This is a genomic window from Burkholderia sp. E168m15 (assembly GCF_016586105.1).
Taxonomy (GTDB): domain Bacteria; phylum Pseudomonadota; class Gammaproteobacteria; order Burkholderiales; family Burkholderiaceae; genus Burkholderia; species Burkholderia orbicola.
In genome coordinates this window covers 1-47,118 of the sequence record NZ_BCPO01000088.1, presented here as the reverse complement: position 1 = coordinate 47,118, position 47,118 = coordinate 1, and the positions used below count along the sequence as shown (strand labels likewise).

General features: G+C 67.3%; 47 protein-coding genes and 2 pseudogenes. 26 read left to right on the top strand and 23 right to left on the bottom strand.

The features are described from left to right. A pseudogene (locus JMF86_RS15120) lies at positions 1-290 on the bottom strand (flagellar biosynthesis protein FlgA); the annotation flags it as partial. A gap of 204 nt (positions 291-494) precedes the next feature. Here JMF86_RS15120 and flgB point away from each other — a divergent pair. From flgB to JMF86_RS15055, 13 genes are all read left to right on the top strand, one after another. Continuing rightward, on the top strand, positions 495-983 hold the full coding sequence (gene flgB, locus JMF86_RS15115; protein WP_027807823.1) for a flagellar basal body rod protein FlgB: 489 nt from the start codon (positions 495-497) through the stop codon (positions 981-983). Positions 984-1,034: 51 nt separating this feature from the next. Beyond that, positions 1,035-1,460 carry a flagellar basal body rod protein FlgC gene (flgC, locus tag JMF86_RS15110; RefSeq protein ID WP_006477560.1) on the top strand — a complete coding sequence of 142 codons (426 nt, stop codon included), beginning with the start codon at positions 1,035-1,037 and terminating at the stop codon, positions 1,458-1,460. Between the two features lie 59 nt (positions 1,461-1,519). Then, complete coding sequence (gene flgD / locus JMF86_RS15105; RefSeq protein ID WP_006477561.1) at positions 1,520-2,266, top strand: flagellar hook assembly protein FlgD; 747 nt, start codon at positions 1,520-1,522, stop codon at positions 2,264-2,266. Positions 2,267-2,293: 27 nt separating this feature from the next. After that, complete coding sequence (gene flgE, locus JMF86_RS15100; RefSeq protein WP_006477562.1) at positions 2,294-3,535, top strand: flagellar hook protein FlgE; 1,242 nt, start codon at positions 2,294-2,296, stop codon at positions 3,533-3,535. A 19-nt stretch (positions 3,536-3,554) separates the two neighbouring features. Next, on the top strand, positions 3,555-4,313 hold the full coding sequence (gene flgF / locus JMF86_RS15095; protein ID WP_006477563.1) for a flagellar basal-body rod protein FlgF: 759 nt from the start codon (positions 3,555-3,557) through the stop codon (positions 4,311-4,313). 34 nt (positions 4,314-4,347) lie between these two features. Then, a complete protein-coding gene (gene flgG, locus JMF86_RS15090) occupies positions 4,348-5,136 on the top strand; it encodes a flagellar basal-body rod protein FlgG (RefSeq protein WP_006477564.1) in 789 nt (262 codons plus the stop codon). Positions 5,137-5,157: 21 nt separating this feature from the next. After that, a complete protein-coding gene (flgH, locus tag JMF86_RS15085; RefSeq protein WP_054928144.1) occupies positions 5,158-5,847 on the top strand; it encodes a flagellar basal body L-ring protein FlgH in 690 nt (229 codons plus the stop codon). Positions 5,848-5,852: 5 nt separating this feature from the next. Then, positions 5,853-7,028 (top strand): flagellar basal body P-ring protein FlgI, encoded by a 1,176-nt coding sequence (locus tag JMF86_RS15080; protein ID WP_054928156.1) that lies wholly within the window; start codon positions 5,853-5,855, stop codon positions 7,026-7,028. Continuing rightward, positions 7,029-8,012 carry a flagellar assembly peptidoglycan hydrolase FlgJ gene (flgJ, locus tag JMF86_RS15075; RefSeq protein ID WP_054928143.1) on the top strand — a complete coding sequence of 328 codons (984 nt, stop codon included), beginning with the start codon at positions 7,029-7,031 and terminating at the stop codon, positions 8,010-8,012. A gap of 221 nt (positions 8,013-8,233) precedes the next feature. Continuing rightward, the gene (locus JMF86_RS15070) at positions 8,234-8,989 is read left to right on the top strand and encodes a flagellar brake protein (protein ID WP_006477567.1); all 756 of its coding nucleotides are present in this window, start codon (positions 8,234-8,236) and stop codon (positions 8,987-8,989) included. A 193-nt stretch (positions 8,990-9,182) separates the two neighbouring features. Continuing rightward, positions 9,183-11,114: a flagellar hook-associated protein FlgK gene (flgK, locus tag JMF86_RS15065; protein WP_054928142.1), complete on the top strand. Its 1,932-nt coding sequence runs from the start codon at positions 9,183-9,185 to the stop codon at positions 11,112-11,114. Between the two features lie 17 nt (positions 11,115-11,131). After that, the gene (gene flgL, locus JMF86_RS15060) at positions 11,132-12,367 is read left to right on the top strand and encodes a flagellar hook-associated protein FlgL (protein ID WP_054928141.1); all 1,236 of its coding nucleotides are present in this window, start codon (positions 11,132-11,134) and stop codon (positions 12,365-12,367) included. 267 nt (positions 12,368-12,634) lie between these two features. Beyond that, the gene (locus tag JMF86_RS15055) at positions 12,635-13,942 is read left to right on the top strand and encodes a solute carrier family 23 protein (protein ID WP_027807827.1); all 1,308 of its coding nucleotides are present in this window, start codon (positions 12,635-12,637) and stop codon (positions 13,940-13,942) included. A 58-nt stretch (positions 13,943-14,000) separates the two neighbouring features. On the opposite strand, the gene JMF86_RS15050 is transcribed toward JMF86_RS15055, so the two are convergent. Further along, positions 14,001-14,885, bottom strand: a complete 885-nt coding sequence (locus JMF86_RS15050) for a transcriptional regulator GcvA (protein WP_054928140.1) — start codon at positions 14,883-14,885, stop codon at positions 14,001-14,003. 96 nt (positions 14,886-14,981) lie between these two features. Here JMF86_RS15050 and JMF86_RS15045 point away from each other — a divergent pair, with 96 nt between their 5' ends. The 9 genes from JMF86_RS15045 (at position 14,982) to JMF86_RS15005 (ending at position 23,152) form a co-directional block, all read left to right on the top strand. After that, positions 14,982-15,662, top strand: a complete 681-nt coding sequence (locus JMF86_RS15045; protein ID WP_054928139.1) for a chromate transporter — start codon at positions 14,982-14,984, stop codon at positions 15,660-15,662. After that, complete coding sequence (locus tag JMF86_RS15040; protein ID WP_006477572.1) at positions 15,659-16,186, top strand: chromate transporter; 528 nt, start codon at positions 15,659-15,661, stop codon at positions 16,184-16,186. Before JMF86_RS15045 ends, JMF86_RS15040 begins: the two co-directional genes overlap by 4 nt. A 58-nt stretch (positions 16,187-16,244) precedes the next feature. Beyond that, positions 16,245-16,991, top strand: coding sequence for a YoaK family protein (locus JMF86_RS15035; RefSeq protein ID WP_027807828.1), 747 nt, complete (start codon positions 16,245-16,247; stop codon positions 16,989-16,991). 415 nt (positions 16,992-17,406) lie between these two features. Next, entirely contained in the window at positions 17,407-18,528 is a 1,122-nt protein-coding gene (locus JMF86_RS15030) for a porin (protein ID WP_011546404.1), read from the top strand. A gap of 386 nt (positions 18,529-18,914) precedes the next feature. Continuing rightward, positions 18,915-19,139: a hypothetical protein gene (locus JMF86_RS15025; RefSeq protein ID WP_054928155.1), complete on the top strand. Its 225-nt coding sequence runs from the start codon at positions 18,915-18,917 to the stop codon at positions 19,137-19,139. A gap of 240 nt (positions 19,140-19,379) precedes the next feature. Continuing rightward, positions 19,380-20,735, top strand: coding sequence for a glutathione-disulfide reductase (gor, locus tag JMF86_RS15020; RefSeq protein WP_201317033.1), 1,356 nt, complete (start codon positions 19,380-19,382; stop codon positions 20,733-20,735). A 541-nt stretch (positions 20,736-21,276) separates the two neighbouring features. Further along, entirely contained in the window at positions 21,277-21,948 is a 672-nt protein-coding gene (locus tag JMF86_RS15015; RefSeq protein WP_201317034.1) for a CsgG/HfaB family protein, read from the top strand. Between the two features lie 80 nt (positions 21,949-22,028). Beyond that, positions 22,029-22,472, top strand: coding sequence for a DUF4810 domain-containing protein (locus tag JMF86_RS15010; RefSeq protein WP_054928136.1), 444 nt, complete (start codon positions 22,029-22,031; stop codon positions 22,470-22,472). A 14-nt stretch (positions 22,473-22,486) separates the two neighbouring features. After that, positions 22,487-23,152 carry a DUF799 domain-containing protein gene (locus JMF86_RS15005; protein WP_201317032.1) on the top strand — a complete coding sequence of 222 codons (666 nt, stop codon included), beginning with the start codon at positions 22,487-22,489 and terminating at the stop codon, positions 23,150-23,152. A 126-nt stretch (positions 23,153-23,278) separates the two neighbouring features. On the opposite strand, the gene JMF86_RS15000 is transcribed toward JMF86_RS15005, so the two are convergent. The 11 genes from JMF86_RS15000 to JMF86_RS35060 form a co-directional block, all read right to left on the bottom strand. Continuing rightward, the gene (locus JMF86_RS15000) at positions 23,279-24,580 is read right to left on the bottom strand and encodes an FAD-binding oxidoreductase (RefSeq protein ID WP_054928134.1); all 1,302 of its coding nucleotides are present in this window, start codon (positions 24,578-24,580) and stop codon (positions 23,279-23,281) included. Positions 24,581-24,605: 25 nt separating this feature from the next. Continuing rightward, the gene (locus tag JMF86_RS14995) at positions 24,606-25,910 is read right to left on the bottom strand and encodes an FAD-binding oxidoreductase (RefSeq protein ID WP_054928133.1); all 1,305 of its coding nucleotides are present in this window, start codon (positions 25,908-25,910) and stop codon (positions 24,606-24,608) included. A 98-nt stretch (positions 25,911-26,008) separates the two neighbouring features. Further along, positions 26,009-27,601: a DUF3138 family protein gene (locus tag JMF86_RS14990; RefSeq protein WP_011546397.1), complete on the bottom strand. Its 1,593-nt coding sequence runs from the start codon at positions 27,599-27,601 to the stop codon at positions 26,009-26,011. 117 nt (positions 27,602-27,718) lie between these two features. Then, the gene (locus JMF86_RS14985) at positions 27,719-28,558 is read right to left on the bottom strand and encodes an ABC transporter permease subunit (protein ID WP_054928132.1); all 840 of its coding nucleotides are present in this window, start codon (positions 28,556-28,558) and stop codon (positions 27,719-27,721) included. Next, on the bottom strand, positions 28,555-29,541 hold the full coding sequence (locus JMF86_RS14980; RefSeq protein ID WP_054928131.1) for an ABC transporter permease subunit: 987 nt from the start codon (positions 29,539-29,541) through the stop codon (positions 28,555-28,557). Before JMF86_RS14980 ends, JMF86_RS14985 begins: the two co-directional genes overlap by 4 nt. A 10-nt stretch (positions 29,542-29,551) precedes the next feature. After that, positions 29,552-30,706, bottom strand: a complete 1,155-nt coding sequence (locus JMF86_RS14975) for an ABC transporter ATP-binding protein (RefSeq protein ID WP_054928130.1) — start codon at positions 30,704-30,706, stop codon at positions 29,552-29,554. A gap of 188 nt (positions 30,707-30,894) precedes the next feature. Further along, complete coding sequence (locus tag JMF86_RS14970; RefSeq protein ID WP_006477585.1) at positions 30,895-32,010, bottom strand: polyamine ABC transporter substrate-binding protein; 1,116 nt, start codon at positions 32,008-32,010, stop codon at positions 30,895-30,897. Positions 32,011-32,072: 62 nt separating this feature from the next. After that, complete coding sequence (locus tag JMF86_RS14965; RefSeq protein ID WP_054928129.1) at positions 32,073-33,515, bottom strand: aspartate aminotransferase family protein; 1,443 nt, start codon at positions 33,513-33,515, stop codon at positions 32,073-32,075. 34 nt (positions 33,516-33,549) lie between these two features. Next, complete coding sequence (locus tag JMF86_RS14960; RefSeq protein ID WP_012329373.1) at positions 33,550-34,887, bottom strand: glutamine synthetase family protein; 1,338 nt, start codon at positions 34,885-34,887, stop codon at positions 33,550-33,552. A gap of 28 nt (positions 34,888-34,915) precedes the next feature. Beyond that, entirely contained in the window at positions 34,916-35,701 is a 786-nt protein-coding gene (locus tag JMF86_RS14955; protein WP_054928128.1) for a gamma-glutamyl-gamma-aminobutyrate hydrolase family protein, read from the bottom strand. 282 nt (positions 35,702-35,983) lie between these two features. After that, a complete protein-coding gene (locus JMF86_RS35060) occupies positions 35,984-36,166 on the bottom strand; it encodes a hypothetical protein (RefSeq protein ID WP_006488040.1) in 183 nt (60 codons plus the stop codon). Positions 36,167-36,621: 455 nt separating this feature from the next. Between JMF86_RS35060 and JMF86_RS14950 the strand changes: the two genes are divergently transcribed. Continuing rightward, positions 36,622-37,173, top strand: coding sequence for a cupin domain-containing protein (locus JMF86_RS14950; RefSeq protein WP_011546390.1), 552 nt, complete (start codon positions 36,622-36,624; stop codon positions 37,171-37,173). 88 nt (positions 37,174-37,261) lie between these two features. Next, entirely contained in the window at positions 37,262-38,752 is a 1,491-nt protein-coding gene (locus JMF86_RS14945) for an aldehyde dehydrogenase (protein ID WP_011546389.1), read from the top strand. A 59-nt stretch (positions 38,753-38,811) separates the two neighbouring features. On the opposite strand, the gene JMF86_RS14940 is transcribed toward JMF86_RS14945, so the two are convergent. Next, positions 38,812-39,012 (bottom strand): heavy-metal-associated domain-containing protein, encoded by a 201-nt coding sequence (locus JMF86_RS14940; protein WP_006477591.1) that lies wholly within the window; start codon positions 39,010-39,012, stop codon positions 38,812-38,814. Positions 39,013-39,352: 340 nt separating this feature from the next. Here JMF86_RS14940 and JMF86_RS14935 point away from each other — a divergent pair, with 340 nt between their 5' ends. Both JMF86_RS14935 and JMF86_RS14930 read left to right on the top strand, forming a co-directional pair. Continuing rightward, the gene (locus JMF86_RS14935; protein ID WP_054928127.1) at positions 39,353-39,685 is read left to right on the top strand and encodes a cupredoxin domain-containing protein; all 333 of its coding nucleotides are present in this window, start codon (positions 39,353-39,355) and stop codon (positions 39,683-39,685) included. Positions 39,686-39,697: 12 nt separating this feature from the next. Further along, entirely contained in the window at positions 39,698-40,534 is an 837-nt protein-coding gene (locus JMF86_RS14930; RefSeq protein ID WP_054928126.1) for an FTR1 family protein, read from the top strand. A gap of 89 nt (positions 40,535-40,623) precedes the next feature. Here JMF86_RS14930 and JMF86_RS14925 read toward each other — a convergent pair whose 3' ends face one another. From JMF86_RS14925 to JMF86_RS14885, 9 genes and pseudogenes are all read right to left on the bottom strand, one after another. Next, positions 40,624-40,842, bottom strand: a complete 219-nt coding sequence (locus JMF86_RS14925) for a hypothetical protein (protein WP_006477594.1) — start codon at positions 40,840-40,842, stop codon at positions 40,624-40,626. Then, entirely contained in the window at positions 40,842-41,309 is a 468-nt protein-coding gene (locus JMF86_RS14920) for a hypothetical protein (RefSeq protein WP_054928125.1), read from the bottom strand. Before JMF86_RS14920 ends, JMF86_RS14925 begins: the two co-directional genes overlap by 1 nt. A gap of 68 nt (positions 41,310-41,377) precedes the next feature. Beyond that, positions 41,378-41,698: a DNA-binding transcriptional regulator gene (locus JMF86_RS14915; RefSeq protein WP_006477596.1), complete on the bottom strand. Its 321-nt coding sequence runs from the start codon at positions 41,696-41,698 to the stop codon at positions 41,378-41,380. Continuing rightward, a complete protein-coding gene (locus JMF86_RS14910) occupies positions 41,691-42,056 on the bottom strand; it encodes a type II toxin-antitoxin system RelE/ParE family toxin (RefSeq protein WP_054928124.1) in 366 nt (121 codons plus the stop codon). The genes JMF86_RS14915 and JMF86_RS14910 overlap by 8 nt, the downstream gene beginning before the upstream one ends. A gap of 129 nt (positions 42,057-42,185) precedes the next feature. After that, positions 42,186-44,003: a glutamine--fructose-6-phosphate transaminase (isomerizing) gene (gene glmS, locus JMF86_RS14905; protein WP_012329366.1), complete on the bottom strand. Its 1,818-nt coding sequence runs from the start codon at positions 44,001-44,003 to the stop codon at positions 42,186-42,188. A 54-nt stretch (positions 44,004-44,057) separates the two neighbouring features. Next, entirely contained in the window at positions 44,058-45,419 is a 1,362-nt protein-coding gene (gene glmU / locus JMF86_RS14900; protein WP_054928123.1) for a bifunctional UDP-N-acetylglucosamine diphosphorylase/glucosamine-1-phosphate N-acetyltransferase GlmU, read from the bottom strand. A gap of 134 nt (positions 45,420-45,553) precedes the next feature. Continuing rightward, positions 45,554-46,549 (bottom strand): tRNA 2-thiocytidine(32) synthetase TtcA, encoded by a 996-nt coding sequence (gene ttcA / locus JMF86_RS14895; RefSeq protein ID WP_054928122.1) that lies wholly within the window; start codon positions 46,547-46,549, stop codon positions 45,554-45,556. Continuing rightward, positions 46,546-46,950: a dihydroneopterin aldolase gene (locus tag JMF86_RS14890; protein WP_011546380.1), complete on the bottom strand. Its 405-nt coding sequence runs from the start codon at positions 46,948-46,950 to the stop codon at positions 46,546-46,548. The genes ttcA and JMF86_RS14890 overlap by 4 nt, the downstream gene beginning before the upstream one ends. A gap of 75 nt (positions 46,951-47,025) precedes the next feature. Further along, positions 47,026-47,118, bottom strand: a pseudogene (locus JMF86_RS14885) (short-chain dehydrogenase); the annotation flags it as partial.

Sequence of the window (47,118 nt, the reverse complement as noted above, 5' to 3'; positions counted from 1 at the left end):
GGTTGCGCCGCGTAGTCGCTGCCGGTCGCGGCGCTCGCCCCGCCAACCGCGCGCTGCAGGCCTGAGGCCGAAGCCGAAGCGACGCCCGCATTCCCGCCGAACTGCCCGCCGCTCGCCGCATTGGCGTGCGCGAGCGCGGTTTCGGCCGTCTCGCCGCGTCCGGGAATCACGATCATCCCGTCGTCCGCATGGGCGGCAGGCGCGGCGATCCACAGCGCCGCGGCGAGCGCGAACGCGCGCCGGACGTGCGTGAGCCGCCCGTTCCTGTCGCGAAGTGCGTCGCCCGTCATCGCCGTGTCCTCGATCCGTTGATCCGCTTCGCATTCTAGGGAGCCGGGGCGTCGCGCAAACGATGAATAGAGGGGGCCTTTGCCGCGTTATTCGTCCGATTGCCGGTTGCGTCCCGCGCCTACCATCGCTGTCATGGAAAAAAGCCTCTCGGGTCGCCATCCGGTGCGAGGGGCGTGCAGCGCTTCATACGGAGAGACGCACACATGCTGGACAAACTCGATGCGGAATTCGCGTTCGGCCGACAGGCGCTCGACGTGCGCGCCTACCGGCAGGAACTGCTGTCGTCGAACATCGCGAACGCCGACACGCCCGGCTACCAGGCCCGCGACGTCGATTTCGCGTCGACGCTCGCGCGCTCGCTGAAGCAGACGAGCGGCGGCCTGGCGCCGAGCAACGCCGCGCAACTGCCGATGACGCAGCCGGCCGGCGTGACGAGCGGCATGTCGATGGTGTCGACGGCGGCGGGCCACATGGCCGGCACCGCGAAGCTGATCCCGACCGGCGGCCCGGCGGACGACTACGGCCGCGCGCAATACCGGATGCCGCTGCAGCCGTCGCTCGACGGCAACACGGTCGATCTCGACGTCGAGCGCGTGCAGTTCGCGAACAACGCGCTGCACTACGAAACCGGGATGACCGTGATGACCCAGCAGATCAAGGCGATGATCGCCGCGATCACGACGAACTCGTAACGAACTCGTAAGCGCCGCTTCCGAATCCGGACTCGAACACAAGGAGCCTCCATGCCTTCGTTGATGAACATCTTCGGCGTCGCCGGTTCGGCGCTGTCCGCGCAATCGCAGCGCCTGAACGTCACCGCGTCGAACCTCGCGAACGCCGACAGCGCGACCGGCCCCGACGGCAAGCCGTACAAGGCCAAGCAGGTCGTGTTCGCGACCGACCCGCTGGGCGGCGCACGTACCGCGTCCGGCCAGGGCGTGGGCGGCGTGCGCGTGACCAAGGTGATGGACGACCCGTCGCCGATGAAATCGACCTACGACCCGGCGAACCCGGCCGCCGACGCGAACGGCTACGTACAGATGCCGAACGTCGACCCGGTACAGGAGATGGTGAACATGATCTCGGCATCGCGCTCGTACCAGGCCAACGTCGAGACGCTGAACACCGCGAAGACGCTGATGCTCAAGACGCTGACGATCGGCTCGTAAGCCGCGCGCCGCCGACCTGACCGACCCGACACCGACAGTTCCGACAGAAGGCCAACAGGATGACTTCCTCCAACACGACGATCGGCAGCAACGGCACCAGCGTGTCGACGCTGCCGACCGACACGATGAACACCAACAACGTGTCGTCGACCAACGGCACGTCGGCGAGCGACCTGCAGGCGACGTTCCTGAAACTGCTCGTCACGCAGCTGCAGAACCAGGACCCGACCAGCCCGGTGGACAGCTCGCAGATGACGTCGCAGCTCGCGCAGATCAACACGGTGAGCGGCATCGCGCAACTGAACACGTCGCTCACGTCGCTGTCGACGCAGCTCGCGGCTGGCCAGCAGACGCAGGCCGCGCTGCTGATCGGCACGAACGTGCTCGCGCCGGGCAACTCGGTCGCGGTGAAGAGCGGCGCGGCGTCGCCGTTCGGCGTGTCGCTCGCGAGCTCGGTGTCGAACCTGACGATCACCGTGAAGAACTCGGCGGGCGCCGTCGTGAACACGATCAACGCGGGCGCGCAGTCGGCCGGCACCGTGCCGTTCAACTGGACCCCGACCGACGCGGCCGGCAACGCGCTGCCGGACGGCACGTATACGGTCAGCGCGTCGTACACCAACAGCGCCGGCACGCCGCAGGCGGCCACGACGCTCGCGGCCGCGCAGGTGCAGAGCGTGGTCAAGCAGGCGGACGGCACCGCGGGGCTCGTGCTGTCGAACGGCACGACGGTGGGGCTCACCCAGGTTGCGTCGATCTTCCCGAACACGAAGTCGTCCTCGTCCGGCGACACCACCACCAACTGATCGAGCTTTCCTGTAACGGAGAACGAAATGGGTTATCAACAGGGTCTGAGCGGCCTCTCGGGCGCATCGAACGCGCTCGACGTGATCGGCAACAACATCGCGAACGCGAACACGGTCGGCTTCAAGTCGAGCACCGCGCAGTTCGCCGACATGTACGCGAACTCGGTCGCGACGTCGGTCAACACGCAGATCGGCATCGGCACGACGCTGAACTCGGTGCAGCAGCAGTTCGGCCAGGGCACGATCAACACGACGAACTCGTCGCTCGACGTCGCGATCAACGGCAATGGTTTCTTCCAGATGTCGAACAACGGCGTGACGACGTACTCGCGCGACGGCACGTTCCAGCGCGACAAGAACGGCTACATCGTCAACGCGCAGGGCATGAACCTGATGGGTTACATGGCCGACAAGAACGGCGTGCTCAACACCGCGCAGACCGTGCCGCTGCAGGCGCCGACCACCAACATCGCGCCGACCGCGACGACCAAGATCACCGGCCAGTTCAACCTGAACTCGCAGGACACGGTGCCGGCCAAGACGCCGTTCAACGCGGCCGACACCACGACGTACAACTACTCGACGTCGATCCAGGTGTACGACTCGCTCGGCGGTTCGCAGGCGGTCAACATGTACTTCGTGAAGTCGGCGGCCGGCACGTGGGAAGCGTACGCGGGCGTGCAGGGCGGCGCGACGAACGATCTCGGCACGATCACGTTCGATACGTCGGGCGCGATCAAGAGCACGACGACGGGCACGCCGGCCACGCCGACCGCGTCGCTCGGCCAGTTCCAGTTCACCGTGCCGAACACCGACGGCTCGGCGACGCCGCAGAATCTCACGCTCGACCTGACCGGCACGACGCAGTACGGCGGCAAGGACGGCGTGAACAACCTCGCGCAGGACGGCTACGCGAGCGGCACGCTCACCACCTATTCGATCGGCACCGACGGCAAGCTGACCGGCAACTACTCGAACGGGCAGACCGCCGTGCTCGGCCAGATCGCGCTCGCGAACTTCAACAACCCGAACGGGCTGGTGAACCTCGGCGGCAACCAGTATGCGGAATCGGCCGCATCGGGCGTGCCGCAGGTGTCGGCCCCGGGCAGCACGAACCACGGCACGCTGCAGGGCAGCGCGCTCGAGAACTCGAACGTCGACCTGACGTCGCAGCTCGTCAACCTGATCACCGCGCAGCGCAACTACCAGGCGAACGCGCAGACGATCAAGACGCAGCAGACCGTCGACCAGACGCTCATCAACCTGTAAGCGCGGATAACCGGCAGCCATGGACCGACTGATCTATACGGCGATGACGGGCGCGTCGCAGTCGCTCGACCAGCAGGCGATCGTCGCGAACAACCTCGCGAACGCGTCGACGACCGGCTTTCGCGCGCAGCTCGCGACGTATCGCGCGGTGCCGATGAATTTCGGCGACGGCAGCAACATCGACCCGACGACGACGCGCACCTACGTGCTCGCGTCGACGCCCGGCGCCGATTACGCGCCGGGTCCGATCACGCGCACCGGCAATCCGCTGGACGTCGCCGTGCAGGGCCCGGGCTGGCTGTCGGTGCAGACGGCCGACGGCAGCGAGGCGTACACGCGCGCCGGCAACCTGCACGTCGACGAGAACGGCCAGCTCGTCAACGCGAGCAACCTGCCGGTGATCGGCAACGGCGGCCCGATCTCGGTGCCGCCGAACGCGGAAGTGACGATCGGCAAGGACGGCACGGTGTCCGCGCTGATGCCGGGCGACCCGCCGACCGCGGTCGCGATCGTCGACCAGATGAAGCTCGTCAATCCCGATGCGGCCACGCTCACGCGCGGCAACGACGGGTTGTTCCGCACCGCCGACGGCAATCCGGCCGACGTCGACCCGAACGTGGTCGTCACGCCGAATTCGCTCGAAGGCAGCAACGTGAACCCGGTGACCGCGATGGTCGCGATGATCGACAACGCGCGCGCATTCCAGCTGCAGTCGAAGCTGATCCAGACGGCCGACCAGAACGAGCAGACGGCGAACCAGTTGCTCAACTTCAGCTGAGCGCCCGCGCCAGCTTACGCAGGAGAATCGACAAATGAATCGTTCGCTCTACATCGCCGCCACCGGCATGAATGCGCAGCAGGCGCAGATGGACGTGATTTCGAACAACCTCGCGAACACCAGCACGAACGGCTTCAAGGCGTCGCGCGCGGTGTTCGAGGATCTGCTGTACCAGACCATCCGCCAGCCCGGCGCGAACTCGACGCAGCAGACCGAGCTGCCGTCGGGCCTGCAGCTCGGCACCGGCGTGCAGCAGGTCGCGACCGAGCGCCTGTACACGCAGGGCGGCCTCACGCAGACCGGCAACTCGAAGGACGTCGCGATCAACGGCGCGGGCTTCTTCCAGGTGCTGATGCCGGACGGCACCAACGCGTACACCCGCGACGGCTCGTTCCAGACCAACGCGCAGGGCCAGCTCGTCACGTCGAGCGGCTACCAGGTGCTGCCGGCGATCACCGTGCCGCAGAACGCGCAGTCGCTGACGATCGGCAAGGACGGCGTCGTGTCGGTCACGCAGCCGGGTTCGAGCAACGCGGTGCAGATCGGCTCGCTGCAGATCGCGACCTTCATCAACCCGACCGGCCTCGAGGCGAAGGGCGAGAACCTGTTCGCGGAAACGACGTCGTCGGGCGCGCCGAACGTGTCGCAGCCGGGGCTGAACGGCGCGGGCGTGCTCAACCAGGGCTACGTCGAGGCGTCGAACGTGAACGTCGTGCAGGAACTCGTCAACATGATCCAGACGCAGCGTGCCTACGAGATCAACAGCAAGGCCGTGACGACGTCCGACCAGATGCTGCAGACCGTCACGCAGATGAAGAGCTAACCGGAACGTCCCGTCGCAGCCATGAAGCAGGTTCGCCTTTCCTCGTCAGCCACCGTCCGCGCCGCCTGCGCGGTCGCGGTGGCGGCGCTCGCCGGTTGCGCGCAGATTCCGCGCGATCCGATCATCCAGCAGCCGATGACGGCGCAGCCGCCGATGCCGATGTCGATGCAGGCGCCCGGCTCGATCTACAACCCCGGCTACGCGGGGCGGCCGCTGTTCGAGGATCAGCGCCCGCGCAACATCGGCGACATCCTGACGATCATGATCGCGGAGAACATCAACGCGACCAAGTCGTCGGGCGCGAACACGAACCGGCAGGGCAACACCGACTTCAACGTGCCGACCGCCGGCTTCCTCGGCGGGCTGTTCGCGAAGGCGAACCTGTCGGCGACCGGCGCGAACAAGTTCGCGGCCACCGGCGGCGCGAGCGCGGCGAACACGTTCAACGGCACGATCACGGTGACCGTCACCAACGTGCTGCCGAACGGCAACCTCGTGGTCAGCGGCGAGAAGCAGATGCTGATCAATCAGGGCAACGAATTCGTGCGTTTCTCGGGGGTCGTCAATCCGAACACGATCTCGGGTGCGAACTCGGTTTACTCGACGCAGGTCGCCGACGCGAAGATCGAATACTCGTCGAAGGGCTACATCAACGAAGCCGAGACGATGGGCTGGCTGCAGCGCTTCTTCCTCAACATCGCGCCGTGGTGATGACGATGCAGCTGCCTCTTTTCCGTCGCCTGTCGTTTCGTGCACTCGCCGTCGCGCGGTTTGCCGCCTTCGTGATGGCCGCCTGCGTGCTCGGCGCCGCGCCCGCGCACGCGGAACGCCTGAAGGATCTCGCGCAGATCCAGGGCGTGCGCGACAACCCGCTGATCGGCTATGGCCTCGTCGTCGGTCTCGACGGCACGGGCGACCAGACGATGCAGACGCCGTTCACTACGCAGACGCTCGCGAACATGCTCGCGAACCTCGGCATCTCGATCAACAACGGTTCGGCCAACGGCGGCCCGTCGTCGCTGAACAACATGCAGCTGAAGAACGTCGCGGCCGTGATGGTGACGGCCACGCTGCCGCCGTTCGCGCGGCCGGGCGAGGCGCTCGACGTGACCGTGTCGTCGCTCGGCAACGCGAAGAGCCTGCGCGGCGGCACGCTGCTGCTCACGCCGCTGAAGGGCGCGGACGGGCAGGTGTACGCGCTCGCGCAGGGCAACATGGCCGTCGGCGGCGCGGGCGCCAGCGCGAACGGCAGCCGCGTGCAGGTGAACCAGCTCGCGGCCGGCCGGATCGTCGGCGGCGCGATCGTCGAGCGCGCGGTGCCGAACGCGATCGCGCAGATGAACGGCGTGCTGCAACTGCAACTGAACGACATGGACTACGGCACCGCGCAGCGCATCGTGTCCGCGGTCAACTCGAGTTTCGGCCCGGGCACCGCGACGGCGCTCGACGGCCGCACGATCCAGCTCGCGGCGCCGGCCGATTCGGCGCAGCAGGTCGCGTTCATGGCGCGGCTGCAGAACCTCGACGTGAGCCCGGACAAGGCCGCCGCGAAGGTGATCCTGAACGCGCGCACCGGCTCGATCGTGATGAACCAGATGGTCACGCTGCAGAGCTGCGCGGTCGCGCACGGCAACCTGTCGGTCGTCGTCAACACGCAGCCGGTGGTGTCGCAGCCGGGGCCGTTCTCGAACGGGCAGACGGTGGTCGCGCAGCAGTCGCAGATCCAGTTGAAGCAGGACAACGGCGCGCTGAAGATGGTGACGGCCGGCGCGAATCTCGCCGACGTCGTGAAGGCGCTGAACACGCTCGGCGCGACGCCCGCGGACCTGATGTCGATCCTGCAGGCGATGAAGGCGGCCGGCGCGCTGCGCGCCGACCTCGAGGTGATCTAAATGGCAGCCACGCTCCCCAACGCAAACGACCTCACGCAGCGCTTCGCGCTCGACGTGCAGGGTTTCGACGCGCTGCGCGCGCAGGCGAAGCAGTCGCCGCAGGCCGGCGCGAAGGCGGTGGCCGGCCAGTTCGACGCGATGTTCACGCAGATGATGCTCAAGAGCATGCGCGACGCGTCGCCCGACGGCGGGCTGTTCGATTCGCATACGTCGAAGATGTACACGTCGATGCTTGACCAGCAGCTCGCGCAGCAGATGTCGACGCGCGGGATCGGCGTCGCCGACGCGCTGATGAAGCAGTTGCTGCGCAATGCGGGCGCCGGCGCGGGCAGCGATACGGCGGCGGATGTGGGCGCGGGCGGCATGGGCGCCGGCGGCCTCGGCACGGCCGGCAACGAAGGCAGCCTCGCCGCGATGAACGCGATGGCGAAGGCCTATGCGAACGCGGCGAACAACGGCGGGCTCGCCGGTGCGCGCGGCTATTCGGCCGGCAGCGCGCTGACGCCGCCGGTCAAGGGCGCGAGCGGCGTGCAGGACGCGGACGCGTTCGTCGACCGGCTCGCGGCCCCCGCGCAGGCGGCCAGCGCGACGACCGGCATCCCGGCGCGCTTCATCGTCGGCCAGGCCGCGCTCGAATCGGGCTGGGGCAAGCGCGAGATCCGCGCGGCGGACGGCTCGACCAGCTACAACGTGTTCGGCATCAAGGCGAACAAGGGCTGGACCGGCCGCACCGTGTCGGCGCTGACCACCGAATACGTGAACGGCACGCCGCGCCGCGTGGTCGCGAAGTTCCGCGCGTACGACTCGTACGAGCACGCGATGACCGATTACGCGAACCTGCTGAAGAACAACCCGCGCTACGCGGGCGTGCTGAGCGCGAGCCGCAGCGTCGAGGGCTTCGCGCACGGCATGCAGAAGGCCGGTTACGCAACCGACCCGAATTACGCGAAGAAGCTGATCTCGATCATGCAGCAGATCGGCTGACGGGCCCGCCCGCCACCGGTTCGCCCCCCCCTTCGGACCGCGCCCGGCACCTTGCCGCGCGCGGTTTCAACGTTTGCGCGAAATAAATCGCCGTTTCGATCTAAACTTTCGGTCAGCACTGCCGCTAAGTGTGAGAGACCTGCGACCGGGCCCCCGTTCTGGCCCGGTTTTATTGCGCACCGGTTGCCCCGGGCGCCCATGACAAGAAAGACCGGCTAGCCATGAATATCGAAACGTCGACGGACCCCAGCCTGGATGCAGGCCACTCCGGGCCCGACTATGCCCGCCGCAATCCGCTGGAAATCGGCGTGCAGCTGCGCAACCTGGTGAATCGCGGCGATTTCCTGACCGTGCAGTACCCTGGCGGCCAGCTCGTCACGCGTCTGCTCGAGGTCGACGTCGGCGCGCGGACGTTCACGTTCGACTGGGGCGCGCTGTCCGAGCAGAACGCCGGCATCCTCGGCGCGTCGCACTGCACGTTCGCGGCTTCGCCGGAAGGCGTGCGCGTCGAATTCACCACGGGCACGCCGCGCGAGACGCGCTACGAGGGGCTGCCCGCGTTCGTCGCCGATTTCCCCGACGTGCTGGTCTGCATCCAGCGCCGCGAATATTTCCGCGTGGACGCGCCGATCGTCGATCCGTTCCTGTGCCGCGGCAAGCTGCCGGACGGCGAGAGCTTCCTGTTCGAGGTGCACAACCTGTCGCTCGGCGGCGTGGGGCTGCGCACGGCCGACGAGCGCGTCGAGGCGCTCGAGGTCGGCACGCTGCTGCCGGACGTCGAGCTCGAGCTGACCGGCCACGGCAAGCTGTCGCTCGACCTGCAGCTGGTGTCGCAACGTTCGACGCAGATGCCGAACGGGTCGCGCCGCTACCAGCTCGGCTTCCGCTACATGTCGCTGCCGGGCAGCGCGGAGAATACGCTGCAGCGGCTGATCACCCAGCTCGAAATGAAGCGCCGCTCGCTCGCGCGGGCCTGACGCGCACCCGGCGCGGGCCCCGTCCGGGCCGCCCGCGCAGCGCCGCCGGCGCTCCTCGCCGGCCGCTTCGAACGGCGACGCACACCCGTGCGCCGCGCGTGCATTTTTTCCTCAATTTTTTCGATCCGCGGCCGTTATACCGGGAGTCACGCAACCCGGCGGCCGCAGCGCGGCCGGCTCATCAGGATCGCGCATGTCCAACTCACTCATGAACCTCGGTGTCAGCGGCCTGAATGCCGCGCTCTGGGGCCTCACGACGACCGGCCAGAACATCAGCAACGCGGCGACGCCCGGCTATTCGGTCGAACGCCCCGTCTATGCCGAGGCAAGCGGGCAGTACACCAGCAGCGGCTACATGCCGCAGGGCGTGAACACCGTCACCGTGCAGCGGCAGTACAGCCAGTACCTGAGCGACCAGCTGAACGGCGCGCAGACGCAGGGCGGCGCGCTGTCGACGTGGTACTCGCTCGTCACGCAGCTGAACAACTACATCGGCAGCCCGACGGCCGGCATCTCGACCGCGATCACGAGCTACTTCACCGGGATGCAGAACGTCGCGAACAGCGCGTCCGATTCGTCGGTGCGGCAAACCGCGATGAGCAATGCGCAGACGCTCGCGAACCAGATCACGGCGGCCGGCCAGCAGTACGACGCGCTGCGCCAGAGCGTGAACACGCAGCTCACCAGCACCGTCACGCAGATCAACGCGTACACCGCGCAGATCGCGCAACTGAACCAGCAGATCGCGTCGGCGAGCAGCCAGGGCCAGCCGCCGAACCAGCTGATGGACCAGCGCGACCTCGCGGTGTCGAACCTGTCGAATCTCGCGGGCGTGCAGGTGGTGCGCAACAGCGACGGCTACAGCGTGTTCATGTCGGGCGGCACGCCGCTCGTCGTCGCGGACAAGAGCTATCAGCTCGCGACCGTCACGTCGCCGTCCGATCCGAGCGAGCTGACCGTCGTGTCGCAAGGCATCGCCGGCGCGAACCCGCAGGGGCCGAACCAGTTCCTGTCCGACGCGTCGCTGTCGGGCGGCACGCTGGGCGGCCTGCTCGCGTTCCGCAGCCAGACGCTTGATCCGGCCGAAGCGCAGCTCGGCGCGATCGCGACCAGCTTCGCCGCGCAGGTCAACGCGCAGAACGCGCTCGGCATCGACCTGTCGGGCAAGGTCGGCGGCAACCTGTTTTCGACCGGCGCGCCGATCACCTACGCGAACCAGGGCAATACCGGCAACGCGGCGCTGTCCGTGTCGTTCGTGAACGCCGCGCAGCCGACCACCAGCGACTACACGCTCGCGTACGACGGCACGAACTACACGCTGACCGACCGTGCGACCGGCACGGTGGTCGGTACGTCGACGTCGATGCCGGCCTCGATCGGCGGGCTGAACTTCTCGTTCTCGTCCGGCTCGATGAGCGCCGGCGACAAGTTCACCGTGCAGCCGACGCGCGGCGCGCTGAACGGCTTCGGCCTCGCGACGTCGAACGGCTCCGCGATCGCGGCGGCCGCGCCGTACGTGCCGTCGGCCACGACGACCAACACCGGCAACGGCACGATCGGCGGGCTGTCGGTCACGAGCGCGACGGCCGCGGCCAACGCGCACAACTACACGATCACGATGGGCGGCACCACGGCCGCGCCGACCTACACGGTCACCGACAACACGGCCGTGCCGCCGACGACCAGCGCCGCGCAGCCGTACCAGTCCGGCTCGCCGATCACGCTGACGGCGGGCGTCACGGTGACGGTGTCGGGCACGCCGGCGGTGGGCGACACGTTCAAGGTCGCGCCGAACACGGGCGGCACGAACGACGGCAGCAACGCGCTCGCGCTGTCGAAGCTCGTCAACTCGAAGTCATTCGGCAACGGCTCGGCCACGCTGACGGGCGCGTACGCGAACTACGTGAACGGCATCGGCAACACGGCGAGCCAGCTGAAATCGTCGAGCGCCGCGCAGACCGCGCTGGTCGGCCAGATCACGCAGGCGCAGCAGTCGGTGTCGGGCGTGAACCAGAACGAGGAAGCGGCCAACCTGATGCAGTACCAGCAGCTCTACCAGGCGAACGCGAAGGTGATCCAGACCGCGTCGACGCTGTTCCAGACCGTGCTCGGCCTGTTCAACTGATTTCGGGGATCGAAGCGATGCGGATTTCCACTGCGCAGTTCTACCAGATGAACGTCGCCCAGATGAGCGACCAGCAGGCGCAGCTCTCGCAGCTGTACCAGCAGATCTCGAGCGGCGTGAGCCTCGCGACGCCGGCCGACAACCCGCTCGGCGCGGCGCAGGCCGTGCAGCTGTCGATGACGTCGGCGACGCTGTCGCAGTACGCGTCGAACCAGAACGCCGCGCTGTCGTCGCTGCAGAAGGAAGACCAGACGCTCATCAGCGTCAACAACCTGCTCAACAGCATTCACACCGTCGTGATCCAGGCCGGCGACGGCTCGCTGTCGGACAGCGATCGTTCGGCGTTGTCGACGCAGTTGCAGGGCTATCGCGACCAGTTGATGACGCTCGCGAATTCGACGGACGGCTCGGGCAATTACCTGTTCGCGGGCTTCCAGTCGGCCACCGCGCCGTTCTCGAACGCGCCGGGCGGCGGCGTGACCTACAGCGGCGACACCGGCTCGCGCCAGGTGCAGATCGCCGACACGCGCTCGATCGCGCAGGGCGACAACGGCGCGAACGTGTTCCTGTCGGTGCCGATGCTCGGCAGCCAGCCGGTGCCGCTCGCCGGCGCGGCCAACACCGGCACGGGCACGATCGGCGGCGTGACGATCACGAGCCCGTCGGCCGCGTCCAACGCGCACCAGTTCACGATCGCGTTCGGCGGCACGGCCGCCGCGCCGACCTACACGGTGACCGACAACACCGTCGTGCCGCCGACCACGACGACCGCGCAACCGTATTCGGACGGCGCCGGGATCGCGCTCGGCAACGGCCTGTCGGTGCCCGTGTCGGGCAAGCCGGCGCCGGGCGACACGTTCACGGTCACGCCCGCGCCGCAGGCCGGCACCGACGTGTTCGCGGCGCTCGACACGATGATCGCCGCGCTGAAGGTGCCGATCAGCAGCAACACGACCGCCGCGACCGCGCTCGCGAACGCGATGACCACCGGCACGACCAAGCTGAACAACATGATGACGAACGTCCTCACGGTGCAGGCGTCGGTCGGCGGCCGCGAGCAGGAAATCAAGGCGATGCAGGCCGTGAACCAGACCAACACGCTGCAGGTCAGCAGCGACCTGGCCGACCTGACGAGCACCAACATGGTCGCGACGATCAGCCAGTTCCTGCAGATGCAGAACGCGCTGACGGGGTCGCAGAAGGCCTACGCGCAGTTGCAGAACCTGTCGCTGTTCCAGTACATCAATCCGTGATGCACGACGCGCCGGCGGCGAGGTGAGCGCACGCTTACTTCGCTGTCGGCGCCCGCCGCCGCCCGTGCATCGTGCGCGGACGGGCGCTTCACCGGGCCGCGCGGTCGCGCACCGGTTCTCTCATGCGGGCTGCCGCTTCCTCGTTTGGCCGGCCGCGCATACCGGCTCGCTTGCCAGCCCCCATTCCGCTCCGTAAACTCGCGCCAGATTCCAGACCGGCGCATCCCTGGCAGCCGGCGACCGACGACCGACAGGAGCGCTTTCCCCATGTCCGATTCCTACTTCCCGCGCTGGCGGGTCCAGCCGACCGGCGCGGCCTCGCGCGTGGTCGGCCCCGACGAGCGCCTCGCGTGGCCGCAGATGATCGCGATGGGTGTGCAGCACGTCGTCGCGATGTTCGGTTCGACCGTGCTCGCGCCGCTGCTGATGGGCTTCGACCCGAACCTGTGCATCTTCATGTCGGGCATCGGCACGCTGCTGTTCTTCGTGCTGGTCGGCGGCCGCGTGCCGAGCTACCTCGGCTCGAGCTTCGCGTTCATCGGTCTGGTGATCGCGGTGACGGGCTACGGCGGCAGCGGCCCGAACCCGAACATTCCGGTCGCGCTCGGCGGGATCGTCGCGTGCGGCGTCGTGTACGTCGCGCTCGGCGCGCTGGTGCAGGCGATCGGCACGCGCTGGATCGAGACGCTGATGCCGCCCGTCGTGACCGGCGCGGTGGTCGCGGTGATCGGGCTGAACCTCGCGCCGATCGCGGTCAAGGGCGTGTCGGGCTCGACCTTCGAATCGGTGATGGCGCTCGTCACGGTGCTGTGCGTCGGCGGTGTCGCGGTGTTCGCGCGCGGAATGATGCAGCGCCTCTTGATCCTCGTCGGGCTCGTGATCGCGTACGTGATCTACGCGATCGCGACCAACGGAATGGGCCTCGGCAAGCCGATCGATTTCGCGATCGTCGCGCAGGCCGCGTGGTTCGGCGTGCCGAGCTTTCGCGCGCCGGTGTTCGATCCGCACGCGATGCTGATGCTCGCGCCGATCGCGGTGATCCTCGTTGCGGAGAACCTCGGCCACATCAAGGCCGTCAGCGCGATGACGGGCACCAACCTCGACCGCTACGTCGGCCGCGCGTTCATCGGCGACGGGCTCGCGACGATCGTCTCGGGCAGCGTCGGCGGCACGGGCGTGACCACCTACGCGGAGAACATCGGCGTGATGGCCGTCACGCGGATCTATTCGACGCTGGTGTTCGCGGTCGCCGCGCTGATCGCGATCGGGCTGGGCTTCTCGCCGAAGTTCGGCGCGGTGATCCAGACGATTCCGGGCCCGGTGCTCGGCGGCGTGTCGATCGTGGTGTTCGGGCTGATCGCGGTGACGGGCGCGCGGATCTGGGTCGTCAACAAGGTCGACTTCTCCGACAACCGCAACCTGATCGTCGCGGCCGTCACGCTGGTGCTCGGCGCCGGCGACTTCTCGCTGAAGATCGGCGGCTTCGGGCTCGGCGGGATCGGCACCGCGACGTTCGGCGCGATCATCCTGTACGCGATCCTGCGCAAGGAGAAGGAACCGGGGCCGGTGGTCTGATTCGGGCGCGGGCGGTGCAATGCCGCCCGTCGTTGTGCATACCGCCGTTGTGCTCACCTCACGCGCCGGTATTCGACTGCCCCTGCAGCCACGCGCAGAACTGCGCGACGAGCGGATCGTCGGCCGGCGCACCCGGCGCGATCCACCAGTAGCTGCGCGTCGCGATGCGCGGCCCGTCGAGCGGCATCACCAGGCGCCCGCTCGCGAGCTCGTCGTCGATCAGCGGCAGCGGGCCGAGCGCGACGCCGAGCCCGTCGACGGCCGCCTGCAGCGCCAGGTAGAAGTGATCGAACGACTGCCGCTTGCGCCCCTTCATCGTCACGCCGGCCGCCGCGAACCAGTCGCGCCAGCCTTCCGGCCGCGTATCCGAATGCAGCAGCACGTGCCGCGCGAGATCGTCCGCGCGCGTGATCGGCGCGCGCTTGAGCAGCGCCGGGCTGCACACCGGAATCACGCTTTCGTCGAGGAAGTGGCCGCTCGTGCAGTTCGGCCAGTGGCCGGGGCCGCGGCGGATCGCGACGTCGAAGCCGTTCAGCGTGTCGAGCGGCGCGTTCGACGTCGACAGCTTCAGCTCGACGTTCGGCACGTCGCGCTGGAACCGCGACAGGCGCGGCAGCAGCCATTTCATCGCGAAGGTCGGCAGCGCGTTGATGCGCAGCACGCGCGCCGCGCCGGTGTTGCGCAACTGTTCGGTGGCGTGCGCGATGCTGTCGAAGGCCGCGCGCACGGTGTCCAGGTAGCGGCGGCCTTCGTCGGTGAGCTTCACGCGCTTGCCGTAGCGGTGAAACACCGGCTTGCCGAGCCACGCCTCGAACCCGGCGATCTGCCGGCTGATGGCACCGTGAGTCACATGCAGCTCGTCGCCGGCGGCGCTGAAGCTTTCATGTCGTGCCGCGGCTTCAAAGGCCCGAAGCGCGGAAAAGGGCGGGAGATCGCGTGCCATGCTTGTGATTCTAGATCACAAGGGCGCGCCGATAAAATCGTTTTGCCGGAATCCTGAACGGCGGTAACCTCGCTTCACCGTTTGATGAGGAGCCCCATGCAATCCGCTTTTCAGCCTGACTCGCCGCCCGCTTCCCCGCCGCCTGGCGCGTCTCCTCGCAGCGTCGGCCTCGCCGAGCTGTTCACCGGTTTCCTGTCGCTCGGCCTGATGTCGTTCGGCGGCGCGTTGCCGTTCGCGCGGCGCACGATCGTCGACGAGCGCAAGTGGCTCTCCGCCGACGAATTCACCGATCTGCTCGGCCTGTGCCAGTTCCTGCCGGGCGGCAACGTGATCAACCTGTCGGTCGCCGTCGGCATGCGCTTTCGCGGCGTCGCCGGTGCGTTTGCCGGGATTCTCGGGCTGATCGCGGGCCCGACGCTGGTCGTCGTCGCGCTCGGCGTGCTGTACGCGAAGACGCAGAACGATCCGCGCGTGCAGCACCTGTTCGCGGGGCTTGCCGCGGCGGCGGCCGGCCTGCTCGTCGCGATGGCCGTGAAGGTCGCGAAGCCGCTGCTTCGGGCGCCGCGCACGGCGGCGGCGATCGCGGCGCTCGCGTTCGTCGCGATCGCGGTGCTGCGCATGCCGCTGTTGACCACGATGCTCGTGCTGACGCCTGTCAGCATCTGGTTCGCGTCGCGCCGTCGCGACGCGGGCACGCCGCGGCCGGCGCCTGCTGCCGCACCCGGCACGCAGGGTGCGCCCGACGCGCCCCGCTCGCAACGGGAGGGCCGGCCATGAGCGATACGCTGATCGCCATCGCGACGATCTTCAGTCAGTTGTCGCTGCTCGCGTTCGGCGGCGGCAACACGATCCTGCCGGAGATGCAGCGGCAGGTCGTCGACGTGCATCACTGGATGAGCGCGCACGAGTTCACCGCGCTGTTCGCGCTGGCCCAGGCGGCGCCCGGGCCGAACATGATGATCGTGTCGCTGGTCGGCTGGCATGTGGCCGGCTGGGCCGGGCTGCTGGTCGCGTCGCTCGCGAAGTTCGGGCCGTCGTCGATCGTCACCGTGCTCGCGCTGCATGCGTGGGAGCGCTTTCGCGACCGGCCGTGGCGCCGCTACGTGCAGCAGGGAATGATGCCGGTGACGGCCGGGCTCGTCGCGGCAAGCGCGGTGCTGATTTCCGAGGCGTCGAACCGCACCGCGATCCAGTGGGGCATCACGGCCGCGTGCGCGGTGCTGGCGTGGCGCACGCGCATCCATCCGTTGTGGCTGCTCGCGGGCGGCGCGCTGATCGGGCTCACGGGCATCGGGCAGTGAGCTGCGCACAACCGCCCTCCCGTGCGCGATACTGGCGCGACTTTTCACGGGAGGATCGATGGATCTCGACGGCGCCAGCCGCAATCTCACTGTCGCCGCGTTGCTGACGCTGTCCGGCGGCTATCTCGACGCGTACACGTACGTCGGCCACGGCCACGTGTTCGCGAACACGATGACCGGCAACGTCGCGCTGCTCGGCATCAACCTGTCGGCCGGCGAATGGGCCGCGGCGCTGCATCACGTACCGCCGCTCGGCGGCTTCGTGCTCGCGGTGTTCGTCGCGCACCTGCTCGGCCTCGCCGCGGGGCGCGGCTGGATGCGGCATACGGCGTTCGTGAGCCTGATCGTCGAAATCGCGTTTCTCGGCGTCGCCGCGAGCGGCCTCGTCGGCGCGTCGAGCGCATGGCTGATTCCGGGCATCTCGTTCGTCGCGACGCTGCAGACGCTGTCGTTCACCCATCTCGAGGAACTGTCGTACACGTCGGTGATGACGACCGGCAACCTGCGGCGTGCCGCGCAGAAGCTGTTCGTCGGGCTGATCCCGCGCTACGACGCGGGGGCGCTGCACGACTCGGCGCTGCTCGCGACGATCAGTTTCTGTTTCCTGGCCGGCGCGGTGGTCGGCGGCCTCGTGACGCGGCTCGTGCCGGACATCGCGCTGTGGGGCGCCGTGCTGCTGCTCGTCGGCGCGTTCGCGGAGATCGTGCGGCGGGCGTGGCGTCGCGCGGGGAACGGCGGCGCGGGCGGCGAGGACGGTAACGGCGACGCGGGCGCCGGCAGCGACGGGGCGGCGCAGACGGCCTGACGGCAGGCGGCAATCGGACAACCCCAAGCGGCAAGCGGCAAGCGGCGAGCAGCGAGCAGTGAGCAGTGAGCAGTGAGCAGTGAGCAGTGAGCCGATCGCAACGATCGCACCGACCATTTCACTACGCCGCGCCGCGCCGCGCCGCACCGCACCGCACCATCGCCGAACCTTGCAGCGCCGCACGTGCCCGCCGGCGCCGTCGCGCACCCTCCCGCCCTCGCGCGAGACAGGCCCGGCGCGGGAAACGTTGTTCCCGGACGACAATCGCGCGATTGCCGCGTATTTCAATTTCTTTCAGCGTTCGCACTGGTCTTATGATTCAGCCCACATCGCGCACGCCATGAACGTGTGCGATCGCCACCCGGCTGCGCACGCGGCCGGCCATGAATGGAGACACCTACAAAAGGGAAAGCTCATGAAGCAGACCACCCGACTCGCAGTCATCGCAGGGGGCGCGGCGCTGGCCTTCGCCAGCCAGTACGCAGCAGCACAAAGCTCGGTCACGCTCTGGGGCGTCGCCGACGCCAGCATTCGTTACCTGACCAACGCCAACGCCAAGAACGACGGCCTGCTGTCGATGACCAACGGCGCGATCACGAACAGCCGCTTCGGCATCTACGGCACGGAAGACCTGGGCGGCGGCCTGAAGGCCGTGTTCAACCTCGAGAGCGGCGTGAACCTGCAGAACGGCGCGTTCGCCGACAGCGGCCGCCTGTTCAACCGCGCGGCGTACGTCGGCCTGCAGAGCCCGTACGGCACGGTGACCCTCGGCCGCCAGAAGACGCCGCTGTTCGACCTGCTGTCGGACACCTACGATCCTCTGACGGTCGGCAACTACCTCGAAAACGCGTGGCTGCCGGTCGCACTCGGCGGCGGCCTGTATGCGGACAACCAGATCAAGTACACGGGCAAGTTCGAGGGCCTGACGGCGAAGGCGATGTACTCGACCGGCACCAACTACGAATCGACCGGCGCCGGCGGCTTCTCGGGCCAGATTCCGGGTTCGCTCGGCAAGGGCAATGCGTGGGGCGTGTCGCTGTCGTACGTGATGGGCCCGCTCAGCATCGCGGCCGGTGCGCAGCAGAACAGCGACAACTCGGCGCGCAAGCAGACGATCTACCACGCGAACGTCGTGTACGCGTTCAGCAAGGCGAAGATCTACGCGGGCTACCTGCGCTCGAAGGACGATACGGGCTTCGTCGACAGCCTGCTCGCGCAGCAGTCGATTCCGGTCGCGAAGGGTACGGGCCGGATCGACGACGGTCCGTTCGCGGGCGTGAGCTGGCAGGTCAGCGCGCCGCTGACGCTGACGGGCGCGTTCTACTACGACCACATGCGCAATGCGATGACCACGAACGGCACGCTCGCGAGCGGCAACCGCTACGCGATCGTCGGCATCGCCGAGTACGCGCTGAGCAAGCGCACCGAAATCTACGGCACCGTCGACTTCAACAAGACGAACGGCGCGGCGAACGTCGAGCTGCCCGGCCGCAGCAACCAGACGGGCATCGCGATCGGCCTGCGCAATATCTTCTGACGAACGTCGGAACGCACGCGCTGGCTTCGCCCGGCACGCACCGAAGAGGCTCCGCGAGGCGCCTCTTTTTTTTCGTCACGCGAGCTTCAATGCGAGCTTCATACGCGCACACGACTATTCGGCGGCCGCTCCATTGCGGAAGTCCCGCGCCGTAAGCGATCCGTCGGCAATCCAGAACATACTTTTACAGTCCGCGCGCAGGCTTTCCGCTACGCTGCGTGCATCGCGCGTGGCATGCCGTCCGGCGTGCGCGTGCGTCGTTCCGGTGGCGCTTCGCGAGCGCGGCCGGCCTGGTGCGTAACTTGTGTATCCGGCGATGACAAACACGGTCCGCCGGTTTCTTTCGTGGGACGATGCGCTCACGATTTTCTTGAAAGGGGATGACGATGGGTATCCTGAATGTCGTGGGTGAGATCGCCGGCGCGGTCGCCGCCGTCGAAGGCGCGGAAAAGCTGGATCCGGATGCGGGCCTCCTGACCAAGGCGGCCGCGGCCGTCGCCGGCTTCAAGGGCGCCGAGGCGATCGAAGGCATGCTCGAGAAGACGGACGAGCAGCCGCAGCAGGCGGACGATACGCAGGCGACGGACGGCAGCGACACGTCGCAGGCATGAGCATGGCGGCCGGTCGGGCCGCGGGCGCGCCCTTCGCGCGCCGGGCCGGCCGGTGCCGCGCAATCGGCAGGTCGGGCATGCGGTCGATCGGTGACGCATGGCACAACCGCCAGCCGGTTTGACCGGCGAGAGGCCTCGTCTCTCGCCGTTTTTTATTGGGCGCGCGGCACGCCCCACGCGCCGCACGAATTCCCGAATCTTGCTATCGTCCCCCCATCCGAACTGCGATGAGGGAATGCGATGGATTTCGACTACGACCTGTTCGTCATCGGCGCCGGCTCGGGCGGCGTGCGGCTCGCGCGCATGTCCGCGTCATACGGCGCACGCGTCGGCATAGCGGAAGAAGAGCAGATCGGCGGCACCTGCGTGCTGCGCGGCTGCATCCCGAAGAAACTGCTCGTCTACGCGTCGCACTACCCGCACGAAGTCGACGACGCGAAGGGCTTCGGCTGGACCTTCGGCGCCGGCACGCTCGACTGGTCCGCGCTGATCGCCGCGAAGGATCGCGAGATCAACCGGCTGAGCGACATCTACATCAACCTGCTGCGGCAATCGGGCGTCGACATGCACGCCGGCCGCGCGACGCTCGTCGATGCGCATACCGTCGCGATCGGCGAGCGTACGATCCGCGCGCGCCACATCGCGATCGCGACCGGCTCGCGGCCGTCGCTGCCGCCGCGGCCCGGCATCGAGCATGCGATCACGTCGCGCGAGGCGTTGTCGCTCGCGGCGCTGCCCAAACGCATCGCGGTGGTCGGCGGCGGCTATATCGCGGTCGAGTTCGCGGGCATCTTCAACGGTTTCGGCAGCCACGTCGACCTGTTCTATCGCGGCGAACAAATCCTGCGCGGCTTCGACGACGACGTGCGTCAATTCCTGACCGACGAGATGACGAAGCAGGGCGTCACGATTCATGCGCGCGCGGTGATCGAATCGATCGAGCACGCGGATGACGGCACGCTGTTCGTGCAGGTCGGCGACGCGCGGCACGGGCCGTACGATCAGGTGCTCTATGCGACCGGCCGCGTGCCGAATGTCGACGGGATCGGGCTCGAGCAGGCGGGCATCCTCCTCGATGCGCGCGGCGCGATTGCCGTCGATGCATATTCGGCGACGTCGGTGCCGTCGATTCACGCGATCGGCGACGTCACGTCGCGGCCGCAGCTCACGCCGGTCGCAACGCGTGACGCCGGGCTGCTCGCGCGCACGCTGTTCGGCGGGTCGCGCGTGGCGGTCGACCACGCGTACGTGCCGTCGGCCGTGTTCAGCCAGCCCGAGGTCGCGACGGTCGGCCTGACCGAAGCCGATGCGCGTCGTACGCTGGGCGACGTCGACATCTACCGCACGTCGTTCAAGGCGCTGCGTCACACGCTGTCGGGCCGCGACGAGCGCACGCTGATGAAGCTCGTCGTCGCGCGCGACAGCCAGCGCGTGGTCGGCGCGCACATGGTCGGCCGCGACGCGGGCGAGATCATCCAGGGCATCGCGATCGCGATTCGCGCGGGCGCGACGAAGGCGCAGTTCGACGACACGATCGGCATTCATCCGACCGCGGCCGAGGAATTCGTGACGATGCGGCAGAAGGTGGCCGATTAGCAGGAACCGGGAAACCGCACGCGCGTTTGCACCGATGCATGCGCGCGTGCGGTCGGTATGCCGAACGGCGTATTTTCGAGATATCGATCGTTCGGATCGAAGAGGCGGATTAACGTGTGTCGGTATCGCCGGATCGATCGCTAATCCGCCGATATCGACACGGACGAGCGGCGGGTATCGATCGCGTGTCGCGCGAGCCCATGCCTGCAACGCTTTACGCGTGAATGGATCGCCTATTCGATATAAGCGTGAAAATCGTCAATTATTATCAAGATAGGCCGTCTTGATAAAGAGGCTTGATATGATCGCGAAAAATCATATACGGGGCCGACCATGCGCGATCAACAGCGCAGTAATCAGAATAACGGAATCATCCGTGCGCACGATGCAGGCGCGTATCGCATTACCCATCCGCTTTTCGCCGTGACGCATCCGTTGCGCGCGTTCCTCCATGACTTGCCGCGATCGCCGAATCGGCGATGAACGCGTGCGCGTGCCCCGCGCAGTGCCCTCTTTTCCAGCAAGGAGACCCGCAGTGAACATTCAGACACGACGCACCGTCCTCGTGGCGGCGGCGGTCGTCGCAGCGCTGTCCGGCTGCGCGACCGAATCGTCGCGCACGCTCGACGTGCCGGCCGTCAGCAGCGCGCAGAAGCCGTACGCGGGCAAGCCCGTCGCGATCGCCGTCGGCAAGTTCGACAACCGCTCGAGCTACATGCGCGGCATCTTCTCCGACGGCATCGACCGCCTCGGCGGACAGGCGAAGACGATCCTCGTCACGCGCCTGCAGCAGAGCCGCCGCTTCAACGTGCTCGATCGCGAGAACCTCGACGAGATCAGGCAGGAAGCGGGCTTCATGAAGAAGGCGCAGGCCGTGAAGGGCGCGAACTACGTGGTGACCGGCGACGTGACCGAGTTCGGCCGCAAGGACGTCGGCGATCATCAGCTGTTCGGCATTCTCGGCCGCGGCAAGACGCAGGTTGCGTACGCGAAGGTCAACCTGAACATCGTCGACACGACGACGTCGGAAGTCGTCGCATCGAGCCAGGGCGCGGGCGAGTTCAGCCTGTCGAACCGCGAGGTGATCGGCTTCGGCGGCACGGCCGGCTACGACTCGACGCTCAACGGCAAGGTGCTGGACCTCGCGATCCAGGAAGCCGTGAACCATCTGGCCGAGCAGGTGGACGCCGGCGCATTGAAGGTCGCGCAGTAAGCGTCGCAACCCGCCGCAGCGGGCGCCGGGGCCGGCGCCGCGCTCGCACGATTCACCACGACATCAAAAGAGAAAAGACCATGAAACGGGGTAACTGGCTGCCGGCGACGGCCGCCGCCTTGCTGCTCGCCGGCTGCGCGAGCTCGACGCCGCCGCTCTATCAGTGGACCGGCTATCAGCCGCAGGTGTACGAATACTTCAAGGGGCAGAAGTCGCCGCAGGAGCAGATCGACGCGCTCGAAAAAGCGCTGCAGGACATTCGCGGCAAGGGGCATACGCCGCCGCCGGGCTTCCATGCGCATCTCGGCATGTTGTACGCGAGCATCGGCAGCGAGCAGCAGGCCGAACAGGAATTGCAGGCCGAGAAACAGCTGTTTCCGGAGTCCGCGGCCTACATGGATTTCCTGCTGAAAAAGAAAGGCGGCGCGCCGAAGGCGGCTGATCCGAAGGCAGCCGGCCAGAAGGCTGTCGACCAGACGGTCGCCGGCCAGAAGAACGCCGATCCGACCACCGCCAAACAGTGAGCGACGCGCCAGCCATGTTCAAGACCCTCTCATTCAAGCTGCTGTCCGTGCTGCCGCTCGTCGCGCTGCTGAGCGCCTGCGCGCAGCCGGTGAAACGGCCCGATTACGCGGCGTTCAAGAAGAGCCAGCCGCGCTCGATCCTCGTGCTGCCGCCGGTCAACGAAACCTCCGACGTCGGCGCGACCTACGGGCTGCTGTCGCAGATGACGCTGCCGCTCGCCGAGTCGGGCTATTACGTCGTGCCGGTTGCCGTGATGGACGAGACCTTCAAGCAGAACGGCCTGACCAATGCGGCCGAGATCCAGGAAACGCCGCCCGCGAAGCTGCGCGAGATTTTCGGCGCGGACGCCGCGCTGTATTCGAAGGTGTCGCAGTACGGCACCGTCTACCGGATTCTCGCGAGCGCGACGGTCGTGTCGGCATCGGCGAAGCTCGTCGATCTGCGCACCGGCGACGTGCTGTGGCAAGGCCACGCGAGCGCGAGCAGCGACGAAGGCGGCAACAACGGCGGCGGCGGCCTGATCGGCATGCTGGTGGTGGCCGCGGTCAAGCAGATCGCGAATACGTTGATGGACCAGAGCCACGACGTCGCCGCGTTCACGAGCGGCCGCCTGCTGTCGGCCGGGCCGCCGGCCGGCTTGCTGTACGGCCCGCATTCGCCGAAGTACGGCACGGACTGACCGGCGCATGCGGCGCGCGGGCACCGGCTGGTGTCCGTTGCGTCGGCGTGCCGCGATCCGATCGAACGGCTGCGCGCGAGCGCGGCCGTTTTTTCTCGTGCATCGGCATCGCGGCGGCCGACGGGCTCAATGCACGCCGAACGCATCCAGCAGCCGGTACCAGCTCATCGCGAGCACCAGCGCCGGCGTGCGCAGCGCCTCGCCGCCGGGGAAGTCGCGATGCCGGATCTTGTCGAACAGGTCGAAGCGGCTCGCCTGGCCGTCGATCGCCTCGGCGATCAGCTTGCCCGCGAGCGCGGTCGTGTTCACGCCGTGCCCCGAGAACCCCTGCGCGAAGTACGTGGTCGGCGTGATGCGGCCGAAGTGCGGCGCACGGTTCATCGTGATGTCGACGAAACCGCCCCACGCATAGTCGACCTTCACGTCCGCGAGCTGCGGGAACGTCTTCAGCATGTCGGCGCGCATCGCCGCGGCGAGATCGCGCGGCTCGCGCGTCGAATAGCTGACCTTGCCGCCCCACACGAGCCGCGTGTCGGGCGCCGGCCGGAAATAGTCGAGCACGAAGCGGCTGTCGCAGATCGCCGCGCGGGCGGGCATCAGCGCGGCGGCGCGCGCTTCGCCGAGCGGCTCGGTCGCGATCACGTAGGTGCCGACCGGCATGATCTTCCTCGACAGCGCGGGCGCGAGCGTGCCGATGTAGGTGTTGCAGGCGAGCACGACGAAGCGCGCGCGCACGTTGCCGCCGCTCGTCTCGACGACGTGGCCGCCCGCCACGTCGCGCACGCGCGTCACGCAGCTGTCCTCGTGGATGCGCACACCCGCGTCGGTCGCCGCCCGCGCGAGGCCGAGCGTGTAATTGAGCGGATGAAGGTGGCCGCTGTCGGGGTCGTACAGGCCGCCGCAATAGCGGGCCGACTGCACGTAGTCGCCGAGTTCGTCGGCTTCGACGAAGTGGAAGCGGTCGTAGCCGAAGCGCTTCGCGGCTTCGTCGCGCCAGCGTTTCAGCGCATCGGCGTCGCGCTCGGTGTTGGCCGCGGTCAGGTAGCCGGGCACCAGCGCGCAGTCGATGGCGTGTCGGGCGATGCGCGACTTCACGAGCGACAGCGTTTCGAGCCCCATGTCCCAGATCCGCTTCACGTCGCCTTCCGGCATGAACTGCGCGAACGTGTCGATGTCGCACGCGAAGCCGCCGATCAACTGGCCGCCGTTGCGGCCGCTCGCCGCCCATCCGACCCGCGACGCTTCGAGCACGGTCACCGAATGGCCGCGCTCGGCGAGGTTGAGCGCGGCGGACAGGCCCGTGAGGCCCGCGCCGATCACGCACACGTCGGCGTCGGTCGTGCCGGCAAGCGGCGCGTGGCGGGTCGTGTCGTTGGCGGTCGCCGCGTAGTACGACGCGACGTGCGGCTGGTTGGCGAATGTCTGCATGATCGGGAAAGCGGAGTGAAAGGGCTCAGAACAGCTCGCGCACGCGGTGATACAGCATCCCGAGTTCGAGCGCGGGTTGCCGCCATGCATCGCCGCCGGGAAAGCGCCGGTGACGCAGGCGGGCGAACAGGTCGAACGCGCGTGTGTCGCCCGCGATCGCGCCGGCGACCGCGCGTCCGGCGATGCCGGTGAGCGCGACGCCGTGGCCGCTGAAGCCCTGGACGTAGAAGAAGTTCGGATCGATCGCGCCGAAATCCGGCGCGCGGTTGCGCGTGACGTCGACGAAGCCGCCCCACGCGTGGTCGACGCGCACGTCGGCGAGCTGCGGGAACACGCCGACCATGCGCTGCCGGATCGCTTCGGCGAGCGCCGCGGGCGACGCGCCGGCCGAATTCGCGCGGCCGCCGAACAGCATCCGGTGGTCGGCCGACAGCCGGAAGTAGTCGAGGAAGAAGTTGTTGTCGCACACGGCTTCGCGTCGGGCGATCAGCGCATCGGCGCGTGTGCGGCCGAGCGGCTCGGTCGCGATGATGTACGACGCGATCGGCGCGATGCGCGCGGCGGTTGCGGCCGGCAGCACGCCGCCGGGCCCCGCGTTGCAGCACGCCACGACGAAGCGGCAGCGCACTTCGCCCGATGGTGTGCGCACCACGGGCCGCGCGCCGCGCACGACGTCGAGCGCCGGCGTGTGTGCGTACAGCGCGACGCCCTCGCGGCGCGCGGCATCGGCGAGACCGAGGCAGTACCTGAGCGGATGCAGATGGCCGGACAGTGGATCGTGCACGCCGGCCAGATAGCGCGTCGATGCAATGCGTGCCTGGATCTCGCCGGTATCGAGCCACGCGAGCGACGGATGGCCCCAGCGCGACGTCGCGGCATTCATCCACGCGCGCAGGTCGTCGATGCGGCGCGGCTTCGTCGCGACCGTCAGGTAGCCGCGCGTGAAGTCGCAGTCGATCCCGTAGCGCGCGATGCGCTCGGCGATCAGCGCGACGCCGTCGAGCGACAGCGACCACGCGGCGCGCGCGCCATCGGCGCCGAGCTGCTGCTCGATCACGTCGTCTTTCGCGAAGCCCGTGATCGCCTGGCCGCCGTTGCGGCCCGACGCGCCCCAGCCGGGCCGCTGCGCATCGATCACGGCGACGGACAGCCCGCGCGCGCGGCAGTCGAGCGCCGTCGACAGGCCCGCGAAACCGGCGCCGATCACGCAGACGTCGACGTCGATCGCATCCTCGAGGACCGGATCGTCGGCCAACGGCCGCGTGGCCGTTGCTTCGTAGTACGAGTCGCGCGCGAGCGCGTCGGCGCGGCGGGTAAAAGACTGTGTCATGAAACCGACTCCCTCGACAAGGCTGCACCCTGCACGCAGCCACCCTGAAAACGGCACGGGACGCCGTGCGTGCGGCACGGCGCCCCGCGCGTGCCGCATCAGAACGAATAGATGAACTGCGTCGCGAGCAGGTCGTTGGACTTGCCGTACGACCCGTCGTTGCGCAGGAACACCTTGTTGTTCGCCCAGTCGTGCCGGTATTCGACCTTCACGGTGATCTGCTGGGTCGGATAGAACAGCAGGTCGAGCGCGACGTCCTGGCGCACCGCGCCCTTGCACTCGAAGCCCAGGCCGCCGCCGGCCTTCGACTGCGCCAGGCAGTCCGCATCGACGCCAAAGCCGTTGCTCGGGTCCATCCCGTTGCCGTTCAGCGCGATACCGCCGCCGCCCCCGCCGTTCTTCGAGTTCGCGAGCAGGTCGTAGCGCAGCGTCACGCCCATGCGGCCGACCACCGGCGCGTTGAACTTGCGGTGCGCGAGCAGCGACAGCCCGTACCACTGCGCGAGGCCGCCGTTGAACGCCGCATGCTGCTGGCGGCCATAGTCGACTTCGGCGTTGTACTGAATGTCGGCGAGCGTGTAGGTCGCATCGAGTTCGCCGAAGAAGAACGAACCGTACGCGCTTGGCGCCGCGCCGCCCGGACCGTAGCTGACGGCGCCAGTGGTCGGGTCGATCGCGCTCGCCAGCGTCTGGCGCCCGATGTTGAACGACCCGCCGAGATCGAGCGCGCTCGACCACGTGTAGTCGGCGCGCGCGGTGAAGGTCGGCACCTTGTTGCTGGTGGTGATCGGGTCGCCGAGCGCATTGGTGCCCGTCTGCGTGACCGAACCGTAGGTGCGGTACTGCTCGTTGCCGAGGAAGAACTTCCACGCCCAGGCGCCCTTCGTGTAGTTCGCGCCGATACCGACGTAGCTGCCCGGATCGGAGAAATCGTACAGCAGGTTGTGCGTGAGCGTGAGCATCTGGTTCGACTGCTGCACTTCGTAGCCGCCGAAGCTCGGGATCAGGCCGGCGACCAGCGTCGTTTCCGCGGTGATCGGCACGTTGATCACCGCCGTGTTCAGCAGGTTGTCGGTGATCGAGCCGCGCGAGTTCTGCAGCAGCGTGATGCCGTTGCCGCGGTTCGGCATCAACGTGATCTCGGCCGACGGCGCCATCGGGCCGACGCCGAAGGTCTTCTTGATGTCGAGGTAGAGATCGCCGAACGTGCTGTTGAAGTAGTTGTACGCGTTCTCGTGGTTCGCGAACAGGAACGACGACGTGCCGGCCGCGCGGTTGTAGATGTAGGTCGGATCGATGTAGCCGGTGACCGACAGGCCGGCGAGCGGGCCGGTGTTGGCCGCGTCGGTCAGCGAGTCGACCTTCAGCTGCTGGTTCGCGATCTGCTGCTTCATTTCGCTGACCTCGTCGTTGGTCAGCGTCGCGCGTGCGCGGCCGTAATCCGGCGAACCCGGGTCGGCGGCGACCGCGACGGCGTTGCCGCCGCCGGCCGCACCGCCGCTCGCGCCGGACGTCGCGACGACACCCGCGCCGCCCGGCTTCGCGGCGAGCTGCGCCTGCATCGCCTTCATCTGTTTCTGCAGCGCCGCGACCTGCGCCTGCAGCGCCTTGATTTCGGCGGATGTCGAACCGGCCAGCGCGATGCCCGGCAGCGCGCCGGCCACCAGCAGGCAGATCAGTTTCTTCTTCATTGCGGATTCTCCTAGTCGTGCGCCTGTCAAATCGGGATCGAATCGCGCGCCCCCCCCTGGGGCAGCGCGTGTTGCTTGCATGCAGTGCTTGTTATCCTCGAAGCGGGAGACGAGCTGTCAAGCCGCCGCGAACGCGGCCTTCAAGTCGGCCATCCGGCGACGCTCGCGCGCGATCATCATCCGGTTCACGACGATCACGCCGATCGTCACGGCGGTGATGAACAGCGTCGCCAGTGCATTCATCTCCGGGTTCAGCCCCAGCCGCACGCGCGAGAACACCACCAGCGGCAGCGTCGTCGACCCCGGCCCGGACAGGAACGCCGACAGCACCAGATCGTCGATCGACAGCGTGAACGACAGCAGCCACCCCGACAGCAGCGCCTGCGAGATCAGCGGCAGCGTGACCACGAAGAACACCTTCAGCGGCGTGGCGCCGAGGTCGAGCGCGGCTTCCTCGAGCGACTTGTTCATCTCCTTCACGCGCGACTGCACGATGATCGCCACGTATGACACGCACAGCATCACGTGGCCGATCCAGATCGTCAGCATCCCGCGGCCCTTCGGCCAGCCGAACATCTGCTCGAGCGCGACGAACAGCAACAGCAGCGAGATCCCTTGGATCACCTCCGGAATCACCAGCGGCGCGTTGATCATCCCCGTGTACAGCGTGAAGCCCCTGAAGCGGCCGAAGCGCGCGAGCACGAAGCCGGCCCACGTGCCGATCACGACCGATGCGGTGGCCGTCAGCAGGCCGATCTTCAGCGACAGCCACGCGGCGGTCAGCAGCTCGTCGTCGTCCAGCAGCGCCGCGTACCACTTCAGCGAGAAGCCCGACCACACCGTGACCAGCTTCGACTCGTTGAACGAGTACACGACGAGGCTGATGATCGGGATGTACAGGAACAGGAAGCCGAAGGCGAGAACGCCCGTCGACAGCGGTTTGCTCGGCTTGATCATTTCGCGTCTCCCAGTTCCTTGACCTGGTAGTACTGGAACAGCGCCATCGGCACCAGCAACAGCAGCACCATCGCGACCGTCACCGCGGACGCCATCGGCCAGTCCATGTTGTTGAAGAATTCATCCCACATCACGCGGCCGATCATCAGCGTGTCGGCGCCGCCGAGCAGCTCCGGAATCACGTACTCGCCCACCGCCGGGATGAACACCAGCAGGCTGCCGGCGATGATCCCGTTCTTCGACAGCGGCAGCGTGATGCGCGTGAACGCGACCCACGGTTTCGCGCCGAGGTCGTACGCGGCTTCGAGCAGCGTCAGGTCCATCTTCACGAGGTGCGCATAGAGCGGCATCACCATGAACGGCAGGTACGAATAGACCATGCCGATATAGACGCCCGCATCGCTGTGGTAGAGCCGCAGCGGCGTGTGGATGATGCCGAGCGCGATCAGCGTGTGGTTCAGCAGGCCGTCGTCCTTCAGGATGCCGATCCATGCGTACACGCGGATCAGGAACGAGGTCCAGAACGGCAGCATCACGGCCATCATCAGCACGTTGCGGCGGTTCGGCTCCGAGCGCGCGATGTAGTACGCCATCGGATAGCCGATCAGCAAACACAGCACCGTCGACACGGCGGCCATCTTCAGCGAGCTGAGATAGGTCGCGATGTACAGGTCGTCCTGCAGCAGGAACGCGTAGTGCGACATCTGCAGCGCGAAGTGCACGACGCCGTCCTTGATTTCGACGAGCGACGTGTACGGCGGGATGCCCATGACCTGGTCGGCGAAGCTGATCTTCAGCACCAGCACGAACGGCAGCGCGAAGAACACGGCCAGCCACAGGAACGGCACGCCGATCGCGACGCCGCGGCCCGACGGCAGGAAGCGCGACAGCGCGGCGAAGCGGCCGCGGCGGGCATGACCCGCGCCGGTGCGCGCGGCGCCGGTCGACACCGGCGCGGAAGGGGTGGAAGCGGAGGTTCTCATCGTGGCGTCCTCACTGCGTCAGCACGACGCCGCTGGCCGGCGACCACGACACGAACACGTCGTCGTTCCACGCCGGCGCGCCGTCGTTCATCAGGTGCGAGCTCGACAGGTTCGACACCACCGTCTTGCCGCTCGGCAGGCGCACGTGGTACAGCGAATAGCTGCCCATGTACGCGATGTCGGTGACGACGCCGCGCGCCCAGTTGTGCTTCGAGCCCGGCTTCTCGCGCGATACGTGGATGCGCTCCGGGCGCACCGAGATGCCGACCGGCATCCCGAGCGGGCCGGTCACGCCGTGGCTCACGTACATGCGCGTTTCGAGGTCGTCGCTTTCGACGAAGATGTGATCGGGCTCGTCCTCGACCACGCGCCCCTCGAACAGGTTGGTCGAGCCGATGAATTCGGCGGAGAAGCGGCTGTTCGGGTATTCGTAGACTTCGCCGGGCGAGCCGATCTGCACGATCTTGCCCTCGCTCATCACCGCGAGGCGGCTCGCCATCGTCATCGCCTCTTCCTGGTCGTGCGTGACCATCACGCAGGTCACGTCGACCTTCTCGATGATGTTCACGAGTTCGAGCTGGGTCTTCTGGCGAATCTTCTTGTCGAGCGCGGACATCGGCTCGTCGAGCAGCAGCAGCTTCGGGCGCTTCACCAGCGAGCGGGCCAGCGCGACGCGCTGCTGCTGGCCGCCGGACAGCTGATGCGGCTTGCGCTTCGCATACTTGCTCATCTGCACGAGCGCGAGCGCGTCGGCCACGCGCTCCTTGATCTCGTTTTTCGGCGTGCCTTCCTGTTTCAGGCCGAACGCGACGTTCGATTCGACCGTCATGTGCGGGAACAGCGCGTACGACTGGAACATCATGTTGACCGGGCGGCGGTACGGCGGCAGCGACGCGAGGTCCTCGCCGTCGACGAAGATCTTGCCGGAGGTGGCCGTTTCCAGCCCGGCGAGCATGCGCAGCAGCGTGGACTTGCCGCAGCCCGAGCTGCCGAGCAGCGCGAACAGCTCGTTCTTCGCGATCGTCAGGTTCACGTTGTCGACGGCCGTGCTGTCGCCGAATTTCTTCACGACGTTTTCGATGCGCACGAATGCGTCGTTTTGCATACGGGGCGCGGCGGCCGGTTGGGTCTGGCGTGCAGCAGCGGAAGAGGGTATCGATTGCATGGGAGTCACCATTCGTTCTTCACGGATTGCAGGCGTGAGCGTCCCCGCGCGAGGCGCGCAACGCGACTCGCGAGCAACGGCTCGTGCCGGATGGAACAGGGCGCGCGGTACGCGCGGGCGGACGGAGGTCCGCGAATTTCAGGCGGGCAGGCGTACCGCGATGCCTGCGCCGCCGTGATGCATGGCGATCAGTGGCCCGTCTTCAACTGGGCCCACAGACGGTTCTCGAGGCGCAGGATGTCGGCCGGCATCGGCTTCATCAGCACCATCTTCTTCAGCACGTCTTCGGGCGGATAGACGGTCGGGTCCTGCGCGACGGCCGGCGTGACGAATTGATGCGCGGCCTTGTTCGCGGTCGGGTAGAACACCGTGTTGGTGATCGCCGCGTTGACCTTCGGATCGGAAATGTAGTTGATCCACTTCAGCGCGGCCTCGGGATGCGGCGCATCCTTCGGGATCACCATCACGTCGAACCACAGCAGGCCGCCTTCCTTCGGATTCGAGAACTTGATGTCGTACGAACGCTTCGCTTCCGCCGAGCGACGGTGCGCGATGCCGACGTCGCCCGACCAGCCGAGCACGACGCACACGTCGTTGTTCGCGAGGTCGTTGATGTAGCCGGACGAGTTGAACTGGGTGATGTACGGGCGGACTTTCTTCAGGACTTCGAACGCAGCCTGGTAGTCGCCGGGGTTCTTGCTGTTCGGGTCCTTGCCCATGTACTGCAGCGTGGCGGCGAACACGTCGACGGCCTGGTCGAGGAACGACACGCCGCAGCTCTTCAGCTTCTCCATGTTGGCCGGGTCGAACACCAGCGCCCAGCTGTCGACCGGCGCCTTGTCGCCGAGCGCCTTCTTCACCGCCTGCGCGTTGTAGCCGATGCCGTCGGTGCCGTAGGCCCAGGGCACGCCGTACTGGTTGCCCGGGTCGGCATCCGAGATCATCTTCATCAGCAGCGGGTCGAGGTTCGCGAGGTTCGGAATCTTCGACTTGTCGAGCTTCTGGTACACGCCGGCCTGGATCTGCTTGGCCATGTAGTTCGAGGTCGGCACGACGATGTCGTAGCCCGAACTGCCGGCGAGCAGCTTCGCCTGGAGCGTGTCGTCGCTGTCGTAGTTGTCGTACTTGACGTGAATACCCGTCTGCTTCTGGAAGTTCGGGATCGTGTCCGGCGCGATGTAGTCGGACCAGTTGTAGACGTTCAGCTCGTCGGCATGCGCCGACGGGCTGGCGACCGACGTGAGCGCGGCCGCGGCGGCGAGGGCGGCGACGGAACAGGCTTGGCGAAGAATGCAGGCACGCATGGTGGAATTCCCTTGAGTGATGGCGGCGTGCGGCGCCCGCCGCACGCCTGTAGGCAAAACCGTTACGAAACGCCCAGTTGCCGGGCGGTGGCATCGACGGCCTTCTTCGCCTTCGACACGAGTTCATCGATTTCCTGGCGCGAGATCACGAGCGGCGGCGACAGCAGCATCCGGTCGCCGGTCGCGCGCATGATCAGGTTGCCGTTGAAGCAGAAGTCGCGGCAGATCGTGCCGACGTCGCCCCCGTTCGCGAAGCGGCGGCGTTCGGCCGGCGCTTCGGCGAGTTGCAGGCTCGCGACCATCCCGTGGCCGTGCACTTCGCCGACGATCGGATGACGCGCGAAGGTTTCGCGCATCAGCGCCTGGAAGTACGGGCCGGTGTCGGTCTTCACCCGCTCGACGATCCCCTCGTCGCGCAGCAGCTTCAGGTTCGCGACCGCGACGGCCGCCGCCACCGGGTGACCCGAGTACGTGAGGCCGTGATTGAATTCGCCGTTGTCGATGATCGGGCGCGCGACGCGCTCATGAATGCCGACCGCGCCCATCGGCACGTAGCCCGACGTCAGGCCCTTCGCCATCGTGATCAGGTCCGGCTCGAAGCCGAAGTGCTGGTGCGCGAACCATTCGCCGGTACGGCCGAAGCCGCCGATCACTTCGTCGGCGACCAGCAGGATGTCGTACTTGCGGCAGATCCGCTGGATCTCCGGCCAGTACGTCGACGGCGGGAAGATCACGCCGCCCGCGCCCTGGAACGGCTCGCCGATGAACGCCGCGACGTTCTCCGCGCCGAGTTCGAGGATCTTCGCTTCGAGCTGCTGCGCGCGGGCGAGGCCGAATGCTTCGGGCGTCTCGCCGGCTGCCGCTTCGCCGAAGAAATACGGCTGATCGATGTGCACGATGTGCTCGACCTTCGACGGCATCTGCTCGTGCATGTAGCCCATCCCGCCGAGCGTGCCCCCCGCGATCGTCGAGCCGTGATAGCCGTTCTTGCGCGAGATCACGACCTTCTTCTGCGGCTTGCCTTGCACGCGCCAGTACTGATGCACGAGACGCAGCACGGTGTCGTTGCCTTCCGAGCCGCTGTTGCAATAGAAGAAGTGGTTGAAGCCGGCGGGCGTGACTTCCGCGAGCATCGCGGAAAGCTCGATCACCGGCGGATGCGTGGTCTTGAAGAACGTGTTGTAGAACGGCAGTTCCTGGATCTGGCGATACGCGGCGTCGGCGAGCTCCTTGCGGCCGTAGCCGACGTTCACGCACCACAGGCCGGCCATCCCGTCGATCACCTTGTTGCCGTCCGAGTCCCACAGATAGACGCCGTCGGCCTTCACGATCACGCGGCTGCCAGCGCGGTTGAGCGCGCCCATGTCGGAGAACGGGTGAATGTGGTGCGCGGCGTCGAGCGCGCGGTATTCGGCGGTCGTGCGTGCCTGCGTCGCGCGCGGCGCGGCGGCCGCGGCGCTCGGCGCGGCCGGCTGGACCCAGGCAGATTCGTTGCGGTAAGTCATGTTTCCTCCGTGATTCCGTATGCGGTTGGCACGCTTACACGTGCAGCAGCAGATGGCGGCGTTCCCACGAGCTGATCACGCGGAAGAACGCTTCGTATTCGGTTTCCTTCAGCGCGAAGTACGCCTTGAGGAACTTGGGCCCGAGGATCTCGCCGAGCGGCTCGCACGCGGCCATCAGCGTCAGCCCTTCCTCGAGGTTGCGCGGCAGCTGGTACGGCAGGCTGTAGCCGTCGCTCACCAGCGGCTCAGTCGGCTCCAGGCGCTGCGTCATGCCGAGATAGCCGGCCGCCAGCGTCGCCGCGAGCGCGAGGTACGGATTGCAGTCGACACCGGGGATGCGGTTTTCGATGCGGCGCGCGGCCGGGCCGGAATGCGGAATGCGGAACCCCACCGTGCGGTTGTCGTAGCCCCACTGCACGTTGATCGGCGCGGCCATGAAGCGCGACAGGCGGCGGTACGAATTGATGTACGGCGCGAAGATCGGCATCAGCGCCGGCGTGTACTTCTGCAGCCCCGCGAGGTAGTTGTAGAACATCGACGTCGCGCCGCCGGTCTCCGGTGACGTGAACAGGTTCTGCCCCGTTTCCTCGTCGACGATGCTCTGGTGCACGTGCATCGCCGAGCCCGGTTCGTCTTCCATCGGCTTGGCCATGAACGTCGCGTACATGTTGTGACGCAGCGCGGCCTCGCGCACCGTGCGCTTGAACAGGAACACCTGGTCGGCCAGCGACAGCGCGTCGCCGTGCATGAAGTTGATCTCCATCTGCGCGGCGCCGACTTCGTGGATCAGCGTGTCGATGTCGAGGTTCTGCGCTTCGCAGTACTCGTAGATGTCCTCGAACAGCGGATCGAATTCGTTGACGGCCTCGATCGAATACGACTGGCGGCCCGTTTCAGGGCGGCCCGTGCGACCGACCGGCGGGCGCAGCGGCAGGTCGGGGTCCTTGTTCATGTCGACCAGGTAGAACTCGAGCTCCGGCGCCACGACCGGTTTCCAGCCCTTCGCCTTGTACAGGTCGAGCACGCGGCGCAGCACGTAGCGCGGCGAGATCTCGACCGGCGAGCCGTCGAAATGCACGCAATCGTGGATCACCTGCGCGGTCGGGTCCACGGCCCACGGGATCAGGCGGATCGTCGACGTGTCGGGCACACACACCATGTCGGGGTCGGTCACGCCGGTGAGCGAGCCGTCTTCCGGATAGTCGCCGGTGACGGTCTGCACCATCACGGCTTGCGGCAGGCGCATCGATTCGCCGGACGTGAACTTGTTGCGCGGCGTGATCTTGCCGCGCGCGATGCCGGCCATGTCGGGAATGATCGCTTCGATCTCGGTGATCCGGTGCTGCTTCAGAAAGTCTTCGATGTCTTGCATGTCTGTTCTCGTTGTCTGGTGGGCGCGCTCAGGCGAGCGCGGCGGCGGCCATGGCGCGCGTGCGGGCGGCGCGGCGGGCGCGGCAGGCATCGCCGAAGGCGCGGAAGATCGCGCTCGACAGCGGGTCCTGCGCATGCCGCCATTCCGGATGCCACTGCACGGCCAGCGCGAAAGCCGGTGCGTCGACGACGCTCACGGCCTCGATCAACCCATCCGGCGCGACCGCCTCGATGGCGAGGCCGGAGCCGAGCTGCGCGATGCCCTGCTTGTGCAGCGAGTTCACGTGCACTTCGTCGCGGCCGCCGGCGAGCGCATGCAGCTTGCCGCCGGGCGTCAGGCGCACGACGTGCGCGGGGCCGTATTGCGTGTCCATCGGCGCGTCGTCGTCCTCGCGGTGATCGGCGAAGCCGGGCACTTCATGCACGCGCTGGTGCAGCGTGCCGCCGCAGACGACGTTCAACTCCTGGAAGCCGCGGCACACGGCGAGCACGGGCACGCCGGCGACGATGGCCGCGCGCAGCAGCGGCAGCGTCGTCGCGTCGCGCGCCGGGTCGTGCTTCGTGCCCGGTGCGCTCGGTTCGCCGCCATAGAGATGCGGCTCGACGTTCGAGTAGCTGCCGGTAAACAGCAGCCCGTCGACCGCGTCGAGCACGTCGGCGCTCGACTGGCGCTCGCCGAGGGCCGGCAGCACCATCGCGAGCGCATGCGCGCCGTCGACGATCGCGGCGACGTACTTGTCGCCGACCGTATGCGACGCGTGCGCGCCGATCTGGGTGAGGTCGGCGGTGATGCCGACGAGAGGTTTCCTTTCCATGACGTCTTCAGTAATCCGTAGGGACGTGACGTGCACCGAGCCGGATGCGGCAAAACGCAGGCGCGACACGACCCCGCAGCCGGGCGCAAGGCGCACGGCCGCTGGTGAATGGGCGCAACGGGATGGCGTGGCGATCCGCGCTGCGCGCGACGGTCAGGCCGTCGTTCGTTTCATTGCGATACGCGACGCGGCAATGCATGCGCGAACGCGTGCCGTCACCGCACGGACGATGCGGTTGGCGAATCGACAGAAAAAACGAACGACGTGAAGAAAGGAGAGGCGCTACGGCAGCAGCGACGCCACTTCGTCGGTATCGACGGCGACGAATGCGCGTGCGGAAACGGCGTTGTGGCGCCGAACGGAACGACGGGACAGGATGGTGTAGATCGACAGGTGAAGCAGGCGAGGACTATGCCAGCCGCAACTGCCGTCGGAAGCGGGAACGGCGCTGCGCAAACTTCGCACATCGCCTCGATCCCACCTCACCAGAGGGCCACGGACTCTCACGATTACACTCGACTGGTTTGTTGAAAGTATTGAACACCCGATCGTTTCGACGCGCTGGGCGTTTAAAATAATCAAGGTGCCGGCCCCGCATCATTTACATTCCGGGGCATCGAATTGTTGCGTTGCGATAACGCTTTTCGATGCCTGTGAAAGCCTGATGACGCTGACCTGAGAGCCAGCATATACGAGCCAATAACGGCGTCAAATGTTTTTTTAAGGTCCTGCATCAGGGCTTTCCCGAGCGTGAAAACAAAAGATTCATAAAAGGAATAATCGACACGGTGTCCATTATTTCGAACGCCTTTCAGGGTTTTCCCCGCTGATGTGCGGCATAAAGTGATTAGAATATTCAACGGCAGTCCACCGCGTCGTTTCACTTTGTCATCGCACTTATCGTGTCCGAAACCGAATCGATGTCCACCGAAGTCGCCGAGCGCCTGCGTTTCGTGCGCAACAAGCATGGCCTGTCGCAGCGCGAACTCGCGAAGCGCGCCGGCGTCACCAACGGCACGATCTCGCTGATCGAACAGGGCCGCGTGAGCCCGTCGGTCGGCTCGCTGAAGAAGCTGCTCGAATGCATCCCGATGAGTCTCGCGGAATTCTTCACGTTCGAGCTCGTCGAATCGCGCGCGGTCGTGTCGCGTCGCGACGAGATGCCGAACCTCGGCAACGAGTCGCTCGCGTTTCATCTGGTCGGTGCGAACGTGAAGGATCGCAACATGTGCATCCTGCGCGAGATCTATCAGCCGCTGGCCGACACGGGGCCCGAGATGCTGGTGCACGCGGGGCACGAGGGCGGTGTCGTCGTGTCGGGCCGGCTCGAGCTGACCGTCGATAGTGCGACGTGGCTGCTCGACCCCGGAGACGGCTACTACTTCGAGAGCCGTTTGCCGCATCGTTTTCGCAATCCCAGCGCGGAACTGATCTGCGAGGTCGTCTCGGCCAATTCGCCGGCGACCTTCTGACCGCGCGTCACCGCATTCGCTGCAGGCCGGCAGCGTGCCACCCGCACGGCGTGCCGCATCGCGAATGCCCCAACATTGAGGCATCCTGATGAACAAGTTGACTTTGGCTGACTGGCAACACAAGGCGGCGTCGCTCGAGATCGAAGGGCGCGCATTCATCGACGGCGCGTCGCGCGACGCGCACGGCGGCAAGACGTTCGACTGCGTGAGCCCGATCGACGGCCGCGTGCTGGCGAAGGTCGCCGACTGCGGCGAAGCGGACGTGAACGCGGCCGTCGCGGCGGCCCGCCGCGCATTCGACGCGGGTGTGTGGGCCGGCTTGAATCCGCGCGAGCGCAAGGCCGTGCTGCTGCGCTGGGCCGCGCTGATGCGCGCGCATCTCGACGAACTGTCGCTGCTCGAGACGCTCGACGCGGGCAAGCCGATCGGCGACACGACGACGGTCGACGTGCCGGGCGCCGCGTACTGCGTCGAATGGTTTGCGGAAGCGATCGACAAGGTCGGCGGCGAGGTCGCGCCGGCCGATCATCATCTCGTCGGCCTCGTCACGCGCGAGCCGGTCGGCGTGGTGGCCGCCGTCGTGCCGTGGAACTTCCCGATCCTGATGGCCGCATGGAAATTCGGCCCCGCGCTCGCGGCCGGCAACAGCGTCGTGCTGAAGCCGTCGGAGAAATCGCCGCTGACCGCGATCCGCGTCGCGCAGCTCGCGTTCGAGGCCGGCATTCCGGCCGGCGTGTTCAACGTCGTGCCGGGCGCGGGCGAACCGGGCAAGCTGCTCGCGCTGCATCGCGACGTCGACTGCATCGCGTTCACGGGCTCGACGGCGGTCGGCAAGCTGATCATGCAGTACGCGGCGCAGTCGAACCTGAAGCGCGCGTGGCTCGAGCTCGGCGGCAAGTCGCCGAACATCGTGCTGCCCGATTGCCCCGATCTCGACCGCGCGGCGCAGACGGCGGCCGGCGCGATCTTCTACAACATGGGCGAGATGTGCACGGCCGGCTCGCGGCTGCTCGTGCATCGCGACATCAAGGACGCGTTCATCGAGAAGCTCGTCGCGGCCGCCCGCGCGTACGTGCCGGGCAATCCGCTCGATCCGTCGGTATCGATGGGTGCGATCGTCGACGGCATCCAGCTCGAGCGCGTGCTGGGTTACATCGAAGCGGGGCGCGGCGAAGGTCGGCTCGTCACGGGCGGTGCGCGCGTGAACGCGGAAACGGGCGGCTTCTACGTGGAGCCGACGGTGTTCGAGGTGAAGCCCGATGCGAAGATCGCGCGCGAGGAAATCTTCGGGCCCGTGCTGTCGGTGATCGTGTTCGACGACGTCGACGAGGCCGTGCGGATCGCGAACGACACCGAATACGGGCTGGCCGCGGCCGTGTGGACGTCGAACCTGACGACCGCGCACGACGTGTCGCGCCGGCTGCGTGCGGGCACCGTGTGGGTGAACTGCTATGACGAGGGCGGCGACATGAACTTCCCGTTCGGCGGCTACAAGCAGTCGGGCAACGGTCGCGACAAGTCGCTGCATGCGCTCGAGAAGTACACGGAACTGAAGTCGACGCTGATCCGGCTGCGCTGACGCGATACCGGGGCGGGCGCGTCGCCGTGCGGCGCCGCGCCCGCGGCCTTCGGCGCGCGTTACGCGGTGCGCAGCGCGGGATGGAAGCCGGCGGCCTCGATGATCGACTGCACGCGCTCGGCGCCTTGCGCCGAGTCGACCTTGACGATCTTCGCCGCGACGTCGATGTCGAGCTTCGCGGCGGGGTCCGCGGCCGTCACCGCGCGCGTGATGGCGTTGGCGCAGCCGCCGCAGGTCATGTCCTGGACTTCGAATTCCATCGTGTTCTCCCGGGTTGATGGTTGACGAATAGATTCAGCATGAAGCTTGCCATGGTGGGAAGGTCAAGCGCCGCATGCGGCGACGTGCATCGCATCAGTCATTTGTAATGCTGAGGTCTGACGAATAGTCATTCGCGTGCGCGCGTCAGTCCGAATTTTTCCCGATTGACGACCGCCCATTATCGGCGAAATCCGGCGGAGCCTTGCGCGGCAACGGGCGTGCGGGATCGACTGCCCACGATCTCCCTGAGCGGAGTAAGGGTACTCCGAGGTGAAAATGCGAATCGATCTTAGTATCGATTCCCTTCGATATTTCAAACCATTTCAAACCATTACGCACATGACCCGTTTCGCTCTCGGTTTCGCACTGGCCCTGCTGGGCGCCTCGGCAACGTCCGCCTTCGCTGCCGACGACATCGTCAACCTGACGCTGAAGGACCACAAGTTCTCGCCCGATGGCGTGACGATTCCCGCTGGCAAGAAGGTGAAATTCGTCGTGAAGAACCTCGACGCGACGCCCGCGGAATTCGAGAGCGACGACTTCAAGGCCGAGAAGGTCGTGCCGGCCGGCAAGTCGGTCGAGATCCTGGTCGGGCCGCTGAAGGCGGGGACCTACGAGTTCCACGACGAGTATCACGAAGCGCAGTCGAAGACGCACCTGACCGTCAAGTAAGCCGATACCGACATGCTGTCTACCGCCCTGATCGTCTTTCGTGAAGTGCTCGAGGCCGCGCTGGTGGTCTCGATCGTGATGGCCGCCACGAAGGGCGTGCCGCGGCGCGGCTGGTGGGTGGGCGGCGGGCTGGTCGGCGGCGTGGTCGGCGCCGGCCTGATCGCGGCGTTCGCCGACGTGATCTCGCAATGGGCTTCGGGCATGGGCCAGGAAGTCTTCAACGCGGGCGTGATGTTCGTCGCGACGCTGATGCTCGCGTGGCATTGCATCTGGATGAGCCGGCACGGCCGCGAAATGGCGCTGCACATGGGCGAGGTCGGCCGGGCGGTCGCGGCCGGCAGTCGGCCGCTGACCGGGCTCGCGATCGTGGTCGGCGTCGCGGTGTTGCGCGAAGGCTCCGAGGCCGTGCTGTTCCTGTACGGGATCGCGGCGGGCGATCCGGGCCAGACGCCGCAGATGCTCGTCGGCGGGCTGCTCGGCGTGCTCGGCGGGGCGGGGCTCGGCTACGCGATGTACGCGGGCCTGCTGCAGATTCCGTTGAAGCGCCTGTTCTCCGTCACCAACGCGCTGATCGTGCTGCTCGCCGCGGGCATGGCGAGCCAGTGCGTCGGCTTCCTGCTGGCGGCCGGCCTCGTGCCGTCGTGGGGCGATGCGGTCTGGGACACGTCGTGGCTGCTCAAGGAATCGAGCATCGTCGGCAAGGCGCTGCATACGCTGATCGGCTATACCGCGCGGCCGGCGGGCATCCAGATCGCCGCGTACGTCGCGACGCTGGTCGCGATCGTCGTGCTGACACGGCTCGTCGGCCGGCCGCAGCAGACGGTGAGGCCGCCGCACGCCGCTGCGTGAGTGTTGCCGGGTTTCCGGGTTCGAATGAAAGAAGGGGCGTCATGGACGCCCCTTCTTTCATTTGCGGTGCGCGACGCGCCTGCGCTCGGTCAGCTGTGGTTGTCGATCCACGCGCGTGCCCATTCGAGCCCGGCATCGCGCGCGTCGTCTTCGGTATCGAACACGCCGAGCACGCCCGACGCCTCGACGAGCCGGTTGTTCTGCGTGATCGTGCCGCTCGCCGCGAAGCGCTCGGGCTGCATGATCTCGTCCTGCTGCAGGATCGCGTGGCCCCAGATCTGGTAGCCGTGGTAGGTCTGCGCTTCCATTATCGAGTCACCTCCGCCGAGCGGCCGTGCGTGCCGACCTGCAGCACGTTGCCGTCCGGCGTGTATTGACGCGGGATGTCGGAGAAGGTGAGCGCGCGCGTCGCGTCCGGCGCGGCCGGCTGCATCACCGTGAGACGCCCGGGCGCCGGTTGCGCGACGGGGCGCGGGGCGGCACGGGTTTCGGTCGCGGTGGCGGTCGGGCGGTGCGAGCCCGCTTTCACGGCCTGCGCGACGCGACGCTTGGGCGGTTTCGCGGCGGCTTTCGGCGTGGCGCTCGCGTGCTTCTCCGCGCTCTTGCCGGTACGCGCGTCGGCGCCCGGATGGGCAGTCGGCGTACGGGCATCCGGCGTACGGGCTGCCGGCTGCCGCGCCTCGGGCGGGTTCCAGACCTCGACATAGTGCTCGGCGGCCCAGCCCGTCGACGCGAACGTCAGCGCCAGCAATCCGCATCCAAACAGTCTTACCATTGTCTCTCCGTCATATTCGTTGCGGCGCGTCCGGTCGGGGCCGTGCAGGGGCATTCGGGGAAGCCGGCTCAGGAGAACACCTCGAGCCCGTGTTTCTCGACGATCTGGAGCATGCGCGCGGCGATGCCGCTCGGCCGCTTGTCGCCCTGTTCCCATTGGCGGATCGTCGACGTCGTCGTGTTCAGGTAGAGCGCGAACACGCTCTGGCTGACGTTGACCGACTTGCGGATGCGGGCGATCGCTTCCGGATCGAACTGCGGCGCGGCTTCGATGCAGAGATCGTCGTATTCCCGCATCGTCTTCTTGTCGATCAGTTGCGCACGATACAGGCCGGACGCGGCGCTGTGGATCGCCTCCGTCGCATCGCTCTTGAATCGACTCTTAGCCATTGCAAATCTCCACAAGCTCTTTCAGTGCGACCAGCGTCGCGATGTCGCTGTCGGTGTGTCGACCTACGTCCGCGGCGAGCTTTCTGAACGCGCGCAGTTCGCATGCGTCGATGTTGTCGTGGTCGCATTTCGCGAACAGGAACACGAACACCCACGTGTGCCCGACCTTGCCCAGCACGATCCCGCGCTGCCGATTGCCGTCGAGGCGCTTTTTCCAGACGTTGCCGCCGAGATCGACGCCCTGGCCGCGGGCCAGTTCCCGCACCGCGCGGCAGAGCTCGCCATCGGCGATTCCCGCTTTCCCGGCTGCCTTGTGAAACCACTTCGTCTTGAAGACGCGTCGTACGGAAGCAGACATGTCGAGCCGGTCAAGTTAGCACAGGATTATATACCACTACGTGGTACATATTTCGACCTGGCCAAACGGCCTGCCTCGCACCCGCAAGCGGTCGGGAGGGCCCGGCGAGGGCCCTCCCGTTGCCGCGTATTACTCCACCGTCACCGATTTCGCGAGGTTGCGCGGCTTGTCGACGTCGGTGCCGCGCGCACACGCGGTGTGATACGCGAGCAGTTGCAGCGGCACGACGTGCAGGATCGGCGACAGTTGCCCGTAGTGCTCCGGCATCCGGATCACGTGCAGGCCGTCGTCGTTGACGATCTGCGTGTCGGCATCGGCGAACACGTAGAGCTCGCCGCCGCGCGCACGCACTTCCTGCATGTTCGACTTCAGCTTCTCGAGCAGCGTGTCGTTCGGCGCGACCGTGACGACCGGCATCGCTTCCGTGACGAGCGCGAGCGGCCCGTGCTTCAGTTCGCCGGCCGGATAGGCCTCGGCGTGGATGTACGAGATTTCCTTCAGCTTCAACGCGCCTTCGAGCGCGATCGGGTAGTGCAGCCCGCGGCCGAGGAACAGCGCGTTTTCCTTGCGCGCGAATTCCTCCGACCACGCGATGATCTGCGGCTCGAGCGCGAGCACGCTGTTCAGCGCGGCCGGCAGATGGCGCAGCTCCTTCAGGAATTGCGCTTCCTGCGCGGCATCGACGTGCCCGCGCAGCTTGCCGAGCGTCGCGGCCAGCACGAACAGCGCGACGAGCTGGGTCGTGAATGCCTTCGTCGACGCGACGCCGATCTCGGTGCCCGCGTGCGTCAGGAACTGCATTTCGGTCAGGCGCACCATCGCGCTCGTCGCGACGTTGCAGACCGCGAGCGTGTGCGTGTGGCCGAGCGACTGCGCATGCTTGAGCGCGGCCAGCGTATCGGCCGTCTCGCCCGACTGCGAGATCACCAGCACGAGCTGGCGCGGGTTCGGCACCGACTCGCGATAGCGGTATTCGCTGGCGATCTCGACCTGGGTCGGGATCTTCGCGATCGATTCGAGCCAGTACTTCGCGGTGAGGCCCGAGTAGTAGCTCGTGCCGCACGCGAGGATCAGCAGGCTGTCGATGTCCGCGAACGCGGCGGGCGCGGCGTCGCCGAACAGCGTCGCGTCGAAGGCTTCCGTCTGCGGCACCGTGTCGCCGATCGCGCGCGGCTGCTCGAAGATTTCCTTCTGCATGAAGTGGCGATAGGGGCCGAGCTCGACCGCGCCGCCGTATGCGCTGACCACGCGGATTTCGCGCTGCACGGTGGCGCCGTGGCGATCGACGATCGTCACGCCGTCGAGCGACAGCTCGCACACGTCGCCTTCCTCGAGGAACGTGAAGCGGTCGGTGCTGCCCGCGAGCGCGAGCGCATCGGACGCGAGGAAGTTCTCGCCGTCGCCGTGACCGACGACGAGCGGCGAACCCTGGCGCGCGCCGACGACGGTGTGCGGCTGGTCCTTGTGGATCACGGCGATCGCGTATGCACCGTGCAGCTGCTGCACGGCTTCGCGCACCGCGTCGAACAGGTTGCCGCGGTACAGGCTGTGCACGAGGTGCGCGATCACTTCGGTGTCGGTCTGCGACACGAATTCGTAGCCCTTGGCCCGCAGCGCGTCGCGCAGCGGCTCGAAGTTCTCGATGATGCCGTTGTGCACGAGCGCGAGCGCGTTCGACGAGAAGATCGGGTGCGCGTTGTGCGTGACGGGCGCGCCGTGGGTGGCCCAGCGCGTGTGCGCGACGCCCGTCGTGCCTTCGAGGTGCGTCTCGCGCACCTGCGTGTCGAGATCGGCAACGCGCGCGACGCTGCGCGCGCGCTTCGGTGCGCCCGGCTCGAGCACGGCGACGCCGCACGAGTCGTAGCCACGGTATTCGAGGCGCCGCAATCCTTCGATCAGCACCGGAACGATATTACGCTGCGCAACTGCGCCGACAATGCCGCACATGAATGGTCAATCCTGTCAGTCGAAGCGGGCGCCGCGTGGGCGCCCGCAAAAGGTTCAGCTCTTCTTCTTGACCGGGCGGACGTAGCCGCTCTTCGCGGTCTGCGTCTTCTCGTTCAACGCGAGGACGCCCTCGGCCACGTCCTTCCAGATCGTCGTGCCGGCGGCGATCGTCACGCCGCGGCCGACGCGCACGGGCGCGACGAGCTGCGTGTCGGAGCCGACGAACACGTCGTCCTCGATCACGGTGCGGAACTTGTTCGCGCCGTCGTAGTTGCAGGTGATCGTGCCCGCGCCGATGTTCACGCGCGCGCCGATGTCGGCGTCGCCGATGTACGTGAGGTGGTTCGCCTTCGAGCCGTGGCCGATCACCGCGTTCTTCACCTCGACGAAGTTGCCGACGTGCGCTTCGTCCGCGAGCTGCGCGCCGGGGCGCAGCCGCGCGTACGGGCCGATCACGGTGTTCGCGCCGAGTTCGGCGCCGTCGATGTGCGTGAATGCGTCGATGCGCGTGCCGGCGCCGACCGACGCGTTGCGGATCACGCAGTTCGCGCCGATCGTCACGTTGTCGGCGAGCGTCACGTTGCCTTCGAACACGCAGTTCACGTCGATCGACACGTCGCGGCCGCAGCGCAGCGTGCCGCGCACGTCGACGCGCGCCGGATCGGCGAGCGTGACGCCGTCGACGAGCAGCGCGTCGGCGACGTTGCGCTGGTGAATGCGCTCGAGCTCCGCGAGCTGCGCCTTGCTGTTCACGCCGAGCGTTTCCCATTCGTCGTCGGGCTGCGACGTGACGACCTCGAAGCCGGCCTCGATCGCGAGTTCGACGACGTCGGTCAGGTAGTACTCGCCCTGCGCGTTTTCGTTCTTCAGCGCGCCGAGCCACATCGACAGCTGCGCCGTGGGCGTGACGATGATGCCGGTGTTGATCTCGGCGATCTTCAGCTCGTCCGGCGACGCATCCTTCTGCTCGACGATGCGCGTGACGAAGCCGGCCGCGTCGCGCACGATGCGGCCGTAGCCGGTCGGGTCGTCGAGCGTGACGGTGAGGATGCCGTAGCGGCCGTCGCGCGCGGCATCGACGAGACGCTGCAGCGTCGACGCACGGGTGAGCGGCACGTCGCCGTACAGCACGAGCGTCGGTTGCGCGGGATCGAGGAGCGGCAGCGCCTGGCGCACCGCGTGGCCGGTGCCGAGCTGCTCGGCCTGCACCGCGAACTGGACGTCGGGTGCGGCGACCGCAGCCTGAACCTGCTCGGCGCCGTGGCCGACGACGACGACGAGCCGGGATGGCTGCAGCGTGCGCGCGGTGTCGATGACGTGGGAGAGGAGCGGCCTGCCGGCCAGCGGGTGAAGCACTTTCGGCAGCGCGGAACGCATGCGCTTGCCGGTGCCTGCCGCCAAAATCACGATATTCATGGCGCGCGCGTGGGTCAGAGTTCGAAGCCGTCCATTTTAGCATGCGGCCCTTGTCGCTCCGGGCCTGTCGCGGCGGGGCGACAACGCCGAAACGAGGCCGCCGGCCCCGGTTTCGGCGGGTGTTCAGTCCCTGCTTACAGGTCGTCGAACTGGACGATCGAGATCGGTCGGGCGGCGCCCGGCGCCGCTGAGTCGTCACCCGATGCGCACGGTTCCTCGTCGAACGCGATGTCGCCTTGCGGATCGGCTTCGCCGGTGGCGCGCAGCGACTGGAACGGGTACAGCGTCGTGTCCATCAGGTGCGACGGCACGACCTTCGCGAGCGCGTTGAACATGTTCTCGACGCGGCCCGGGAAGCGCTTGTCCCAGTCGCGGATCAGCGCCTTCATTTCCGCGCGCTTCAGGTTCGGCTGGCTGCCGCACAGGTTGCACGGGATGATCGGGAATTCGCGCAGCTCCGCGTATTTCTCGAGATCGGTTTCCTTCACGTACGCGAGCGGGCGGATCACGATGTTCTTGCCGTCGTCCGACTGCAGCTTCGGCGGCATTCCCTTCAGCTTGCCACCGTAGAACATGTTCAGCAGCAGCGTCTGCACGATGTCGTCGCGATGATGGCCGAGCGCGATCTTGGTCGCGCCGAGCTCGCCGGCCACGCGGTACAGGATGCCGCGGCGCAGCCGCGAGCACAGCGAGCACGTCGTCTTGCCTTCCGGCACAAGCCGCTTGACGATGCTGTAGGTGTCCTGGTTCTCGATGTGGAACGGCACGCCGACCTGCTTCAGGTATTCGGGCAGCACGTGCTCGGGGAAGCCCGGCTGCTTCTGGTCGAGGTTCACCGCGACGATGTCGAAGTCGATCGGCGCGCGTTCGCGCAGGCGCAGCAGCACGTCGAGCATCGCGTAACTGTCCTTGCCGCCCGACAGGCACACCATCACCTTGTCGCCCTGCTCGATCATGTTGTAGTCGCCGATCGCCTGGCCGACCTGGCGCACGATCCGCTTGAACAGCTTGTTGTTCTCGTACGCTTCCTTCTGCTCGCGGCGTGTCAGCGCGGGGCGGCCGGTCGGCGCGGCGGCGTCGTCCAGCGTGGCGGCGTCGGCCGTCGTGTCGTTCATGTGGGGGGCGTTCATTGGCGCTCCTCGTCCTTGATGCGAAAGACTTCGACGCCGACGGCGTCGCAGTCCGGATAGGCGTCCGGTTTCTCGGTACGGACACGTACCGCGCGCACGGTATCGTGCGCCAGCAGGTGCGCGGCGATCGAATCGCACAGCGTTTCCTGCAGGTGGATGTGGCCGCGCGCCAGGCTCTGCGCGACGCTCTGCTTCATCAGGTCGTAGTCGACGACTTCGTGCAGCCGGTCGTCGACGGGGGTGGACAGCGCGAGCGGCACGAACAGGTCGATGTTGATGACGACGCGTTGCTCGCCGCGCTTCTCGTGTTCGAAGGCCCCGATGTTGATGTGCACCTCGTAGTCGCGCAGGTAGAGCCTGCGGCAATCCGCGAGGCGGGGGTGCAGGAGAGCGGAAAACATGGTCGTCCCAGTCAAATTGGCGTGCGCGCACGCAAAGCGGCGCGGGCGGCGGCGCTCAGGCCGCACCCGCGCGGTTCATTCATTCGGGCCGGCGGCGGGCGGCACCAGGTGCTCGCCGCCGTCGACGGTCAGCGTCGCACCCGTCACGCCGGGCGCGCTCGCGAGATA

What these genes read in the sequence shown, in the direction of transcription:
- flgB (WP_027807823.1), top strand. Translation starts at nt 495, where the DNA reads ATGCTGGACAAACTCGATGCGGAATTCGCGTTCGGCCGACAGGCGCTC.
- flgC (WP_006477560.1), top strand. Translation starts at nt 1,035, where the DNA reads ATGCCTTCGTTGATGAACATCTTCGGCGTCGCCGGTTCGGCGCTGTCC.
- flgD (WP_006477561.1), top strand. Translation starts at nt 1,520, where the DNA reads ATGACTTCCTCCAACACGACGATCGGCAGCAACGGCACCAGCGTGTCG.
- flgE (WP_006477562.1), top strand. Translation starts at nt 2,294, where the DNA reads ATGGGTTATCAACAGGGTCTGAGCGGCCTCTCGGGCGCATCGAACGCG.
- flgF (WP_006477563.1), top strand. Translation starts at nt 3,555, where the DNA reads ATGGACCGACTGATCTATACGGCGATGACGGGCGCGTCGCAGTCGCTC.
- flgG (WP_006477564.1), top strand. Translation starts at nt 4,348, where the DNA reads ATGAATCGTTCGCTCTACATCGCCGCCACCGGCATGAATGCGCAGCAG.
- flgH (WP_054928144.1), top strand. Translation starts at nt 5,158, where the DNA reads ATGAAGCAGGTTCGCCTTTCCTCGTCAGCCACCGTCCGCGCCGCCTGC.
- JMF86_RS15080 (WP_054928156.1), top strand. Translation starts at nt 5,853, where the DNA reads ATGCAGCTGCCTCTTTTCCGTCGCCTGTCGTTTCGTGCACTCGCCGTC.
- flgJ (WP_054928143.1), top strand. Translation starts at nt 7,029, where the DNA reads ATGGCAGCCACGCTCCCCAACGCAAACGACCTCACGCAGCGCTTCGCG.
- JMF86_RS15070 (WP_006477567.1), top strand. Translation starts at nt 8,234, where the DNA reads ATGAATATCGAAACGTCGACGGACCCCAGCCTGGATGCAGGCCACTCC.
- flgK (WP_054928142.1), top strand. Translation starts at nt 9,183, where the DNA reads ATGTCCAACTCACTCATGAACCTCGGTGTCAGCGGCCTGAATGCCGCG.
- flgL (WP_054928141.1), top strand. Translation starts at nt 11,132, where the DNA reads ATGCGGATTTCCACTGCGCAGTTCTACCAGATGAACGTCGCCCAGATG.
- JMF86_RS15055 (WP_027807827.1), top strand. Translation starts at nt 12,635, where the DNA reads ATGTCCGATTCCTACTTCCCGCGCTGGCGGGTCCAGCCGACCGGCGCG.
- JMF86_RS15050 (WP_054928140.1), bottom strand. Translation starts at nt 14,885, where the DNA reads ATGGCACGCGATCTCCCGCCCTTTTCCGCGCTTCGGGCCTTTGAAGCC.
- JMF86_RS15045 (WP_054928139.1), top strand. Translation starts at nt 14,982, where the DNA reads ATGCAATCCGCTTTTCAGCCTGACTCGCCGCCCGCTTCCCCGCCGCCT.
- JMF86_RS15040 (WP_006477572.1), top strand. Translation starts at nt 15,659, where the DNA reads ATGAGCGATACGCTGATCGCCATCGCGACGATCTTCAGTCAGTTGTCG.
- JMF86_RS15035 (WP_027807828.1), top strand. Translation starts at nt 16,245, where the DNA reads ATGGATCTCGACGGCGCCAGCCGCAATCTCACTGTCGCCGCGTTGCTG.
- JMF86_RS15030 (WP_011546404.1), top strand. Translation starts at nt 17,407, where the DNA reads ATGAAGCAGACCACCCGACTCGCAGTCATCGCAGGGGGCGCGGCGCTG.
- JMF86_RS15025 (WP_054928155.1), top strand. Translation starts at nt 18,915, where the DNA reads ATGGGTATCCTGAATGTCGTGGGTGAGATCGCCGGCGCGGTCGCCGCC.
- gor (WP_201317033.1), top strand. Translation starts at nt 19,380, where the DNA reads ATGGATTTCGACTACGACCTGTTCGTCATCGGCGCCGGCTCGGGCGGC.
- JMF86_RS15010 (WP_054928136.1), top strand. Translation starts at nt 22,029, where the DNA reads ATGAAACGGGGTAACTGGCTGCCGGCGACGGCCGCCGCCTTGCTGCTC.
- JMF86_RS15005 (WP_201317032.1), top strand. Translation starts at nt 22,487, where the DNA reads ATGTTCAAGACCCTCTCATTCAAGCTGCTGTCCGTGCTGCCGCTCGTC.
- JMF86_RS15000 (WP_054928134.1), bottom strand. Translation starts at nt 24,580, where the DNA reads ATGCAGACATTCGCCAACCAGCCGCACGTCGCGTCGTACTACGCGGCG.
- JMF86_RS14995 (WP_054928133.1), bottom strand. Translation starts at nt 25,910, where the DNA reads ATGACACAGTCTTTTACCCGCCGCGCCGACGCGCTCGCGCGCGACTCG.
- JMF86_RS14990 (WP_011546397.1), bottom strand. Translation starts at nt 27,601, where the DNA reads ATGAAGAAGAAACTGATCTGCCTGCTGGTGGCCGGCGCGCTGCCGGGC.
- JMF86_RS14985 (WP_054928132.1), bottom strand. Translation starts at nt 28,558, where the DNA reads ATGATCAAGCCGAGCAAACCGCTGTCGACGGGCGTTCTCGCCTTCGGC.
- JMF86_RS14980 (WP_054928131.1), bottom strand. Translation starts at nt 29,541, where the DNA reads ATGAGAACCTCCGCTTCCACCCCTTCCGCGCCGGTGTCGACCGGCGCC.
- JMF86_RS14975 (WP_054928130.1), bottom strand. Translation starts at nt 30,706, where the DNA reads ATGCAATCGATACCCTCTTCCGCTGCTGCACGCCAGACCCAACCGGCC.
- JMF86_RS14970 (WP_006477585.1), bottom strand. Translation starts at nt 32,010, where the DNA reads ATGCGTGCCTGCATTCTTCGCCAAGCCTGTTCCGTCGCCGCCCTCGCC.
- JMF86_RS14965 (WP_054928129.1), bottom strand. Translation starts at nt 33,515, where the DNA reads ATGACTTACCGCAACGAATCTGCCTGGGTCCAGCCGGCCGCGCCGAGC.
- JMF86_RS14960 (WP_012329373.1), bottom strand. Translation starts at nt 34,887, where the DNA reads ATGCAAGACATCGAAGACTTTCTGAAGCAGCACCGGATCACCGAGATC.
- JMF86_RS14955 (WP_054928128.1), bottom strand. Translation starts at nt 35,701, where the DNA reads ATGGAAAGGAAACCTCTCGTCGGCATCACCGCCGACCTCACCCAGATC.
- JMF86_RS14950 (WP_011546390.1), top strand. Translation starts at nt 36,622, where the DNA reads ATGTCCACCGAAGTCGCCGAGCGCCTGCGTTTCGTGCGCAACAAGCAT.
- JMF86_RS14945 (WP_011546389.1), top strand. Translation starts at nt 37,262, where the DNA reads ATGAACAAGTTGACTTTGGCTGACTGGCAACACAAGGCGGCGTCGCTC.
- JMF86_RS14940 (WP_006477591.1), bottom strand. Translation starts at nt 39,012, where the DNA reads ATGGAATTCGAAGTCCAGGACATGACCTGCGGCGGCTGCGCCAACGCC.
- JMF86_RS14935 (WP_054928127.1), top strand. Translation starts at nt 39,353, where the DNA reads ATGACCCGTTTCGCTCTCGGTTTCGCACTGGCCCTGCTGGGCGCCTCG.
- JMF86_RS14930 (WP_054928126.1), top strand. Translation starts at nt 39,698, where the DNA reads ATGCTGTCTACCGCCCTGATCGTCTTTCGTGAAGTGCTCGAGGCCGCG.
- JMF86_RS14925 (WP_006477594.1), bottom strand. Translation starts at nt 40,842, where the DNA reads ATGGAAGCGCAGACCTACCACGGCTACCAGATCTGGGGCCACGCGATC.
- JMF86_RS14920 (WP_054928125.1), bottom strand. Translation starts at nt 41,309, where the DNA reads ATGGTAAGACTGTTTGGATGCGGATTGCTGGCGCTGACGTTCGCGTCG.
- JMF86_RS14915 (WP_006477596.1), bottom strand. Translation starts at nt 41,698, where the DNA reads ATGGCTAAGAGTCGATTCAAGAGCGATGCGACGGAGGCGATCCACAGC.
- JMF86_RS14910 (WP_054928124.1), bottom strand. Translation starts at nt 42,056, where the DNA reads ATGTCTGCTTCCGTACGACGCGTCTTCAAGACGAAGTGGTTTCACAAG.
- glmS (WP_012329366.1), bottom strand. Translation starts at nt 44,003, where the DNA reads ATGTGCGGCATTGTCGGCGCAGTTGCGCAGCGTAATATCGTTCCGGTG.
- glmU (WP_054928123.1), bottom strand. Translation starts at nt 45,419, where the DNA reads ATGAATATCGTGATTTTGGCGGCAGGCACCGGCAAGCGCATGCGTTCC.
- ttcA (WP_054928122.1), bottom strand. Translation starts at nt 46,549, where the DNA reads ATGAACGCCCCCCACATGAACGACACGACGGCCGACGCCGCCACGCTG.
- JMF86_RS14890 (WP_011546380.1), bottom strand. Translation starts at nt 46,950, where the DNA reads ATGTTTTCCGCTCTCCTGCACCCCCGCCTCGCGGATTGCCGCAGGCTC.